Below are 57,671 nucleotides of genomic sequence, written 5' to 3'. Positions count from 1 at the left end.
TAAACGTCAGCTGAAACCACCAGCACTTTTTTCTTATGCTTTTCGCGCAGGAATTTACCCAGCTTGCCCACGCTGGTCGTTTTACCCGCACCTTGCAGACCGGCCATCAGAACAACCGCAGGCGGCTGTGCGGCAAGATTCAGCTCGGCGTTGATTTCACCCATGGCGCTGACGAGTTCGTTTTTAACAATTTTGACGAACTCTTGGCCCGGCGTCAGACTTTTATTGACTTCATGTCCGACAGCACGCTCTTTCACGCGATTGATAAAATCACGCACCACAGGTAACGCGACGTCGGCTTCCAGCAATGCCATACGCACTTCACGCAGCGTTTCTTTGATGTTGTCTTCAGTCAACCGCCCGCGGCCGCTGATATTGCGCAATGTGCGCGAGAGTCGATCGGTTAAATTTTCAAACATATCTCATGCTCAACGTAAGACAGGCCGCCAGCGCGACACGAATGGAAGAGATTATACACAAAAGCGGCAACGATCTCAGCGCTGCTGATGGAGAACTGTTGGTGCCCACGGCGACTAACGCTATACTGATTCTCTATTTTACCTAGTTGATATTTAATAACCTATTTGTATGTCTGTTTTCGCTATTGTGGCGCTTGTCGCCTACACACTCAGCCTCGGACTGATTATCCCCAGTCTGCTACGCAAGAACAGTGCATATCGTCGGCTGGCAATACTCTCGGCCAGCGCTGCGCTAATTTGTCATGCGGTGGCGCTCTATCAACGCATTTTCGATGTTCAGGTCGGCCAAAACCTTAGCTTGCTGAATATCGGTTCACTGGTCAGCCTCATCATCTGTACGGTGATGACGTTTGTCGCCACTCGCGATCGCGGCTGGTTTATTCTTCCTATCGTCTACACCTTTGCGCTGATCAATCTGGCCTTCGCCAGCTTCATGCCGAGTGAATTCATTACGCACCTCGAAGCGTCACCGGGCTTGATGATCCATATCGGCCTGGCACTTTTCTCTTATGCGACCTTGCTGATTGCGGCACTTTATGCGCTTCAACTCGCCTGGCTTGATTATCTGCTCAAGAATAAAAAGCTGGGATTTGCCGCTGACATGCCGCCGCTGATGGGTATTGAGCGCAAGATGTTTCACATCACGCAGATTGGCGTCATTCTGCTCACGCTGACGCTCTGTACTGGTTTGTTTTATATGGATGACCTGATCGATAACAAAGAGAACCTGCACAAAGCCGTGTTCTCCCTGTTTGCCTGGTTCATCTATATTCTGCTGCTTTGGGGGCATTACCATGAAGGGTGGCGCGGTCGCCGCGTTGTCTGGTTCAGCCTGCTCGGTGCGCTAATGCTGACGCTTTCTTACTTTGGTAGCCGGGTTATACAACACTTTCTTGCCGTCTGACCCTTCCTCAAACACAAAAAAAGAGAGCCAACGTTCGGCTCTCTTTTTTATCCGTGCCTATCCGACAAACTAGATATGCAGCTCGGCCAGCTTATCTTTCGGCAGCGCCAGATCGTCATTTTGGTTGATACCAATATCGTGATCCACGATGTGCTGAGCAATTTCCTGCGCTTCTTTCAGTGAGTGCATCTCGTAGGTGCCACACTGAAATTCGTTCAGCTCAGGAATTTTACGCTGGTCAGTCACTTTCAGAACGTCCGCCATCGCCGCTTTCCAGGAATCAGCAACGCGTTGCTCGTCCGGCGTACCAATCAGGCTCATGTAGAAACCGGTACGGCATCCCATCGGAGAAATATCGATAATTTCAACACCATCACCGTTTAAATGATCGCGCATAAAGCCAGCAAACAGGTGCTCTAGCGTATGGATACCGCGCTCTGGCATGACTTCGATGTTCGGACGGCAGAAGCGCAGGTCAAATACAGTGATATTGTCGCCATGAGGGGTTTTCATGGTTTTAGCGACCCGCACTGCGGGTGCGGCCATACGGGTATGGTCAACGGTAAAGCTGTCTAGTAACGGCATAATGCCACCTCCTCATAGAAAAAATTCATTTTTTCTCGTTTCCGAGAACTTTTCCTTTTTATGCGAGTCTGACTTACTGAAAGACGCGCATTTATTATCATCATCCCTATTAGAGATGTTTATTTGGCCACAGTTTCTGTGGCCTTTTCTTTTTAATGCGTCGCCAGATAGTCGTCAAAACTCATCGTATCTTCAGACTCAATCTGACGTTGACGCTGCCAGGAGCTCTCACTCGCAGCAGCTAATTGTTCTTCCGTCAACACCTGCAGCGGCTCGCTGCTGAGCATTTTGCGGTATTCTTCCGCTAAATTCAGCCCCACGCTACCATTGCCTTCTTGCTTCATCAACGTTAATAGTCGACCAGAGAACGTCGTTTCTGGATCGTCAAAACCAACAAGCAGTTCATCACATACCTGCTGATAGTGCGGTTGACCGCTTTCCGCGTCCAACACTTCCGCAACGCGACGTAAATCCGCAAACAGAGATTTCCCCACCTCAGCAATCGGCTGCTGGATGGTTTCACACCGCATTCCCACCGTTTGCCCCGGTTTACGTCCTTCCAGAATCACTCGGTTCCAGTTTTTACGCGTACACAGTAGTTCATCTGCGCTCATTTCCGGCGCATCTGCCAGCGCACACCAGATCAGGAATAAATCCAGGAAACGTACCTGACTTTCACTCACCCCAGTCGGAGAGAAAGGATTGATATCCAACGAACGCACTTCAATATATTCAATTCCGCCACGCAGCAAGGCATCAGACGGCGTTTCACCCGCACGTGTTACACGCTTCGGACGAATCGGCGCATAGAGCTCATTCTCAATCTGCAAGACGTTCGTATTCAACTGTAGATAACGACCGTCCTTCTTCATACCAACCCGAGCATATTCCTCAGATGGCGTTTTTATCGCGCGTTTTAACGCCGCGACATAGGTATCAAGATCGTTAAACGTAATCCCCAAATTGCTCTGTGATTTATTGGTATAGCCTAAGTCACTAAGCCGCAGAGAGGTAGCATAAGGCAGGTAAAGCATGCCTTTTTCCGTACGCTCAAACGGCAGTGCAGTTTCCCGATCTTTCAGGAAAGAAGAACAGATCGCCGGAGAAGCCCCGAACAGGTAAGGAATCACCCAACCAAAGCGGTAATAGTTGCGAATCAGTCTGAAGTATCCTGCTGAAATGGCCTTTTTCCCGCTTTCTGCATCAGCGACACCTTCTTGCGCCTGCCAGAATGACAGCGGAAGGGAGAAATTGTAATGCACCCCGGAAATGGTCTGCATCAACGCACCATAGCGGTTTTTCAGCCCTTCACGATAAAGCGTTTTGAAGCGCCCAACATTTGATGAACCATACTGCGCCAGCTCAATATTTTGCTCGCTGTCGATAAAGCACGGCATGCTCAATGGCCACATCCGCTCATCGCCCAGATTGCGGGAAACGTGACGATGAATATCGCGCAGAAACGTCAGCAGGTGATCGACATCTTTGTCGACTGGCGTAATGAACTCCAACAGCGCTTCAGCAAAGTCTGTCGTAATCCATGGGTGTGCCAACGCCGAACCCAATATCTCGGGGTGCCCTGTCGTAGCAAGATGTCCGTTTTCTGTTACGCGCAACGTTTCGCGTTCAATTCCACGCTGAATGCCTTTCACCGCCAAAGGGTGTTTTTCCAGCCAAGAAAGTGCTTCTGAAATGTCCGGGATCAAATCGACCTCCCGTTGTTAAAATGTAATGGTTGTAAGCATAATTGAAACTCAGTAGCACTCACCAGTTCACATTGCAATCTGGTTAAGACCACCACGCCATCCCCTGTAACGTTATACCTGCCAATACGATATACCGCAGCGCTTTTCCAATACCGATGAAAAACGCCGATTGCACCCAGGGCATGCGTAGCCAACCCGCTAACACGCACAATAAATCGCCTACTATCGGCACCCAGCTAAATAACAGCGCAGCACAACCATAGCGCTGCAACCAGCGCATGGCCACCGTATACCCAGCTTGTTGTTTTGGCTGAGGGAGTAAGCGCCCTATAAAAATATTTGTTAACCCGCCCAGCGTATTTCCTACCGTCGCCACAGCGATCAACAAGTAGGGTTTTGCGCTGTCAGCTAGCAATAACGTTACCAGCAGTACTTCTGAACTGCCGGGCAACAGTGTTGCACTGAGCAAGCTACTCCAGAAAAGAGAAAAAAAGGCCCAGAACTCACTCACAATGTACGGACATCAACCACGGCCATGTTAGCTCGGTTAGCCGCTTCAATACCGTAGTCTGCATCTTCAAACACAATACATTGTTCCGGTGCGACAGAAATCAATGCGGCACAACGCAAAAAGGTATCAGGAAAAGGCTTATGCTGAATGACATCATCCGCCCCAACAATTGCATCAAAATAATCATGCAACCCCAAATGCGTTAGCAATCTATCAGCCATGCCATGCGTGCTACCCGTACCGACCGCCATAGGGCGCCGTCCGCGATAATGCTTCACCACATCAATCAGCGGTAGGGGTTTTACTGTATCCAGCAGCATTGCCTCAACAACGGCCGTTTTTTCCGCCGCCAATTGGTGAGCATCAATATCAGCCTGATGACTGCCGATAATACGCTGTGCAATACGCCAGGTGGGCGAGCCATTCAATGCTGTCATGGCACTGGCATCATATCTCATGCCATATCGGGCAAGAACCTGATCCCACGCTTTATGGTGCGTCGGTTCGGTATCAAGCAGGGTGCCATCCATATCAAAGATCAGCCCTTGATAGCGATCGTACATCATGACTCCATGATCACTGAAAAGAGAGCTTACTTTATCGTAAAGTGAAAACGTTGTCGCTTACTCAATAACCTTATAAAAAACAGGTTATTACTACCCTAATGGTAAGAAAACCTTTATTTATTCACCGATTCAATATTGGTATCCAGACTGCATAGGAGACAAGAATTAAGGTACAAACGTAATGAGAGAAATATCGTTATGATATCGGCAAGAGAGCACAATGATGCTATCGCACCACAAGCAGATAAAGGATATTTGATAAAATAGGCGTGGTGTATCTGAACACATTATCTGACTTATATCGTAATAACAGGGCGTCGATTACGGGATGTCACTCTTGCGCTGATTAATGCACGCTAAGGCGGGAAGTAAGACGAGTATTTTATTTACATCAGAATATGGTGCATCCGGGAGGATTCGAACCTCCGACCGCTCGGTTCGTAGCCGAGTACTCTATCCAGCTGAGCTACGGATGCAGAGTGTGGTGCAGAAAGAAGGGAATTGAACGAGATACTTAAGAATGGTGCATCGAGGAAGATTATTTGGCTTTGCCTCGCGCTTTGGCGCTGTTGCTAAAACAACATTTTCTTCCCTTGTTCCTATAAACCAAGACTATCGGTTATAAGAGCAAGATAACAACCTTATCTATATCGAATTATGGTGCATCCGGGAGGATTCGAACCTCCGACCGCTCGGTTCGTAGCCGAGTACTCTATCCAGCTGAGCTACGGATGCATTAATAATTCTTTATCTGCGACAAAACTTTTTTACTAATACTACTTGCCCCGTAAAGGCAGTATTTAATGGTGCATCCGGGAGGATTCGAACCTCCGACCGCTCGGTTCGTAGCCGAGTACTCTATCCAGCTGAGCTACGGATGCATATTAAATGGCGGTGAGGGAGGGATTCGAACCCTCGATGCAGCTTTTGACCGCATACTCCCTTAGCAGGGGAGCGCCTTCAGCCTCTCGGCCACCTCACCTTACATTACCTGATTCGCTACTAAGAACTTCTTGTTAGTGCTCACCGGTACTGCGTGGCGCACATATTACTTTCCCAGACTTATAAGTCAAACAATTTTTCCCACCTTGTGTTCGTTTGAACAATTCGCATCCAAGGCGAGCATTTTCACAACAAAAAGTTTGTTTTATCGACAGAAAAACAGGCGGTTACCTTGAGAAAGGAAGCGCACAGTAAAAATGAATCTATCGATAAATGTGTGGAGGAAAAGCGGGAAAGAGCAATTGCGTCCCGCGAAGACGAGACGCATTGTCAATCAATATGACGTTGGTTGAGATTTTTCGGCCTGAATACGCTGATAGATCTCTTCACGGTGGACAGAAACCTCTTTAGGTGCATTAACACCAATGCGCACCTGGTTGCCTTTCACTCCTAATACGGTAACCGTTACCTCATCGCCGATCATGAGGGTTTCGCCAACTCGACGAGTCAAAATAAGCATTCTTTGCTCCTTGAAAGATTATAAAGAGTCGGGTCTCTCTGTCTCCCCGCCATTATCCATCATGTGCTGTGAAAACGTAAACCTAGACGATGGTATAAGCACCACCGCACTCCGGTTTGTCACTACTTGTTAGTTTAGTCGATATCAGTAGCTTGTGCTTTGGTTATCACAACAGCAGGACTGAGCGTGTCATACTTCAGAATCTCTGAAGGTAGCACACGTTCTCCCCCACTTGCCGGACCCTTTTTCGCAGACAAAAACGCCACAACCAGAAAGTTATGGCGTTTTTGTTGGATAACGCGAATAAAACGTTATCTATTGTTTATAGCTTAGCAGCAACCCAAGATTCAACACTTGCCAGCGCAGCAGGCAATGCAGACACGTCTGAACCGCCAGCCTGAGCCATATCCGGCCGGCCACCGCCTTTACCACCAACCTGCTGGGCAACAAACCCAATCAATTCGCCGGCTTTTACACGGTCAGTCAGATCTTTCGTTACACCAGAAATCAAGCTAACCCGGCCTTCTGCCGCCGTTCCAAGAACGATAATAGCAGACTCTAGCTGATTCTTCAGGTCATCCACCATCGTGCGCAGCAGCTTAGGATCCACATTGTCCAGTTGCGTAACCAGCAACTTCACGCCGCTAACCTCTTTCGCTTTGCCGGACAGCGACGAGCTTTCCTGCGCTGCTTGCTGAGCCTTCAACTGCTGAAGCTCTTTCTCCAACGTGCGGGCACGATCCAGAACAGAGCGTACCTTATCCGTCAGGTTGTGACTATCCCCTTTCAGCAGTTGCGCGATATCTTGCAGAACGTCGCTCTGGCGGTGCAGCGCAGAAAGCGCATTTTCACCCGTGGTCGCTTCAATACGACGCACCCCGGCTGCGGTACCTGATTCTGAAATGATTTGGAACAGGCCAATATCACCAGTACGGCTTGCGTGTGTGCCCCCACACAGCTCAATGGAGAAATCCCCCATCGTCAGCACACGAACATGGTCGTCGTACTTCTCGCCGAACAACGCCATCGCGCCTTTCGCTCTCGCATCATCCAGCGCCATGACATCCGTTTGCACGGTAAGGTTACGGCGGATTTGCGCATTGACGATATCTTCAACCTGACGAATCTGCTCAGGTTTCATCGCTTCCGTATGTGAGAAGTCAAAACGCAGATAGCTGTCGTTAACCAGAGAACCTTTCTGCGCGACATGGTCGCCCAGAACCTGACGCAGCGCGGCATGCAGCAGGTGCGTTGCGGAGTGGTTCAGACGAATGCGATCGCGGCGTTGGCTATCAACGTTGGCATCGACACTGTCGTTAACACGCAGTGTCCCCAGAGTCAGTTTGCCGACGTGGCCGATTGCCTGACCATATTTCTGAGTATCCTGAACAGCAAAGCTGGCGCCCGCGTTTTTCAGTTCACCTTGGTCGCCAACCTGACCACCGGATTCACCATAGAATGGCGTTTCGTTCAGGATCACGACCGCTTCATCACCTGCCGCAATCTGATCAACCGCGTTTCCATTGTGATAAAGCGCAATAACCTTCGCTTGCTGCTGCGTTTTTTCATAGCCGCAGAATGGCGTAGTTTCATCCACACGGATGAGACTGTTGTAATCAACGCCAAAGCCGCTGGCCTCACGCGCACGCTGGCGCTGAGCCGTCATCGCAGCTTCAAAACCTTCTTCATCGACTTTCAGGCCACGCTCGCGGCACACATCCGCGGTGAGGTCGACAGGGAAACCATAGGTGTCATACAGGCGGAAGGCCGTTTCGCCATCCAACGTATCCCCTTTCAGGTTTTTAATTTCTTCGTCCAGCAGAGACAGGCCGCGTTCCAGTGTACGGGCAAACTGCTCTTCTTCCATCTTCAGCGCTTGCTCAACGACAGAGTGCTGCTTCTTCAACTCTTCCGCTGCCGGCCCCATGACTTCAATCAGTGGCGCAACCAGTTTGTAGAAGAAGGCATCCGTAGCGCCCAGCATGTTACCGTGACGTGCTGCGCGGCGAATGATACGGCGCAGGACATAGCCACGGTTTTCATTAGATGGTGTCACGCCATCCGCAATCAGGAATGCACAAGAACGGATATGGTCAGCGATAACACGCAGCGACTTATTGGTTAAATCCGTCGTGCCGACGGCTTTAGCAACCGCCTCAATCAGCGTTTTGAACAAATCAATGTCATAGTTTGAATTGACGTGCTGCAACACGGCAGAAATACGCTCTAACCCCATTCCGGTATCGACGGAAGGTTTCGGCAGCGGCAGCATCGTGCCATCAACCTGGCGGTTGAACTGCATGAACACCAGATTCCAAATTTCGATATAGCGGTCACCATCTTCATCAGGGCTTCCCGGTGGGCCACCCGCGATGTGTTCACCGTGATCGAAGAAAATCTCGGTACACGGACCGCACGGCCCGGTTTCACCCATCTGCCAGAAGTTATCAGAGGCGTAAGGTCCGCCTTTGTTATCACCAATACGAATAATTCTTTCGCGCGGTACGCCAACTTCATCAGCCCAAATGTCGTAGGCCTCGTCATCCGTTGCGTATACTGTTACCCACAGTTTCTCTTTCGGCAGGTTGAACCACTGGGGAGACGTCAGTAATTCCCACGCATAGCGGATCGCATCATGCTTGAAGTAATCGCCGAAGCTAAAGTTACCCAGCATTTCAAAGAAGGTGTGGTGGCGTGCGGTATAACCTACGTTTTCCAGGTCATTATGTTTACCACCGGCACGCACACAGCGCTGCGAGGTCGTCGCACGGACATAGTTACGTTTATCCAGCCCGAGGAACACATCTTTAAACTGGTTCATACCCGCATTGGTGAATAACAATGTCGGATCGTTGTTCGGCACCAGAGAGCTGCTATCAACAACCTGGTGTCCCTTACTGTGGAAAAAATCGAGAAACGCTTGACGGATCTCAGCGGTGCTCTTGCTCATAATTGTCCTGGAATCAAGCTAGAAGAACAGGTCGCGGGCAAGGTTAGTCCAGCATGCTGACGCTACCGAGCAACTCACGAACAAAAAAGTGGGAATAAGATAAATTTTCTTCGATGGGAAGTAAAATCCCGTATGCGTTCAATCTGAAAAATTCGTATAAATTGACTGGATTTCTTCATGAAAGAAGCCACGATAGAGCAGATATCGCTGATGTTTGACTTTGTCTTTCCATTCATCGGACAGAGGATGCCCGAATTTTCGTTCCACAACTGATTTCGCCAGCGCGCACCAATCAACATCACTCTCGTTTAATGCCGTGGCTAATATCGTCTTATCGATCCCTTTCTGGCTAAGCTCCATTTTAATTCGCTGGACGCCATAACCTTTGCGACTTCGGCTGCGGATATAGCGACGTGCATAGCGCGCATCATCCAGCCAACCGTGCTCCTTGCAGTAAGCAATAGCAGCCTCCACATCTTCTGCTCCAGCTCGGGCAGTAGCGTCGTCCGCTCCATCTTCTGCTTCTGCACTTTCTAATTTATATAAATACGCCGCACATTTGCGGCGTATTTCGGCTTCACTATAATCCCGAACAGACAGCACATTCATCGCATAGCGTAAGGGTTTATTCATCCATCTACCCGCAGATGTGCTTTGTCACAGGGAGTCCAGCCACCATTAAAACTCTTCGTTGCCTTCGTCAGCGAATGCATCTTCGTCATGGCTGTTGCCGGCTGTGGCAGGCGTCAGCTCATTACCTTTATGCAGCAGCATTTCACGCAATGTCTTATCCAGTTCCGCAGCAACAGCCGGGTTCTCTTTCAGGAAATTACAGGCATTCGCTTTACCCTGACCAATTTTGTCGCCGTTATAGCTATACCAGGCACCCGCTTTTTCGATCAGCTTGTGTTTCACACCCAGATCGACCAGCTCACCGTGGATGTTGATACCTTCGCCGTACAGAATCTGGAATTCAGCCTGTTTGAACGGTGCCGCAACTTTATTCTTCACGACTTTAACGCGAGTTTCGCTGCCGACGACTTCTTCGCCTTCCTTGATAGCACCGGTACGGCGAATATCCAGACGAACGGAAGCATAAAACTTCAGAGCGTTACCGCCGGTCGTGGTTTCAGGGTTACCGAACATCACACCAATTTTCATACGGATCTGGTTGATGAAGATCAGCAGCGTATTGGCTTGTTTCAGGTTACCCGCCAGTTTACGCATCGCCTGACTCATCATACGTGCCGCCAGCCCCATGTGGGAGTCACCGATTTCACCTTCAATTTCTGCTTTCGGCGTCAGAGCCGCAACAGAGTCGACAATGATAACGTCAACAGCACCAGAGCGCGTTAGCGCATCACAAATTTCCAGAGCTTGTTCGCCGGTATCCGGCTGAGAACACAGCAGATTATCGATATCTACGCCAAGCTTTTTCGCATAAATCGGATCCAACGCGTGTTCAGCATCGATGAACGCACACGTTTTGCCTTCACGCTGAGCAGCAGCAATGACCTGTAAGGTCAGCGTGGTTTTACCGGAAGATTCCGGGCCATAAATCTCAACGATACGGCCCATCGGCAAACCACCGGCGCCCAGAGCAATATCAAGGGACAAGGAGCCTGTAGAAATAGTTTCAACATCCATTGAGCGATCCTCGCCCAACCGCATGATAGAACCTTTACCAAATTGCTTTTCGATTTGGCCCAGTGCTGCCGCAAGTGCCTTTTGTTTGTTCTCATCAATAGCCATTTCTGCTCCTGTCATGCGGCGTAAAGCTGCTGTCTCTACGCGGCTGCTTAATCATGAATTGCCGAATAATTACTGACATTATACTGTATGCGCATACAGCATCAAGGTTATTTTTTCAGAAACGCGTCGAGCAGCGTTTGCAGCGCAAAATGGACCGATTGCAGACGCGCCGAGTTTCGATCTCCGCTAAATCGCATTGTCCGCGCGAATGCTTCGCCCCGTTTATCTGTGAAGCCAAACCATACCGTACCGACAGGCTTCTCTTTGGTCCCGCCGTCGGGCCCGGCGACGCCGCTTATCGATATGGCAAAATCTGCATCGGCGGCCTGCAACGCCCCTGCCGCCATCTCATTAACGACGGCTTCACTCACCGCACCATGCCGTTCCAACGTCTCCGCGCTCACATTCACCAGACGCTGCTTGGCCAGATTGCTGTATGTCACAAACCCATAGTCAAACCAGCCGGAGCTACCTGCAACATCAGTAATAGACTTAGCCAGCCAGCCCCCGGTGCAGGATTCCGCGCACGTCAGCGTAGCACCACGCGCCTTCAGTTTTTCACCAACCAAAACACTTAACCGCAGAATGTCAGCTTCTGTCATTGCCGCCTCATCTTAATCAAGGATTGTTGGGTCAGGGTAACACTTTTCCCTGAAAAAGACGCCCCGCTGCGCGGGATGCGAAGCGCATAGCAAAGAGGATGAAAAACGAGGGAAAGTGAATAAAGCACCGCCGATAATCAAGCAGAAAATAACGCGACTTTACTCTGTAGTCAGTAGAGTACAAATGGTCAGCCGGGTACAAAGCAGATAGGAATAATTAATACGAGCGTAATTTACATACAGCCTGCGCAACTGGTGCATCGCCAGTCCTGCTTATTTATAGCCTGAAAGAAATATCTAAAATAACACTCTTCGATTGGGACATTATTTTCTTCGAAGCTATCGGCCAACCAGTCGATATTCTCCAGAATCCAATCGTCCTCATCTAATCCGTCCCGGTAGGTTTCATCATCAGGATCGATGATAGAGTAGATTCCCATCGTTCCCATATGATTTTCTGTATATTTTTCCGGTAGCGAAAAATCTTTCTCTTTATAAGATATTAACCAATGACCGTGGCAAAGTAGATTGCCATTACGGCTCCATCGGGCAACAAATGGGTTACTCATATTTATTCTCACCAGCATAAAAGCTGGCTATAAACGTAGCACGGCATATTTATAAAGTAAATCGCCTCACAGGCCATGTGTTATTTAAAGGACAGACCCCATGGACAACACGCTATTACATCTTAATAGGTACAATCCCATTAACAATAAATTGATAAATATCAATTCATATAAAAATAAACGTCCGAAATAGAGAAATACAAATGAAAAAAGCCCACTAAAAATAGTGGGCGGGTACAGCTATTATCGTTATGGAAAAACCCTGGTGTTTTGCGGCACGTCATTCGGCTTCTGTCTGATGCTTACAGTACCGAATGAACATTAACTCAACATTAGGCACTCAAAAATTTTGGCTATTGCTGTGATAGCCTGCATCACACTATCCCATATCATCCGCCGCCTCCCGCTTTGCTTCGCTGGCAGATATCGGTCAGAATGGTGTGCATATGCCCATAAAGGGGTAACCATCGATTAGGGAGAATGACGGGTGTTGCCCTCTTTCTTAAAAAGAACCGCAGCGAAAAACGGCAGCTATGCCAATGAGATCAGCAGCAGCATTACTATCAATCGTCCGGCAGAACGCTTGTTTGATCTTTGGCGTAAACCGGAAACGTTACCGATCCTAATGGGGCATTTCGCCAGTATTGAGATACTGAACTATACCGACTCCAACTGGCGGATTAACACGCCGATTGGCGCACTCATTGAATGGCAGGCTCGTATTATTGATGAAAAACCAGGGGAGTACATCCACTGGCGTTCGCTGGAAGGAGCGCGAGTTCCCAATGAAGGCAGGCTTTCTTTTCAGCCTGCCGCATCGGAAGCGGGTACAGCCGTGACGCTGACCATTCGCTACAATCCACCGGGAGGCTTGATTGGGAAAAAGATCGGCCAAATGTTTGATATGTTTTCTCGCGATATGCTGACGAAAACGCTCTATCGTTTCAAAAAATTAGCGGAGGATGAGCTGGTCTAAGCCACACCAGCCCCTCTCGCGACAGCTCATCATCGACCCTTTTCCTGAACTGACGACAGCGCCCCAAAAAGAGGAACGTAGAATGCTGGAATTGATTCAAACCATTGGTCTTGGTCTGGTGTTAATCCTACCACTTGCGAATCCACTGACAACGGTAGCCGTATTTCTGGCGATGTCTGGCAACATGAGCCAGGGGGAACGAAATCGTCAGATCTTTCAGGCCTCGCTCTATGTCTTCATCATTATGACCGTCGCGTACTACGCAGGTCAGGTCGTGATGAATACCTTCGGAATTTCCATTCCCGGCTTGCGCATCGCCGGCGGGCTCATCGTGGTATTCATCGGTTTTCGCATGCTTTTTCCTCAGCAAAAACCAGAACATGCGCCTGAAGTCAAAAGTAAAAAAGAAGAAATCAACGACAGTTTCTCTGCCAATGAGGTCAATATCGCTTTCGTTCCACTGGCCATGCCCAGCACCGCGGGGCCAGGAACGATTGCCCTCATCATTAGTTCTGCCTCACAAATCAAGAGCGGCGTCGATATTACCCCATGGGTGATTGCCGTTGCCCCCGTACTGACTTTTATGTTGATCAGCCTGATCGTCTGGCTCAGTCTGAAAAGTTCTGGCCTGATTATGCGCTTGATCGGTCAAAGCGGCATTGAAGCTATTTCACGGCTGATGGGATTCCTGCTGGTTTGCATGGGTGTGCAGTTCATCATTAATGGTACGCTGGAAATCGTGCATTCTCTCCATTAAGTCAAAGATGATAGAGAGATATCAATACGTTGCCAGATAGCCTAATTAGCGTCTATAACTTTGAATGGCGGGTTTATTCATTGGTCGCAAGCGGATGCCCCGCCGGTTTGCCATTGATAATGACATAACAAAAAGACAGCGTGATTTTGCTTACCTAGCGGAAAATAGGTGCGGCCACCATGAAAATAAGAAAACGACTCCCGGTCAATTTACGTTCACTCATTTTATCCCTCGCCATTATCAGCATGCTCATTACGCTGACCAATGCCTATGTTGCTGTTTATAAAGTACAAAAAAATCTCATTACCGATCAGATACTGAGTTCAAACCTTAACTACTCTTCCAAGCTCGCTGCTACCACGGAAAGTTTTTTATCCTCCGCACAACAAGAACTGGCCTACAGCGCGACATTGATGGCAGAGGGCTTTGGTGACGATAAGGCCTTGCTGGAGAAAAGCGAGCAGATATACCGCATGAGCGAAAGTTTTAATTCAGTCTTCGTTGCAGATACGCAGAATCGCATACGAACGGTTTACCCAATATCGCTGAATCTGAAAGGAAGCACACTAACCTCAGAGGCCAGCAAGCAGGCATTAGTGGAACAAAAACCGTTAATCAGCCAGCCTTATATTTCGGTTACGGGAAATCTGATCGTGCTGGTGTCCTCCCCCATCCAAGACAAACAGGGAAATTATCTCGGTTACATCGGTGGAACCATTTATTTAAAAAGCAAAAGCGTCTTGAACGAATTCATGAATACCCATTTTTATAACGATTACTCCAGCGTTTACGTGATCGATAAAAACGGGATTGTTCTCTACCATCAGGATAAACAATGGGTCGGCAAATCCATTAGAGATGAGAAAATCAAAGCCGCATTTCAGAACAAAAAAAGTGGAACCCTCGCGATACCCGATATGCTAGGTACCCCATCGCTGGCTGGTTTTGATACAGTCAAGTCATCTGGCTGGATTATCGTTACCTTGCATCCTTCTCAAAACGTTATTGATTCACTTAACGGCGTCATGCGTTCCGTCTTATATGAAGGTGCGCCAGTGATGGCATTAACACTTATCGCGCTCACCCTGCTCGCCTTCTCTATAGCCAACCCTCTACGGCTACTGGCCGTTTCTGCCAGTAAAATGGAGGAGCCCGACGTGATTGAAAAAATCAAGAAAGTGCCTTCCTGGTACTTTGAAGTTGAGCAGCTAAAACGCGTCATTCTTTTCGGTACGGTGTTATTGCACAAGCGGATCGGCAAACTGAGCTTGCAAGCCCACACCGATCCGCTCACCGGGTTACTCAATCGCCGTGGTGTCTATGAAAACATTGAGCTCATTCTGTCAAAGAGCCATCAGGTTGCCGCCATCGTGATCGATATCGACCATTTCAAACGCGTGAATGATACCTACGGGCACAATATCGGCGACGATGTCATCAGGCTACTGGCTAAAAGCATAAAACAGGCTTCACGTGACTCCGATCTGATTTGCCGCACTGGCGGAGAGGAATTCCTCGCACTCCTGCCCGATACGGATATGAAACAAGCCGTTGATATTGCAGAACGGCTGCGTAAAAAAGTGGAAAAAATGCCGCTGCCGATTCCTGAAAACATCACGATTTCATTAGGCGTCACCTGCTTTATTCCGGGAACGGAGCAGATAGACAGCGTGTTAAAAATCGCGGATGACGCGCTCTATCAGGCCAAACATGAAGGCAGAAACCGGGTCGTCACCAAAATCGTGCCTGACAGTTCAATCAACAGCGACACAGAATAGACGCGCTCAGCGCTCATCCCGGACTCTGAAAAACAGGCAAAAAAAACCCGCACAAGGCGGGTAAGGTCATGCTAATGACAGGGATGGTTAACTAACACAACACTCACAGAGATGTGAGGTACTGACAAGGGATGGAAAAACTATAGCAAGCCAAATGTATAGTATTGTCATCAGCAGGTAAGGTTAATCTACCGGTTGTAAAACAACATTGGCGATGTTTCCCTGCCGCCCTGTCTGGCTATTTCAGCCTGCTTCCCAGCCGCTATTACGCTTTTTTCGTTTTCATCAGCGCAGCCAGCAGTCACATGATTAAGCCATCTTCCAAGACGGCTATGCCGATTTTGAGCACAGCGCATGACCGCTCTGGCACCATGAATGATGAATGTCCTAAGGTCGCAGTTACCGTTTTTAGTCATCGAAGTGGGAATGTGTTTTCCGCCGGAACGGTGTTACCAGAGTACCAGACCACACCAGGCAGAAAGTTGTCTTCCGTTAGCAAATTGTTCTGCATCAACCTCACTTAAAAAAGCAGCGGCAATGGCCGGGCCAACACCCGGTATCGTTAATAAATGGGGATATGCGGCCTGCTGTTCCGTGGTTTTGATCGGTACAAAGTTGAATACCTGAGCGGTATGCTGTTTCGCAGATTGCCAGCGTATCCTTTGCATCGTTCTTCTGGCTTCTGACAAACACTGCCACATGCTGGGCATGAGATAAGTCTTACGCTATATCCCATAGCGCTGAGTGCTCGCCCCCAGAAATGAGAGGTTGAACAGGCTTCCATCGCAATTAACGTGCCCGGTTAAAACTGACGAAGCGTATCCAGCAATTTTGACGCGAGATTTTTCTGCTCCAGGCAACGGAGCCATCAACCATCAAGACACATACCTGGAAAACAGATTTAGCGATATCGATACCAACAACTCTGATCTTGTTCATGTGATGTTACTGCATGCGGACAATGGCGCGGTGATGAAATCACAGACGTTGCAAATGAAGCTTTATGAGTTGGCAATAACCCCGTCTCACAGCCGTCCAAGAGTCAGTAACGACAACGCGTATGTGGAGTCGCTGTTCCGGACGCTGAAATATGTGCCGCAGTGGCCGTCATTGGGGTTCGGCAAGTTGGAAGATGCACGTGAATGGGTCGAGCATTTTACCCGGAGGTATAACGAAACGCACAGACACAGTGGTATCAGGTATGTGACGCCAGATTCGGACTGTAAGGCGGTAAATAGTGAAGCTCTATGTTCACGACAAAAGCCCAATCCTTAATCAACTGGGTTCGGTGATAACCCGCTCCGTCCAGTATCACATGGATTTTTTGTCGGTAATCGGGGTAACGTTTACGTATCTCAATGAAAAAACGAGCAATGTTGTAGTCATTAATCGTTTTGTAATCGTGAATAATGGTGCGGCTAATATCACTCAGATTCAGCGCTCCCAGTATATTCAGACGGGTTCGGCTTCCCGTTGTTTTCACTGACTTTTTATGTCCTTTCCGTATCCATCCATAACTGAGCTTTGTCGCCTGTGTCGGATGGACGGCATCGATAAACAGAATCGGTTCATCACCTGCCGTTTTCTTTAAATCTTCATAAGCATCAATGAACTGCTGCTGTTTTTCTTCACTTAATTTATGCGGTATGCCTGCGGTTTTTTTTATAGGAGAATCCCTGCCGATGCAGTCACTTGTTCATACCGGAAATACTAAAACGGATAGCCCAGCGCTGTTCAACATAAGCCACGATTTCGTGAGTATGATGAAATAAATGTTGAGATAAGTAGCTGATTAAGTGTGCAGTTTGTTCGGCATTAAGCCGGCTTGCAGAGGCCGCCGTTTTCAGGCTTGAGTTTGCGCTGGTTGACGTAATCGTTGATGTGCTGGTTTACCGTCGTTTCGTGCAGACGCAGAGCTTGGGCAATCATCGCAGAAGTCCAGCCTTCAGAGGCAAGAAGGACGGCTTTAATACGGTCACGAACACGACCATCACGGTTGGTATCATGAAGGTGCTCAAGTTCGGCTTTCTGTTCGTCGGTAATAAATATCTTCATAGTTAATGAGCATGATCTTCTTACTGCGTAAAATCAAGCACCTTCAATGATCACGGGTATATACACTTATGGTAATACTTTTACTCCTTTTTCCTAAAACCATGAAATTAATTCAAACTCTTTAATTAGGAATTATTAAGATAACACCTCTTATAACCTCCTAATCAGGATCTAAATTATCCAAATAATCAGCCCAAGTCTGCAACCACTTCTTGCACTCAGCATCATACTTACACAGGTTATAGATCCCCTCAACACCGCCACGCGTATGTCCCAATACAGCCTCTGCAACTTCATTTGGACACTGCAAGCGGGATAGCACCGTTCGTACGGTACGACGCAGGTCGTGGGGAGTCCAGTGAGGTATATCAAGCATTTGACCGTTTTCACGTAAACGCCATGAATTTTCAGTCAGGTATTTCTGCTGAATGGGGAGTTTAGTCGCTTGTGAAGGAAATAAATATTTATCGGAGGTGAGACGCAAAATTTTAAGGAAGTCGATAGCCTGAGTCGATAGCTGAACGTACCGCTCTACTCCAGTCTTGGTTTCTCGCAGATGTATCGTGCCCTTTTCGAGATCCACATCATCCCAAGCCATATTGCAGACCTCACCTGTTCGGCACCCAGTCCAGAGCGTCAGTCGTAGCACATTTTTGATTGTTGGCGTAAATGCAGAACCAGGAAGCCAATGAAGGAATTTAGCTAACTCTTTCTCACTCAGAATTCGAGTTCCACGTTCACAGGTCAGTTTGATATTAGTCTGGCGTAGACTCGACTTTGCCAATAGCGCAGGGTTAGCAAAGCTGTCATCGAAGCGCCCTAAGCCAATTGCAAATTCATAGGCAGAGGATAGCTCACGTAACAAATTACCTGCCTGAACTTTGGCACCGCGTTCAATCACACCGTTGACTAGTTCGACGATATCTTTACGGGTGATGTCCGCTGCAACACGCGCTCCTAGCTTAGCAACCGCATCATTTTCCAGAGTTCGACGGACTTCCTTTTGCCCTTTCTTTTTACGCGCTCCTGGAATGATTTTTCCATCAGCATTTTTACGATCTTCTATCCGTTCAGTCAGATACAGCTCAACCAAACCTTCAACCGTCAGCACTGCCGCTATCGGTTTTTGACTCTCCTCCAATAACCGTTGCTTCTCATCTTTCAGCTCAGACGCCGGACAGCGCCCTTCGTTTCTGATTAATTTTAGCTCTTGCAACTTCATACGAGCCATTGCAAGCGAGGTTTGCGGGAAGCTTCCAATTTTTACCTGTGACAGCTTATTGGTCACTGGGCTAGTATAACGGTAGAAAAAGGTCTTGATACCCGAAGCGCCGCAAGTCACACGTAAGCCTCGGTTTTCACCTGTATCAGCCTTATTTTTGTCCGTAGGCTTCATCATTTCGATAGCTTTGGATGACAAAGGTTTGCCTGCTGGTTTATCTGTCATATAAGATCCATTTTATGGATAACCACTTGATTTACTAAAGCTAAAAATCAGCTTTTCTTTCCAAGTGTAGGTTGTGCATTTATTTAGTGTAATTATACCATAACCTACATAACAACCTACACTTAGACCTACACTAACAAGTGGGTTTTAGTGATTTTTTATGAGACGACGTGATACTTAATGATAACAACTAAAATCACAATTCACTTTAAATTCAATGGAATAAATAAATCATGTCTATGATTGACAATAAAAACCTAGATTCACACACACCAATGATGCAGCAGTACTTTAGGTTAAAGGCTGAACATCCGGAAATCCTGCTGTTTTACCGCATGGGCGATTTTTACGAACTGTTCTATGACGATGCCAAACGGGCTTCCCAACTGCTGGATATTTCGCTGACGAAGCGCGGTGCCTCCGCAGGCGAACCGATACCGATGGCAGGCGTCCCTCATCATGCCGTTGAAAACTACCTTGCCAGACTGGTGCAAATGGGCGAATCCGTCGCGATCTGCGAACAGATCGGCGATCCGGCCACCAGCAAAGGCCCGGTAGAGCGTAAAGTTGTACGTATCGTCACCCCCGGCACCATCAGCGACGAAGCGCTATTGCAGGAAAAGCAGGATAACCTGCTGGCAGCGATCTGGCAGGATAGTCGGGGATTCGGCTATGCCACTCTGGATATCAGCTCAGGACGCTTTCGCGTGAGCGAACCGACCGATCGGGAAACCATGGCGGCCGAATTACAGCGCACCAACCCGGCGGAATTACTCTACCCTGAATCCTTCGAATCCATGGATTTGATCGAAAACCGCCACGGGTTGCGTCGTCGTCCACTGTGGGAGTTTGAACCGGATACCGCACGTCAGCAGCTCAATCTGCAATTTGGCACCCGCGATCTGACCGGTTTCGGCGTAGAGCAGGCAAAGCTCGCGCTGCGAGCCGCCGGATGCCTGCTGCAATACGCAAAAGACACGCAACGTACCTCGCTGCCGCATATTCGCGGCATTACGATGGAACGCCAGCAGGACGGCATCATCATGGACGCGGCCACCCGTCGTAACCTTGAACTGACGCAAAATCTGTCCGGCGGTGTGGAAAATACGCTGGCTGCCGTGCTGGACTGCACTGTAACCGCCATGGGCAGCCGGATGCTGAAGCGCTGGATTCATATGCCCAGCCGCGATATTGATGCGCTAAAACAGCGCCAGCAGGCTATCAGCGCGTTGCAGGAGATCACGCCCGATCTTCAACCCTACCTGCGACAGGTCGGCGATCTGGAGCGTATTCTGGCGCGACTCGCACTGCGCACAGCACGCCCGCGCGATCTGGCACGTATGCGCCACGCTTTCCAGCAATTTCCCGATATTCGTGAGCAGCTTGCACCGCTGGATATTGATTCCGTTCGTCGTCTGGTCAGTCTGATTGGGCAATTTGATGAGCTGCGCGATTTGCTGGAACGCGCGGTCGTCGAAGCCCCGCCCGTGCTGGTTCGTGACGGTGGCGTCATCGCGCCGGGCTACAATACGGAACTGGACGAGTGGCGTGCGCTTGCCGATGGCGCCAGCGATTATCTGGATCGTCTGGAAATTCGCGAACGCGAAAAACTGGGGCTGGATACGCTGAAAGTCGGCTTTAATGGCGTACACGGCTATTACATTCAGGTCAGCCGCGGCCAAAGCCATCTGGTGCCGATCCACTATGTACGCCGCCAGACGCTAAAAAATGCCGAACGCTACATCATCCCTGAACTGAAAGAGTACGAAGATAAGGTTCTGACTTCAAAAGGCAAGGCGCTGGCGCTGGAAAAAGCGCTCTATGATGAGCTTTTCGATCTACTACTGCCTCATCTGGCCGAGCTTCAGCAAAGTGCAGCCGCGCTGGCCGAGTTGGATGTCCTGACGAATCTGGCCGAACGTGCCGATACGCTGAATTACGTTTGCCCAACGCTGAGTGATAAACCCGGTATCAAAATCACGGGCGGCCGTCACCCCGTCGTCGAGCAAGTGCTTCGTGAACCGTTTATTTCGAACCCGCTGTCGCTGTCGCCACAGCGTCGCATGCTGATCATTACCGGCCCCAATATGGGCGGTAAAAGTACCTATATGCGTCAGGCTGCACTCATCGTGTTGATGGCGCACATCGGCTGCTTTGTGCCTGCGGATCAGGCGGTGATTGGCCCAGTCGATCGCATTTTCACACGCGTAGGTGCCGCGGACGATCTGGCTTCTGGTCGTTCCACCTTCATGGTGGAAATGACAGAAACGGCAAATATTCTGCACAACGCCACGGAAAACAGTCTGGTATTGATGGACGAAATTGGTCGTGGAACCTCAACCTACGACGGCCTGTCGCTGGCCTGGGCCTGCGCCGAAAATCTGGCGAACCGCATCAAAGCCATGACGCTGTTTGCCACGCACTATTTTGAACTGACCACCCTGCCGGAAAAAATGGAAGGCGTGGTGAATGTTCATTTAGATGCGCGTGAACACGGCGATACCATTGCCTTTATGCACAGCGTACAGGATGGCGCAGCCAGCAAGAGTTATGGTCTTGCCGTCGCCGCCCTCGCAGGCGTACCAAAAGAAGTGATTAAGCGCGCACGCCAGAAACTGAAGGAGTTGGAAACGTTATCGAATAATGCGTCATCCAGCCATATCGATGGCGCGCAGCTGGCGCTACTGAGCAATGATGAGCCGTCTCCGGCAATTGAAGCGTTGGAAGCCATCGATCCTGATGCACTCACGCCACGTCAGGCGTTGGACTGGCTTTATCAGCTCAAGAAAATGCTTTAACGCGGAATCGATACTAAAAAGGCACTGAAATCAGTGCCTTTTCTTTTTAACGCTGCGTTAGTCTATCTGTGTATCGCAGTTTGCTCGCGCTCGCATACGTGCGTTATCACTGCTGTTGGGGACCACCGCTTTCACCATCTGCCCTTCTTCCATCGATGGAATCACGGCAAAATGCGCGGTAAAGGAAACCAGTACCGGTTCGCCAGCCGACACCGTCGTACGAAGATACATCCTTTGCAGCGCGGCATTACTCGCCACCACAAACATTTTACCCGTAGCGCAATCAGAGAACGTCGCAGCATCGGCCAGATAGCGGTACATCCCCTTCATTACCATCGGCGTATTTGGCAAAGGCTGCTCAGTTGCCGTCAGTTGACGAGGAAGAGAGGAGTTGATGGGGAGCCCTTGCTGATCCAGCATTTCCAACCCCTTATCAACCGGGCGGAAGTAGCGTTTTTCTCCCGAACTATCCGTCAGCACCAGCTTATCTGCGGTGCGTCGCCATTGCCCATAGGAGGCGAACGTGTTGTTGCCTGCTCGCGTCGTTTGATACTGCTCTCGCAGCACAAAAGTCCCGTCTTTTTCCAAAAACAGCGACGTATCAATCCCTCCGCAGTCTGCACAGGGTAAAACACCACGATAACTTTGCGCCATTGGTTTAAGGGATTCTTCCTGAATTTGTGAACGGGTATGACACCCGATCAACCCAGAAATTCCTGCAATCAACAGCACACCGATAGCCAGTTTTTTCATCATTATTGTCCTGCCGTCTCTGCCCTGTTTTTATCGTTCTGACTCAATGCCCTGGAACCTGTCCAGCCCGTTATCATCCCTGAGTCTGAGGAATTTTCCACTCAGAAAATGCTATTTCCAGACTATTCTTATCGTCAGACAACCAGATCGTGCCTTCCTGTATCGTTGCCTGTAATGCCATCGTGCGTGCGGCCAGCCCGGCAAGCTGAGTCAGTTGATTATCATCCAAAAAGCGAATAGCCAGATTCTTGTATCCGGAAACCTTACTTGCTATCGCACTCCACCAAACCTGCGCCGCACGCTCGCTGTACGCGTATAGCACCACGGCGCGCGACTGGTTGCAGGCTTTCTTAAGCCGTTTTTCATCCGGCAGGCCTAGCTCAATCCACAATTCCAGCTCCATCGTATCATTGCGCCGCCAGATTTCCGGTTCGTCATCGGCACTGAGCCCTTTGGTAAAGCGCAGGTTTTCATCAGCATGGCAGATCCACGCTAAAAGCCGCAGCATCATGCGCTGTTCCGTTTCTGACGGATGCTGCGCTATCGTCAGGTTCGCGTCGTGAAAAAAATTCCGATCCATATCGGCAATATTAACTGCTGCTTTGTAAACCGTTGCTTTTAGTGTCATCAGTAACCTCGTCGTTATTCCCTTTAGTTTACTTGAGTTAGCACCATCCTCACAGTAAAGGTGATATCTGCCACGTAACTGATAGATTAGGCCTCTAAGGACTACTGATATCCTGTTAGTGCCTATGCTATAGTCGGTTTGATAAATAGAGTTTATCTTCGTAGGCTTACAACATCGCGCACCACAACAGGTGATGATGCATGAATATCTACCGAGCTAAGCTTTCAAGGGAGGATATAGTGCAAGAATACTGTGAATTAGTACGTCGCTTATACGCAGAGATCGCCAGCGGCGATCTAGGCTATATACCCGATTCGCTGGGTTGTGTTTTGAAAACCCTGGATGGCATTGCCGCGAATGATGCGCTGCCATCCTCCGTCAGGGAACAGGCCGCTTTTGCCGCCGCTAACTTATTGGTGAGTGATTATGTCAATGAGTAATGAATATCAACCCATCAACTGTGATGATTACGACAGCCTGGAAGCCACTTGTCAGCAGAATCTAACGCTGACGCTGGAACTACGCAATGGTGAAATTGTAACCGGTAAAGCCAGTGACATGATCTCCCGTAAGCAGGTCGAATATCTGGTGATCGAAGCCTCCGGTGCAACGCGCGAACTGCGCCTCGACCACATCGTCAGTTTCAGTCATCCTGAAATCGGGAAGGTCGTCGTCAGCGAATCCTGACAGGCTTCTCCTTTCATTCAGCGGCAAACGCTGAACAAACGCTTCCAAAACGGACAACGCAGGTTGTCCGTTTTTATTTCAGCACGTGTCAGCGTCAGCTTTTATCCAGACCGCTTTAGCTTTTTCCCAAGCCTTATTTTTCCCAAGCCTTATCTTTCCCAAACAACGTGCCATACGGGCTGATGTTCTCTCACCTGCCCTTCCCGCGTGACGAATCGTCCCACGGCCGCAATCAGTTGCTCATTGTAAAATACCAGTGGTGTGTGGTCGCGCCACCAGGGCGGAACGCCCAGTTCCTGCCAGAGTTTCTTGATGTGTCGCCCGTGGGCTCTGCCGACAATATGCACGGTTCCCTGGGTCGAAAAGCGGATGCTCACCGCCTCACCGTTTTCCGGCGCACGAACCGCCATCCCGTTATCGGCCAACCACAGCGTGCCGAGATTGTCGGGGAGCGATAGCGAGCATGACGTCGGCTGCCACGGCAGAATGCAGTCCTGTAGCGAGGTCATCAGCGGCAACAGGTAGAGATGCTGACGAAAACGGCGGATTTGCAGCTGATGCAACTGCAATATCGGTTCCGCATCCTGACGGCTCATCGCGACCTCATCCCAGAGTCGTTGCAGCTGTTCACGCGAGGGCATCGTCGCCCCTTGCTGCGCCAGCCAACGACGCAGCAGCGCAAAACGACGCACCGGGCTTAGCGGCACCAGACCGTCAATGCTCAGCGCCCCATCCGGCTGACATAACGTCTGTAATGATTCCTCCAGCAACTCATCGAGTAATTGTTCCTGTTCGGCACACAGCTCAGCGCTACGCGCTACTGCGGAGGAGAAATGCGGCCAGCGCTGTGTCAAACGCGGTAAAATCTGGCGGCGTAGAAAATTGCGGTCGAAACGCTCATCCTGGTTGCTGTCATCTTCAATCCACCGAAGCTGATGCCGCTGCGCATACGCTTCCAACTGCAAACGAGAAAACCCCAGCAGCGGACGAATGAGACGATGCTGACCCAGCGTACTGTGTGCCGCCATCGCAGACAATCCGGCAGGCCCACTTCCGCGTTTAAGCGCCAGCAAAAACGTTTCGCTCTGATCATCAAGATGCTGCGCCGTCAGCAGGGTTTCTCCCTCTTGCAGATGCGCTTGCAGTGCCTGATAACGCGCTGTTCTGGCAGCCGCTTCAATACCGCCGTTCTGCGCCTCAACCACCACTGGCAGCGAGGCAAACGACACCCCCCAGCGTTCACACTGCTGACGACAATGTTCAGCCCAGCTATCGGCCAGCGGATTTAAACCATGATGGATATAAGCCGCACGAATGGGTAGCCCAGAACGCTGACGCACAGCCACCAGCAGATGCAGCAACACGCTGGAGTCCAAACCACCGCTGTAGGCCAGCAGGATCGCCCCGCATCCAGCCGTTTGCGCCGCGATCGTCTGGAGCAATCCATCGTCAAGTAATCCATCGTCAGATTCAGTGCCGTTCACAACGTCAGATCTCATACAGTTCTAAGGGCAAGCCGTCAGGATCGGAGAAAAACGTGAAGCGCTGCTGCGTTTCAGGATCGATCCGTATAGGTTCACAGACAACCCCAGACTGTTCCAGCGAGGAGACGGCCTGTTCAATGTCAGCCACGGCAAAAGCCAGATGGCGCAGACCGCAGGCTTCCGGCCGACTCACGCGCGCAGGTGGATGGGGGAAAGAAAATAGCTCAATGGTATAACGCCCGTTCAGCGAGAGATCCCCTTTCCACGACTGCCGAGTTTCGCGGTAGACCTGCTGGTTCAACGTAAACCCCAGTACATCACAATAGAACGCCTTGCTGCGTTCATAGTCGGAGGCAATAACCGCAATGTGATGGACATCAAGCAGCTTCAACATGCTTCAACCCCTTATAGCAAAAAATCCGCTGTCATTTCTGACAACGGATTTTCAAAGTACCGCCAGAATCGTTTGATTGATAATACCTCAATCAAACAATCAGCTCATCAGCAGTCGCGCGTTAGCCGTAACCAAGTTTATTAACAATAACCAAGTTTATTAACAATAACCATAGTTCATCAAACGCTGATAACGGCGGTTCAACAGTTCTTCTTCCGTCAAGCCGTCGAGGTCGAGCAGATCGGCCAGCAGTTGCGCTTTCAGCGATTCGGCCATCACTGGGACGTTACGGTGCGCCGAACCCAGCGGCTCAGGAATCACGGTATCGATCAGTTTCAGCTCTTTCAGACGCGGCGCGATGATGCCCATCGCTTCCGCCGCCAGCGGCGCCTTATCCGCACTCTTCCACAGGATAGACGCACAGCCTTCTGGTGAAATAACTGAGTAGGTGCTGTACTGCAACATGTTAACCTTGTCGCCCACGCCAATAGCCAGTGCACCGCCGGAACCACCTTCACCGATAACGGTACAGATGATTGGCACACGCAGCGTCGACATTTCACGCAGGTTGCGCGCGATAGCCTCAGACTGACCGCGTTCTTCTGCGCCAACGCCTGGATAAGCGCCCGGCGTGTCGATGAAGGTGATGATCGGCATCTTGAAGCGATCGGCCATTTCCATCAGGCGCAGCGCTTTGCGATAACCTTCCGGTGCAGGCATGCCGAAATTACGGCGAATCTTTTCTTTGGTTTCACGTCCTTTCTGATGACCAATGATCATCACCGGACGCCCATCCAAACGGGCAATGCCGCCGACAATGGCTTTATCATCGGCATAGGCACGATCGCCAGCCAATTCATCAAAGTCGGTAAAGATATGCTTAATATAATCAAGCGTATAAGGACGTTGTGGATGGCGCGCTAACTGCGCAACCTGCCAGGCACCCAAATCGGCGAAGATTTTGCGCGTCAGTTCAACGCTCTTCTCACGCAGGCGCTGGACTTCTTCGTCCAGATTAATATCCAATTTTTCGTCTTGACGGCTGACTGCGGTCAGCGAGTCAATTTTCGCTTCCAACTCTGCAATCGGCTGCTCAAAATCAAGAAAATTCAGACTCATAGTATTCCTATATTAGTCAAATTCCAGTTCCACCTGCTCATTACCCACTAATGTGCGCAGCTCGTTCAGTAGCGCATCGGCAGGCGTTACACGCCATGCTGCGCCGAAACGTAGTCGGGCGCGCGCATCTTCACGCTGGTAATAGAGATGCACTGGGATCGTCCCCGATCGATGGGGTTCCAACGATTGGCGGAGACGGTTTAATAGCTGGTCATCAATTTGCCTGTCAGTCAGCGAGATAGCAAGCCCGCGCGCGTATTTTTCCCGCGCTTCACTGATATCCATTAACTCTCGGACGGTCATTTTAAGCCCGCCGCTGAAGTCATCAAAGCTGACCTGTCCACTGGCGATAAGGATACGGTCTTTCTCAAGTAAATGCTGATATTTTTCCAATGCATCGGTAAACAGCATGATCTCAAGCCGACCGGAACGATCGTCCAAGGTACAGACACCAATACGGTTACCCCGCTTGGTTACCATGACGCGAGCCGCCAACACCAGCCCAACGGCAGTGGTCATTTTACCCCGATCCGTCGGGTGCATATCTTTCAAACGCACGCCACCGGCATAGCGTTCAATTTCCTTAATATATTGTGTGATCGGGTGGCCGGTCAGGTACAGCCCCAGCGTTTCCCGCTCACCATCCAACACCACCTGCTCCGGCCACGGCGGCACGGTGCTGTAAGATTGCTCAACCTGCTCAGGCGCCTCTGCCAGCACACCGAACATATCCACCTGACCAATAGCTTCCGCTTTCGCATGCTGATCGGCAGCTTTAAGCGCATCAGCCAATGAATTCATTAGCGCGGCGCGATGCGGCCCCAGGCGGTCAAATGCCCCGGACATAATCAGCTTCTCCAGCACGCGGCGGTTCAGCTTCTTAATGTCAGTACGCGCGCAAAGATCAAATAGCTCTCTGAAATAACCGCCCTGATTACGCGCTTCGATAATCGCTTCAATCGGGCCCTCACCCACGCCTTTAATCGCGCCGATGCCGTAAACAATCTCGCCATCGTCGTTAACGTGGAAGTGATACAGCCCACTATTGATGTCAGGAGGCAGAATTTTTAACCCCATCCGCCAGCATTCATCAACCAGCCCAACCACCTTATCCGTGTTGTCCATATCGGCTGTCATTACCGCCGCCATGAATTCAGCCGGATAGTGCGCTTTCAGCCACAGCGTCTGGTAAGACACCAGCGCATAAGCCGCAGAGTGCGATTTATTAAAGCCGTAACCGGCGAATTTTTCCACCAGGTCGAAAATTTTAACCGCCAGTTCGCCGTTCACACCGCGAGCTTTGGCACCATCTTCAAAGCCACCACGCTGCTTTGCCATTTCGACCGGGTTCTTTTTCCCCATCGCACGACGCAGCATGTCCGCACCGCCCAGCGTGTAGCCCGCTAGTACCTGAGCGATCTGCATGACCTGTTCCTGATACAGGATAATGCCGTAGGTCGGCTCCAACACGGGCTTGAGTGACTCGTGCTGCCATTCGATATCAGGATAGGAGATCGCCTCACGGCCATGCTTACGGTCGATGAAGTTATCCACCATGCCGGATTGCAGCGGGCCAGGGCGGAACAGCGCCACCAGAGCGATCATATCTTCAAAGCAGTCAGGCTTCAGGCGTTTGATCAGGTCTTTCATGCCACGCGATTCAAGCTGGAATACCGCCGTGGTTTCCGAGCGTTGCAGCATGTCGAAACTTTTCTTATCGTCGAGCGGAATGGCCGCGATATCAATCGGCTCCTGACCTTGCTTCGCGCGACGGGCGTTAATCATCTCCAGCGCCCAGTCGATGATGGTCAGCGTACGCAGGCCAAGGAAGTCGAACTTCACCAGTCCGGCATATTCCACGTCGTTCTTATCAAACTGGGTAACCGGGTGGTTACCTTCCGCATCGCAGTACAGCGGCGCGAAATCGGTAATCTTGGTAGGGGAAATCACCACCCCACCCGCATGTTTACCGGCGTTACGCGTTACCCCTTCGAGTTTGCGCGCCATATCAATGAGAGCCTTAACTTCCTCATCGGCCTCATAAATTTCCGGCAACTGCGGCTCAGCGGCAAAGGCTTTTTCTAGCGTCATGCCCGGATCGGGCGGCACCAGTTTTGAAATACGATCGACAAACCCATATGGGTGCCCAAGCACGCGTCCTACGTCACGAATAACCGCTTTCGCCGCCATCGTACCGAAGGTAATAATCTGTGATACCGCATCACGACCGTACATTTCCGCAACGTGATCGATAACTTTATCGCGTTTTTCCATACAGAAATCGACGTCGAAGTCAGGCATGGATACACGTTCAGGGTTGAGGAAACGTTCGAACAGCAGGTCGAATTCCAGCGGATCCAGATCGGTGATTTTCAGCGCATAGGCCACCAGCGAGCCAGCACCGGAACCACGCCCCGGCCCAACAGGCACGTCGTTGTCCTTCGACCACTGAATAAATTCCATTACGATGAGGAAGTAACCGGGGAACCCCATCTGGTTAATCACGCCCAGTTCAATATCCAGACGCTCATCGTACTCTGGTCGCCGCGCAGCGCGCACTTCCGGATCAGGGAACAGGAATTCGAGGCGCTCTTCCAGCCCCTTTTTCGAGCACTCAACCAGAAAGTCTTCCGTGGTCATGTCACCCGTCGGGAACTGCGGCAGGAAATATTCACCCAGACGAATCGTTACGTTACAACGCTTGGCAATTTCCACGCTGTTCGCCAGCGCTTCGGGGATATCCACAAAGAGCTCGCACATTTCCTCTTCGGAACGCATGTACTGCTGCGGGCTGTAATTACGTGGGCGTTTAGGGTCGTCAAGCGTGTAGCCATCGTGGATAGCCACGCGGATTTCGTGAGCGTCAAAATCATCAGTGCTGATAAAACACACATCATTGGTCGCCACCACGGGTAACCCGTGCTTTGTCGCCAGTTCGACGGCAGCGTGCAAATAGCTTTCTTCGTCGGGGCGTGACGTGCGGGTCAGTTCCAGATAGTAGCGCCGGGGGAAGTATTCCTGATAAAACGCCAGACACTGCTCGGCCTGCGTCTGGTTACCACGTAGCAAAAACTGGCCGACATCGCCCCGGCGACCGCCAGACAGTAAAATCAGCCCTTCCCGATGCTCAATAAGCCAATCCCGGTCAATCGTCGGCCCGGCAGCGCCATAACCACGCTGATAAGCATGAGAAATCAGCAGCGTGAGATTCTGGTAGCCTTCATTATTCATCGCCAGAACAGTGAGATGCGCGAGTTCATCCCCTAATTCGTCGCTTTCGACAGAAAAGTCTGCGCCGATAATCGGCTTGATGCCCGCGCCATGCGCGCCGCCATAGAACTTAACCAACCCACACAGGTTGGTAAAATCGGTAATCGCCAGCGCTGGCATGCCGAGTGCCGCTGCTTTTTTTACCAGCGGACCGACTTTGGCCAGCCCATCGATCATGGAATAGTCACTGTGAACACGCAGGTGAACAAAACGTGGTTCGGCCATCTCCAGATCCCAGAATTTATCGATTAGTCAGCATGGCAGGCACGACTACGTGCGCACACCACACCGAGAGTTAATGATGATGTTTTACGCCAGCCCCAATGCTCGTTTGACTGGCGCGAAGCTCCGACGGTGAAACTCAGTGGCACCCAGTGCGGCCAGTTTCTCCAGATGAAAAGCCGTTGGATAACCTTTATGTTGGGCAAAACCATAAGCGGGGAAGCGTTCATCCAACTCGACCATCTCACGATCGCGAGTCACTTTCGCCATAATCGAGGCCGCGCTGATTTCAGCCACGCGGCTATCCCCTTTAACCACCGCCTGAGAAGGCATCGGCAATGCCGGGCACCGATTACCGTCAATAAGAACAAAATCAGGCACGACCGCCAATCCAGCCACCGCACGCTGCATTGCCAACATGGTAGCATGCAGGATATTCAGTTGATCAATCTCTTCCGGCTCTGCCCGGCCAAGGCTCCACGCCAACGCCTTCTCTTTGATTTCATCATAGAGCGCCAGCCGACGTTTTTCACTCAGCTGTTTGGAGTCCGCCAGCCCGACAATTGGCCGAGCTGGGTCAAGGATCACCGCAGCCGTCACCACTGCGCCAACCAGAGGGCCACGCCCCACTTCATCAACGCCAGCGATACAGGCCGCCTGCGGATAGATAAACATTTCACTCATGGCTTTATTAACATGGTCTTACGAATAGGGTTTTATTAACGCGGCTTGACTAATTCCAGTACCGCCTGAGCCGCTTGCTCATCAGCGTTACAGCGAATCTGCTGATGCAAATCCACAAATGTCGTACGCAGCGCAGCCGTTTTATCTGAATCAGCAAACAGCGGCAATAGCGCAGCGGCCAACTTGTCAGGTGTACAGTCGGTCTGAAGCAATTCCGTCACCAGTTCGCGCCCAGCCAACAAATTTGGCAGCGACACCCACGGCGTTTTGACCAGACGCTGTGCCAGCCAGAAGGTAAAAGGTTTCATGCGGTAACCCACCACCATCGGGCATTTAGCCAGCATACATTCAAGCGCCGCCGTACCGGATGCCAATAGCGCCGCATCACTGGCAATCATCGCTTCACGCGCCTGCCCATCCAGCAGATGCACGCGTAAATCGGGGGCCACACTGCTTTTGATCTGCTCAAACTGTTCACGCCGTTTGCTGTTCACCAACGGGACCACAATTTCCAGATCGGGAAAATGTTGGCACAGCAGCACAGCGGTCTTGAGGAAATCCGCGCTGAGCATTTCCACCTCTGCACCACGGCTGCCCGGCAGCAACGCCAGACAGTGCGCTTCTGGCGCAATACCCAGCATCGCACGCGCCGCCAGCTTATCAGGGTGCAATGGCATTGCATCAGCCATCGTGTGGCCAATAAAACGACAAGGGACATTGAAACGATCGTAAAACGCTTTTTCAAAAGGCAAAAAAGCCAGCACCAGATTGGTCGCTTTACCTATTTTGAAAACGCGTTTTTGACGCCATGCCCACACGGACGGGCTGACGTAGTGAATGGTATTGATGCCGCGCTGCTTGAGGTTACCCTCCAGCGTGATATTAAAATCAGGAGCATCAATCCCCACGAACACATCAGGCTGGAGCTCACTGAAGCGCTGGGTTAAATCCCGCCGAATTTTCAGCAGGCGAGGAAGCCGCCCAAGCACTTCAACAATGCCCATGACGGCCAGCTCTTCCATCTCATACCAGGCTTCACAACCTTCAGCCTGCATACGCGGCCCGGCAACACCAACAAACCGCGCATCGGGCACCTTTTCTTTTAGCGCCCGGATTAGGCCTGCGCCAAGGATGTCGCCGGAAGTTTCCCCGGCGACCAGCCCAATAGTCAAAGGACGTGATGACATGGATTAACGAATGATGCCGCGAGTAGAACGGGCAAAGAAATCGGTAAACGCCTGCACCGCCGGATGTTCCGCCGCCAGCGCTTCAATTTCCGGTTTCACTTCGTCCAGCGTTTTACCGCTGCGGTAGAGCAGTTTGTACGCGTTACGGATCGCGTGCAGGGTCTCTTTTTCGAAACCACGACGCTTCAGGCCTTCAATATTCAGGCCAAACGGCGTCGCGTGGTTACCCTGAGCGATAACATACGGCGGCACGTCTTGCGCCACGCCGGAGCATCCACCCACCATGACGTGAGCACCAATAATGCAGAACTGATGTACCGCCGTCATCCCGCCGATAATCGCAAAATCGTCGACAGAAACGTGGCCACCCAGCGTGGCATTATTCGCCAGAATACAGCGATTGCCCACGACGCAGTCGTGCGCGATATGCGTGTTGATCATCAACAGGTTATCGCTACCGACTTTAGTCAACCCACCGCCCTGCGTTGTGCCGCGATGAATCGTGACGCTTTCACGGATGCGGTTACGATCGCCAATCTCAACGCGGGTCGGTTCTCCGGCATATTTGAGATCCTGATTCACTTCACCAATTGACGTGAACTGATAGATTTCGTTATCACGACCAATTTTAGTGACGCCATTGACGACGACATGTGATTTCAGCACCGTACCCGCACCGATCTCAACCTGAGAACCGATATAGCAGAATGGGCCAATATGAACGCCAGCGCCAATAATGGCACCGTCTTCAACAATCGAACTTGGGTGAATAAAGGCGGTTTGATCAATCACGTTATCAAGACTCCCGACGGCGAGCACACATCATTGACGCTTCGCAGGCCACTTCGCCATCAACTTTGGCAACACCTTTAAAGCGTGCAACGCCGCGACGCTCTTTGATGAATTCAACTTCAAGGATCATTTGATCGCCTGGCTGTACAGGGCGCTTAAAGCGCGCTTCGTCAACAGCGGCGAAATAGTACAGCTCACCCGGTTCCAGTTTGCCCACGCTTTTAAACGCCAGAATACCGGTAGCCTGAGCCATCGCTTCCAGAATCAGCACGCCGGGAAAAATGGGTTTGCCCGGAAAATGCCCCTGGAAGAAGGGTTCGTTGAAAGAGACATTTTTCACCGCTCGCAGAAACTTCCCCTCTTCAAAATCCAATACCCGGTCAACCAGTAAAAATGGGAAACGGTGCGGTAATAGTTCTAAAATCTCTTCAATATGCAGAGTATGAGTGTCAGTAGTCAAAATACTCTTCCTGTCCATAAAAACTGATGCCATCAACAACACGGCCTGCGCAGACCCTAAATTAGGTGTCTTCAGGCAGGCCGCAAATAAAAACGCGAGTGATTAAACGTTATCGACTTTTCGTTCAACGGCTTTCAACCGTTTGCTTATCTCATCAATATTCATCACCAGCGCTGCGGTTTTACGCCATACTTTGTTGGGTTGCAAAGGAATGCCCGAAGAGTATACCCCAGGTTCTGTGATGGGTCGCATGACCATCCCCATTCCCGTTACCGTCACTTTATCGCAGATCTCCATGTGCCCGTTAATGACGCTGGCACCACCGATCATGCAATAACGACCAATTTTCAAGCTCCCCGCCATAATGACGCCACCCGCTACCGCGGTATTGTCGCCAATCACGACGTTGTGCGCAATCTGACATTGGTTATCAATGATAACACCATTGCCAATGACCGTATCATCCAACGCGCCACGATCGATAGTCGTGCTTGCGCCGATCTCAACCCGATCGCCAATTCTGACCGTTCCTAACTGCGGGATTTTCACCCAGTTACCGCGATCGTTGGCATAGCCAAAACCGTCTGAACCGATAACCGTTCCCGACTGAATCAGGCAATGTTCACCCAACTCAACCCGGTGATAAATCGTTACATTTGCCCACAAACGGGTACCCGCGCCAATGCGGGCATCTTTACCGATAAAGCAGCCGGGGCCAATAACAACGCCATCGCCCAGTTGTGCGCCAGATTCAATGACGGCATTTGCGCCAACGGATACCTGCTGGCCCAGCATCGCGTCTGGAGCAATAACCGCGCTCGGCGCAATGTCAGTTGCCGGTTGAGGCGTCGTGTCCAGCAGTTGCGCCATACGCGCATAGGTAAGGTAGGGATTCTTCACTACCAGCGCAGTGACCTGACAGTAAGGTAAATCCGCTTCCGTCAGCACGACCGCTGACGCTTGCGTCCCAGCCAGTTGCTCACGGTAACGACTGTCGGAAAGAAACGTAATTTGCCCAGTTTTTGCCGAATGCATAGAAGCAACACCGGTGATGACGATATCGCCATCACCGTGTAATTGTGCATCCAACTGTTGAGCTAACGCGTCCAGTCGAATTGAATACATGGTTTATTTAACCTGTTTCAGCACATCGGCAGTAATGTCTTTCGCATTGGCGACATACGCCACAGCGTTAGCGTCAATCACAACATCATAGCCTTCTTTGGTTGCAACCGCTTTCACGGCATCCTGAATACGGCTCAGGATTTTATTACGTTCTTCCATCTGACGACGACGGTTGTCCTGGTCAAAAGCCTGCGCTTTGGTAGAGAACTGCTCGCGCTGCGCCATGACGTCCTTCTCCATTTTGCTGCGATCGCTCGCTTTCATGGTAGAACCATCACGCTGCAACTTCTGCATCTTGGTCTGTAAATCGTTTTCCATAGATTGCAGTTCAGAAGCACGGCCTTTGAACTCGTTTTCCAGCTGTTTGCCAACGGTCTCACGCTGCGGCAGCTGTTGGAAAATGCTGGAGACGTTAACAACGGCAATTTTGTCAGCAGCCTGAACGCTGGCTGAAGCAGCCAATGCTAAACCGAGGCCTGCGGCACATAACCACTTTTTCACTATAAACTCCTCAACCTAACCTATTTGTGTCTTAACACTTTAATTATGAGCATCACGCCATAATATGAACGGCTTCTGTTCAACCGTTCATATCCATGAACAACGACGCGACATTCCCTGCATACGACCTATTGACGTCACACTACCAGGTTTTGCCAATGTTAAACTGGAATTGTTCCGACTTGTCTCCATCGTACTTTTTAACCGGCTGGGCATAGGAGAACACCAATGGCCCAAGCGGAGACATCCATTGTAACGCGATACCGCTTGAAACACGGAAGTTGCTTGCCTTGCTGTAATCCGGCACGCCTGCGTCAATCGTTTCCTGTGTATTTTTCCAGTTGGTATCCCATACCGTGCCACCATCTACAAAGAAGGAAGTACGCACGGAACTTGCGTATTTATCGCTGATAAACGGCGTCGGAACGATCAGTTCCGCACTCAGCACGGCCATCGCATTACCACCGACGGCATCATTTAGCTTGGTTTTATCAATCGCGCAACCAGAATAAGACGTCGCACCAGTGGCACAGTTGTAATAAGCCGCTTTAGGACCAATGGTGTTCGACTGGAAGCCACGTACCGTGCTGGAACCACCGGCATAGAAGTTGTCATAGAACGGCACTTCTTTACCACCGAGACCATCAGCAAAGCCCGCACGCGTACGGCCCATCACGACCCATTTACCACTCTCGGTCAACGGATAGTAGCTCGCAGAATCAAACGTCAGCTTGTAGTATTCGTTATCCGAACCGGGCACTGTGACTTTCGCATTCGCGGACGCACGTGTTCCTTTCGTTGGGAAGTAACCACGATCCAGGTTGTTATACGACCATCCGGTATTCAGGAAGAAATCGTTCGCTTTGAAGTCCGTAGTCGATTTATTGCTGCTGCCAACAACAACTTCGGGATTGACTCCCACGGAATTCAGATAACGCCACATCGCTACCTGCGGTTTCATATCCGACAAGTCATTATGGACATAATCCAGGCCGACACGCAGTGAGTTATTCTCGTTAATCGGGAAGCCCAACGTGCTGCCAACACCGTAACTCACGTTGGTATAGTCGGACAGATCGGCGTCAGACGCCTCAAATTTGTTATAGAAAATGCGACCACCGAGGCTAACGCCATCGACGGTAAAGTACGGGTCGGTCAATGACAGTTCGACGTACGTCTGGTAGTCGTTTTTCGTCCCGCTGATCCCCACGGAATTACCCGTTCCCAGCCAGTTGTCCTGCTGAACCCCAGCCTGGAAGCTCACGCCACTTTCTGTACCGAAACCGACACCAAAGTTGAATGTCCCCGTATTACGCTCTTTGACTTTATACGTGACATCAACCTGATCGGCGACGCCGGGAACGCGCTGCGTTTCCACATCAACACTTTCAAAGAAGCCCAGTCGGTTTAGACGTTCTTTGCCCTGTTCAACCAGATCGTTACCTAACCAGGCACCTTCCATCTGGCGCATTTCACGGCGTAGGACAGCGTCCTTAGACGTGTCGTTACCATCAAAGCGAATATGACGCACATAGAAACGGTTACCCGCATCTACGTTGATGTTTAATCTCACCGTCTTGTCTGCATCATTAATTTCCGGCTGTGTTACCACACGCGGATAGGCATAGCCATAACGCCCCAACAGTTTCTTGATGTCCTCTTCCATCCGGGTCACTTTCGTCCCGTTGTAGAGTTCACCCGGTTCAATCTTCGTCAATCCTTCGATTTCCGCAGAGTGACCAGCCAGATTGCCTTTCACCGCTACGCCGGACAGCTTGTACTGATCGCCTTCTGTCATATTGATGGTAATGTAGATGCCTTTTTTATCTGGCGTCAGGCTCACCTGAGTAGAATCAATGTTGAAACGCGCATAGCCGCGATCCAGATAGAAACTCCGCAGAGTTTCCAGATCACCAGACAATTTTTGCTTCTGATATTTACGATCGCCAACCACGTTCCACCACGGCACTTCATCACGCAGTTGGAAACGGGAGATCAATTCGTCGGAGCTGAACGCTTTGTTACCGACAATATTAATCTGTTGGATCTTGGCGGAAACGCCTTCCGTGAAGACCAGTTTCAGGTCTACGCGGTTACGCGGAAGTGGCGTGACAACGGCTTTAACCGATGCGCTGTACTTACCCACGCTGTAATAGAAATCTTCCAGTCCTTTTTCAATGCTGGTGAGTGCCGTGCGGTCCAACGCTTCACCGACGCGCACGCCGGAGGCCTCTAGGTTTTCTTTCAGCATGTCGTCTTTGACTGACTTATTGCCGGAAAACGTGACGCTGGCGATTGTCGGACGTTCTTTCACCTGCACAATCAGCGTGCCGCCATCCCGCAGGACGCGAACATCTTCAAAATTTCCGGTCGCAAACAAGGCGCGGATGGTGTTACCGATATCATCGTCACCGATGGTATCACCAACGCGGACTGGCATACTGAGTAATGCCGCCCCGACGGCAACCCTTTGCAGGCCCTCGAAATGAATGTCCTTCACTACGAACCCGTCTGCACCGTATACGGTTGCGCTGCTGAACAGCAGCGACGCTATGAGCAACTTTTTGATCGCCATCGTTGTTATGCGTTTTTCCTAACCTAATCCCGCGCCTAGAGACGAGAGAAATCATTGAAAAGTGCGAGTCCCATTAACAACATCAGCAACACTGTACCAATGCGATAGCTAACGTCCTGCACACGCTCAGAAACCGGCCTGCCCTTCAGCTTTTCAACCGCAAGAAAGAGCAGGTGTCCACCATCCAATACCGGCAGAGGGAACAGATTGATGATCCCCAAATTGACGCTGATTAAGGCCAAAAACATCAGGTAATAAATCAATCCATAATCTGCTGACATTCCTGCGCCCTGAGCAATCGAAATGGGACCACTCAGGTTGTTCAGCTTAACATCCCCCATAACCAGTTTCCCTAACATACTGACGGTCAATTTCATCAGTTGCCAGGTTTTATCTGTTGCCTGGTAGATCGCACTGAACGGCCCATACTGGCGCACAGTCCTGTATTCTTCAGGCAGCGGCGTCACACTTGGCATAACGCCTGCCAGCCCTTCAACTCTGCCACTTCCCACAGATTTGCTGTCTGGCGTTAACGTCAACGGGACTGTTGAGCCGTTGCGCTCCACCTCCAGAGCAATAGATTGTCCGGGGTTGTCACGCACGGCGATAACAAAATCACGCCATTGCGCTAGCACCTGCCCGTCGACTTTAACGATCCTATCTCCGACTTGCAAACCTGCTTTTTCCGCCGCCGACCCCGCCTGCACTTGATGCAGTACCGGCTCGATTTGCGGACCGCGCGGAATAATCCCGAGCGAAGCGGCAGGATCTTGCTTATCAGGCTCAAACTGCCAATCACGTAAATCCAGCGTTTTCTGAACGACGCGATCAGAGCCTAATGGAGCGGTTCCGATCACAACCTCGCTATCGCCGATTTTACCGATCAACGCCAGACGCGCAGTATCCCAATCAGGCGTTTCGATACCATCTACTGACTTTAGTTCCATTCCCGCCGACATTTCCGCTTGCGCCGCGATGGAGTTGGGCAGTATTTCACCCACAACCGGACGCACGCCCGGTACGCCGAGAATAAACACCAGCCAGTACGCCACAATGGCAAACAGGAAATTGGCAATCGGACCCGCGCTAACGATAGCCGCACGCTGCCAGACCGTTTTGCTATTAAATGATTGGTGACGAAATTCTGGCGCAACGGCGTCGACGCGCTCGTCCAGCATCTTCACATAGCCGCCAAGCGGGATCAGCGCAATCACAAATTCTGTACCGGTACGATCGCGACGACGCCATAGCGCACGTCCGAAACCGACGGAGAAGCGTTCGACCTTCACACCACAGCGGCGTGCTACCCAGAAATGTCCAAATTCATGGACAGTGACCAGCACACCCAGTGCGATGATAAACGCGGCAAGATTCCAGAGAAAACTCAGCATAAATAGCTCTACCGCTTTATTCTAAGCCACTTTAAACAGCAGCAGCATCAGGCAAGAGAACACAGGAACCGCAGCCGTCAGGCTGTCGATACGATCGAGCACACCACCGTGTCCCGGAATCAAATGGCTACTGTCTTTGATGCCCGCCTCACGTTTGAACATGCTTTCCGTCAAATCACCCAACACCGAGGCCAGCGCAGCGGCGATAGAACAAATCAAGAGCGTCGATGGCGCTATCGTTAATGGCGCATACAGGCTAAACAGCACGGAGATGAGCGCTGAGGTTGCCAGACCACCGAGAAAGCCTTCCCAGGTTTTGCCCGGCGAGACTTTTGGCGCGAGCTTACGCTTACCAAACAGTTTGCCGAACATGTAGGCACCGCTGTCCGCGCCCCACACCAGCAGCATGACGTACAGCAGCCACCAGGCACCAGCAAATGGGTTAATCGCGTAATTGTAATGACGAAGCGCGACCATGCCCCAGAAAAACGGCACGATCGTCATGATACCGAACACCAGTCGCAATGTACGCGAATGACGCCAGAATGAGGCGGAAGCCGGATAGAACAGCACCAACAGCAGCGCGACACCCCACCACACCAGCGATGACCAGAGCGCGATACTGATTTGCGGAATATGAACGGAATAATGGTAGGCCGGGAGTGATAACAGCATCAGCGCCAGCAAGAAACCACACAGGATCGCGAGCCACAGGCGTTGACCATAAGAGGCAAACCCTGCCAGTTGACCCCATTCCCATGCCGCCAGCATACAGACAGCCAGCGTAACAAGCGTGAATCCCAGAGGAGGCAGCAAGAAAAGTGCTGCAATAACAATCGGGATCAAAATAAAAGCAGTAATCAGGCGATACTTCAGCAAAAGTTCCCCCTAGGATGCATCAGCATCGATAGGTGTTGTTCCCCCGAAGCGGCGCTCGCGTTGTGCAAAAGCATTCAGCGCACCTTCAAAGACTTGTTCATCGAAATCAGGCCAGAGGACATCAGTAAAGTAAAGTTCAGCATAAGCAATTTGCCACAGAAGAAAATTACTGATGCGGTGTTCTCCACCAGTTCTGATCACCAAATCAACCGGAGCCAGATCATGCAGACAGATGTACTGACATAATGACGCTTCATTAATGCTATCAGGGCGCAGAATGCCTTCCTGCACCTGCTCTGCAAGTTGCCGTACTCCTTGGATAATATCCCAACGGCCGCCATAATTCGCGGCAATATTCAGTGTGAGCCCCTGATTCTTTTCTGTCAGCGTCTCCGAACGGCGAATGCGCTCTTGCAAACGTGGACTGAAGCGGCCGATGTCGCCGACGACCCGTAAGCGAACATTGTGCTTGTGCAGGCTTTTTACTTCACTGTCCAACGCCCGAACAAACAGTTCCATGAGTGCTGAAACTTCCTGCACCGGACGGTTCCAGTTTTCACTACTAAATGCGTAAAGCGTTAGTGCGTCCAGCCCTTGGCTTACTGCAAAACTGACTGAACGTCGCACAGCCTTTACACCAGCCTGATGGCCAAAAATCCGCATTTTCCCCCGGCTTTTCGCCCAGCGACCATTGCCATCCATGATAATGGCAACATGTCGCGGTCCAGCGGGTGGCAGATCGTTAGTATTTTTTTGATTATCGGACGGCATAACGCGTACTTATTTCCTCAAGCAAGAAACACAACAGTCCTTCCGTAACATCAGACCCCGTTAGCGCAAAAAAAGCCGTGAACGATCACGGCTTAGCTTCACGGTCGATTAAACAACTTTCGCATAATCAACCACTGAGTGGCGCAGACTATACCACCTCCACCGCACATGAACAAATTGTGCCACGGGTCTATCTGGCTACCGCGCGTAGTGTGTCAGGATCTGTGCTGCGGCCTGTCTAGCCCAGCGATCGATGTCAAGAACATCATCAACACTGGCGGGTTCTGGTAATGTAAGTTGTTCAATAACATGCCGATTTACCGCCGCAATATCCGTAAAGCGAATCTGCGACTGCAAAAATGCCGCTACCGCAATTTCATTCGCGGCGTTCAATGCCGTCGTGGCTGACTGACCATGATTACAGGCATCAGTTGCCAACTGCAAACAAGGATAGCGCGCATAGTCCGGTGCCAAAAATGTCAGCGCACCAATCTGACAAAAATCTAACGCTTTTGCGCCCGATGTCACACGCTCGGGATAAGCCATCGCATGGGCAATCGGCGTACGCATATCAGGCGATCCTAACTGCGCCAGAACGCTGCCATCACGGTAACGTACCATCGAGTGAATCACTGACTGCGGATGAATAATGACTTCCATCTGCTCAGCAGAAGCGTTAAACAGCCAGCGCGCTTCGATATACTCCAGCCCTTTGTTCATCATCGTGGCGGAATCAACCGAAATTTTGCGCCCCATTGACCAGTTTGGATGCGCACACGCCTGGTCCGGTGTCATGTCTGCCAGTGCCGACACCGGTGTCTCACGAAACGGTCCGCCGGACCCTGTCAAAACAATACGTTCAACACCATGTTGCGACAATGAAGCGTAGCCTAACTGACGCTGAATTTGCTCAGGTAAACTCTGAAAAATCGCATTATGTTCGCTATCAATCGGCAAAAGCTGCGCGCCACTTTGCGCCACCGCGTCCATAAAGAGACGACCGCAGGTAACCAGTGATTCTTTATTCGCCAACAAGACCTGTTTTCCGGCATGGATTGCTGCCAGCGTCGGCAATAACCCTGCTGCTCCCACAATCGCGGCCATGACCTGATCGACGCCATCCAACGCGGCAAGATCACACGCCGCCTGCTCCCCAGCCAAAACCTCCGTTTTGCAGCCGTATTCCGCCAGCTGTTGGCGTAGAGCCGTTGCAGAGGCTTCATCCGCCATTGAGGCATAGGCAGGTTGAAAAGTGAGGCACTGCTCCAGCATCAGCTTGACGTTGTACCCAGCGGATAGCGCGCGTACGGCAAACTTATCGGGGTTGGCTTTAATGACGGCCAGCGAACTGACGCCAATAGAGCCAGTGGAACCAAGAATTGTCAGTTGCTTCATTAAAAATGCTCTGAATAACCGGATTTGATGACAGGAAGGTACACGAGTCTGAGACGATTACCATGATATATCTCTGCTATCGATCACAGTCGCAGTCATATATATAGCAAAAAATTGTTTACTGCCTAGAGGGGCTGGCCTTCACCCATTCCTTGTATAAAAATAAAGCGCCGCCGGAAAAAAGGGCAAGCCCACACGTTCCCTGCGACGCAATATTCAACAGGCTGATTAGAACTCCATCAGCTCCGCTTCTTTTTCTGCCAGTGCTGTATCTACTTTCTTGATGAAGTTGTCAGTCAGTTTCTGCACATCATCCTGAGCACGACGTTCTTCATCTTCACTGATCGCTTTATCTTTCAGCAGCGCTTTCAGTTTATCGTTAGCATCACGGCGCACGTTGCGTACAGAAATACGCCCTTGCTCCGCTTCGCCACGAACGACTTTGATCAGATCTTTACGACGCTCTTCCGTCAATGGTGGCAGCGGAACACGGATGACGGTGCCAGCAGAAGACGGGTTCAGGCCGAGATCGGAGGCCATGATGGCTTTCTCAACCGCTGGGCCAAGCGTACGATCGAATACCGTAATCGCCAGCGTGCGAGAATCTTCTACGACAACGTTAGCAACCTGACGCAGTGGCGTTGCGCTGCCATAGTATTCAACCTGAATGCCATCGAGAATGCTAGGCGATGCACGGCCGGTACGGATTTTGCTGATCTGGTTTTTAAACGCTTCAACACATTTGTCCATGCGCGTTTCAGCATCTTTTCTGATTTCATTAGTCACGTTGTGAACCCTTGAAAACTGGTTGCCTGGCGGACCATGTCAGTACACGATCCGGTGAATAATTAATGCCAGCGCTTGGCTGGCGTATAGAGCAATACTGAGAATATATTACCCTATAATCGGGATTAGCCGTTATTACTGACTAATCAACGTCCCTTCTTTTTCACCCATGACAACGCGGCGCAGCGCGCCCGGTTTGTTCATGTTGAAAACACGGATCGGTAAGTTATGGTCACGTGCCAGCGTAAACGCAGCAAGATCCATCACTTTCAGCTCACGTTCCAGCACTTCCTGATAGGTCAGCGAATCGTATAACGTTGCTGAAGGATCTTTTACCGGATCGGCAGAATAGACGCCATCGACCTTTGTCGCTTTCAATACGACATCTGCTTCAATCTCGATGCCGCGCAGGCAAGCTGCAGAATCCGTGGTAAAGAAAGGGTTACCTGTTCCGGCGGAGAAAATCACCACGCGATTATTACGCAGCAGGCTGATCGCTTCCGCCCAACTGTAGTTATCACAGACGCCATTCAGGGGAATCGCAGACATCAGGCGAGCGTTCACATAGGCACGGTGCAACGCATCACGCATTGCCAGACCATTCATGACGGTCGCCAGCATTCCCATGTGGTCGCCCACAACGCGGTTCATACCCGCTTTAGCCAGACCCGCGCCACGAAACAGGTTACCACCGCCGATAACCACACCGACCTGAATGCCTAACTCAACCAGTTCTTTCACTTCCTGAGCCATGCGATCCAGAATGCTCGCATCGATACCAAAACCTTCAGTTCCCTGTAAAGCTTCGCCACTGAGCTTCAGCAGGATTCGTTGATAGACGGGTTTTGCATTGGTTGCCATGGTGTTCTTATCCTACAGGCTGTCGTCGTATTGGGGGGTTGTAAAATCAAAACTGTTCCACCCGGCCCCCTATCTGAATGCAGGAAGCCAAGCGTACTGAAACTCTTTGGGCTGGATAAAAAGGAACCGCCAACTGGCGGCTCTTTTTTTACTGATTAAGACTGCTTACTCATCGCTGCAACTTCAGCAGCAAAGTCAGTCTCAACTTTCTCAATACCTTCACCCACTTCGAAACGGATGAAGTTAGTCACGTCAGCATTGTGCTCTTTCAGCAACTGACCAACAGATTTGGCTGGATCCATAACGAAAGGCTGACCCGTCAGAGAAACTTCACCGGTGAATTTCTTCATACGTCCTTCAACCATTTTCTCTGCGATTTCTTTCGGCTTGCCAGACTGCATCGCGATTTCTAACTGAACCTGGTACTCTTTCTCTACCACTTCAGCAGACACGTCTTCTGGCTTAACGAATTCTGGTTTGCTTGCTGCAACGTGCATAGCCAGGTGTTTAACCAGCTCTTCGTCAGCGCCTTTAGCGGCAACCAGAACACCGATGCGCGCACCGTGTTGGTAGTTACCCAGAACTTCGCCTTCCAGAGCAGAAACGCGACGAATGTTGATGTTTTCACCAATTTTCGCAACCAGTGCAACACGCTCTTCTTCGAACTGTGCTTTCAGCACTTCAACATCAGTGATTTTGCCTGCAACAGCCGCGTCCAGCACTTTGTCAGCAAATGCCTGGAAACCACCATCTTTAGCAACGAAGTCAGTCTGGCAGTTAACTTCCAGGATCACAGCGTAGTTACCGTCGATCTTAGTCTTGATTACGCCATCAGCAGCAACGTTACCGGCTTTCTTCGCCGCTTTGATTGCGCCGGATTTACGCATGTTTTCGATAGCCAGCTCGATGTCGCCGTTAGCTTCAACCAGCGCTTTCTTACATTCCATCATGCCCGCAGCGGTACGCTCACGCAGCTCTTTTACCAATGATGCGGTAATTTCAGCCATTCTAAAATCCTCGGGAGATTTGTTCTGCCTGGTCGTCACGACCAAACAGCTTTAAAAGTGAAAAAGGGGCCATAAAAAGGCCCCTAACCAAACTAGTACTACCTGGTTAATAAGGGCTCAACGAGCCAGACTTATTATTCAGCTTCTACTAAGCCTTCTTCTGCCTGCACAGCCAGATCTTGAGAACGGCCTTCGCGGACAGCAGTAGCAACAGCGCTCAGGTACAGGCTAACTGCACGGATTGCGTCATCGTTACCAGGGATGATGTAGTCAACGCCATCTGGATCGGAGTTGGTATCAACCACGGCGAATACTGGAATACCCAGGTTGTTAGCTTCTTTGATGGCGATGTGCTCGTGATCGGCGTCGATAACGAACAGCGCGTCTGGCAGACCGCCCATATCTTTGATACCGCCCAGGCTGTTTTCCAGCTTGTCCAGTTCACGAGTGCGCATCAGCGCCTCTTTTTTGGTCAGCTTGTCGAACGTGCCGTCTTGAGATTGGGTTTCCAGATCTTTCAAACGTTTGATGGACTGACGAACGGTTTTCCAGTTAGTCAGCATACCGCCCAACCAACGATGGTTCACGAAGAACTGATCGCAGTTGTTGGCTGCATCTTTTACCGCTTCGCTTGCTGCGCGCTTAGTACCAACGAACAGAATTTTGCCTTTGCGAGAAGCAATTTTGCTCAGCTCAGCCAGAGCGTCGTTGAACATTGGTACAGTTTTTTCAAGGTTGATGATGTGAACTTTGTTACGCGCACCGAAGATGAATGGCTTCATTTTCGGGTTCCAGTAACGGGTCTGGTGACCAAAGTGTACGCCAGCCTTGAGCATATCGCGCATGGAAACAGTTGCCATGATTACCTCTATTAATTAAGTATGGGGTTATGCCTCCACATGTCCCATTGCGCCGACCCCATCCGGTGAAACACCTCAGGAGCACCCCGGCGAACGTGCCGACATGTGTGTGTTATTTACACAAAGTGAGTTTAGTCGATGTGGTTGGGTACGGTATAACCGATATCCAGCCGGATCATCGGCGCGCTTTATACCATAAATCCCCCAGCGACACCAACATTTGTTATTCCATCGCCCACGAATCAGAATGATAGTTTGGCAAGCCAGCGGCAGGACTGGTAACATAAGTTATTAGTTATTCATCTTAATTCTCGTGTCTTAAATGACATCTGCGGACGAGCACCCATGGCAATTTCAATTAAAACTCCTGAAGACATCGAAAAAATGCGCGTCGCTGGCCGTCTGGCTGCCGAAGTCCTGGAAATCATCGAACCCCACGTGATACCGGGTGTAAGTACTGCCGAACTAGACAGAATCTGTCACGATCACATCACCAACAAACAGCAGGCTATCTCTGCTTGTCTGGGCTACCATGGCTTCCCAAAATCCGTCTGTATCTCTATCAATGAAGTGGTGTGCCACGGCATTCCAAGCGATGACAGAATCCTTAAGGATGGCGACATCGTTAATATCGACGTCACCGTCATCAAAGACGGCTTCCACGGCGATACCTCAAAAATGTTCATCGCAGGCAAGCCAACCATTCTGGGCGAGCGCCTCTGTCGCATTACGCAGGAAAGCCTCTATCTGGCGCTGAAAATGGTTAAACCCGGCATTCGTCTGCGTACGTTGGGTAAAGCTATCCAGCAGTTTGCTGAAGGGAATAACTTCTCCGTAGTGCGTGAATATTGCGGTCACGGTATCGGTAAAGGCTTCCATGAAGAACCACAGGTTCTGCACTATGATGCCGATGACGGCGGTGTGGTGTTGCAGACGGGTATGGCATTTACGATCGAGCCCATGCTTAATGCTGGTGATTTCCGTATTCGCACGATGAAAGACGGCTGGACGGTAAAAACCAAAGATCGCAGCTTGTCGGCACAGTACGAGCATACTATTGTGGTAACCGATAACGGCTGCGAAATAATGACGTTGCGAAAGGATGACACCATCCCCAACATCATCACGCATGAACAATAAACACTAAGCCGGCAGACGCCGGCTTTTTTATGGCGTGCAGAAAGCACGCCCCCCTACGGGCCGTCGCAAGCGACGTTGAAAAACGCGCTCTGCGTTTTTTTATGGGCTGCGCTATGACAGATAACCGCTTTTCGCCAGACAATACGCCACCTGACGCGTCCTCATCAGACAGCCCTATAGATGATACCACTGCATCAGTACCGCTCCCCGCGTCACCGCTGACCTACGCGGATGACATGCTGGATTGCCAGACGCTAAAACAGCAGTTGGAACTGTTTCAGCTTTGGCTCGGTTCAGAATTCCGCGCCGGCGTCAGCGCGGAAAAGCTGATAGATGCCAGAACCTTATTCATCGATCGCCTGTTGCAGCGACTGTGGTACTTCTACGGTTTTGAAAATATCGCCCAGACCTCGCTGGTCGCCGTAGGCGGATATGGCCGTGGTGAACTGCACCCACTCTCCGATATCGACGTGCTGGTCTTAAGCCAGACGGCGCTGAGTGAGGAACATTCCCAACGCGTCGGCCAATTTATCACCCTGCTGTGGGATCTGAAACTGGAAGTCGGCCACAGCGTCAGAACGCTGGAAGAGTGCCTACAGGAAGGACGCGCCGATATCTCTGTCGCCACCAATCTGATCGAATCGCGCATGATATGCGGCGATGTGGCTCTATTTCTCACGCTGCAAAAACACGTATTCAGTGATGAATTTTGGCCGTCATCCACGTTTTTTCCGGCAAAAATCGCCGAACAGCAGGAACGCCATCAACGCTATCACAGCACCAGCTACAATCTGGAGCCCGATATCAAGAGCAGTCCGGGCGGGCTACGCGATATTCACACCCTGCTGTGGGTCGCGAGACGCCACTTTGGTGCCACGTCGCTGAATGAGATGGTGGGGTTCGGCTTCCTGACAGAGGCCGAACGTAAAGAGCTGAACGAGTGCCAAAGCTTTTTGTGGCGCATCCGCTTCGCTCTGCATCTGATCCTGCCGCGCTACGACAATCGGCTGCTGTTCGACAGGCAGCTTAACGTCGCACAGCTGTTGCAATATCAGGGCGAAGGCAACACGCCAGTAGAGCGCATGATGAAGGATTTCTACCGTATGACGCGCCGCGTCAGCGAGCTGAATCAGATGCTGTTGCAGCTCTTTGACGAAGCGATTCTGGCACTGGATGCGAGTGAGAAGCCTCGTCCGCTTGACGATGAATTCCAGCTACGCGGTAATCTGGTGGACCTGCGCGATGAAGACCTCTTTATCAAAAAACCGGAAGCCATCATGCGCATGTTCTACCTGATGGTGCGTAACCGCGACATCAACGGCATTTACTCCACCACATTGCGCCAACTGCGCCATGCTCGTCGCCATCTCTCCAGCCCGCTTTGCACCATCCCAGAGGCGCGCCAGCTGTTCATGAATATTCTGCGCCACCCGCATGCGGTGAGCCGTGCGCTGCTGCCAATGCATCGCCACAGCGTGCTGTGGGCTTACATGCCGCTGTGGGGGAATATTGTCGGTCAGATGCAATTCGATCTGTTCCATGCCTATACAGTGGATGAGCACACGATTCGCGTCTTGCTCAAGCTGGAAAGCTTCGCTGATGAAGATACACGGCCACAGCATCCGCTGTGCGTAGAACTCTACCCTCGCCTACCTCAGCCCGAATTATTGCTGCTTGCCGCCCTGTTCCACGATATTGCAAAAGGCCGCGGCGGCGATCACTCCGAACTGGGCGCACAGGACGTGCTGGAATTTGCCGCCCTGCACGGGCTGAATTCACGCGAAGCTCAACTGGTTTCCTGGCTGGTGCGCTGTCATCTGCTGATGTCCGTCACCGCCCAGCGTCGCGACATTCAGGATCCCACCGTCATTCAGCAATTTGCCACCGAAGTGCAGAGCGAAACCCGCTTGCGCTATCTAGTCAGCCTGACGGTTGCAGATATCTGCGCCACCAATGAAACGCTGTGGAATAGCTGGAAACAAAGCCTGTTGCGTGAACTCTATTTTGCGACAGAAAAACAGCTGCGCCGTGGTATGCAAAATACGCCGGATTTACGCGAACGCGTCCGCCATCATCGCTTGCAGGCGCTGGCGCTGCTGCGGATGGATAATATTGATGAAGAAGCGTTGCACTACATCTGGAGCCGCTGTCGAGCCGATTATTTCCTGCGCCACTCGCCAAACCAGCTAGCCTGGCACGCGCGTCACCTGTTGGAGCATGATGTCAACAAACCGCTGGTGCTGATCAGTCATCAGGCTAGCCGTGGCGGTACAGAGATCTTTATCTGGAGCCCGGACCGACCCTATCTTTTCGCAGCGGTCGCCGGTGAGTTAGATCGACGCAACCTCAGCGTGCACGACGCGCAGATTTTTACCAGCCGTGACGGCATGGCGATGGATACGTTCATCGTGCTGGAACCCGACGGCAGTCCGCTGGCGCAGGATCGGCATGAAATGATACGTCACGCACTGGAACAAGCGCTGACACAACGGCATTATCAGCATCCGCGCGTACGTCGACCATCACCCAAGCTGCGCCACTTCAGCGTGCCAACCGAAGTCAACTTCCTGCCGACACATACGGACAGACGCAGCTATATGGAGCTTAGCGCGCTCGACCAACCGGGGCTGCTGGCACGTATCGGTGAAATTTTTGCCGATCTCAACCTGTCGCTGCACGGCGCACGCATTTCCACAATCGGCGAGCGGGTAGAGGATCTTTTCATTCTGGCCGACAGCGACAGACGGGCATTAAAGCCGGATTTACGCCTTAAATTGCAAGAACGGTTGACAGAAGCCCTTAACCCAAACGATAAAGTACCATTGAGTTAATTTTTACAATCAGGAAAGAGAAATCAGGATGCACCAACAATTACAGAACATCATTGAGACGGCTTTCGAGCGCCGCGCTGAAATCACTCCGGCAAACGCAGATACCGTCACACGTGAAGCCGTCACTCAGGCTATCAACCTGCTGGATAGCGGCGCCCTGCGCGTTGCAGAGAAAATCGACGGCCAGTGGGTTACCCATCAGTGGCTGAAGAAAGCCGTGCTGCTCTCTTTCCGTATTAACGATAACCAAATTATCGAAGGCGGAGAAACACGCTTTTTCGACAAAGTGCCAATGAAATTTGCTGACTATGATGAAGCGCGTTTTCAGCGTGAAGGCGTGCGCGTTGCACCACCAGCCAGCGTGCGTCGCGGTGCTTATATCGCACGTAACACCGTGCTGATGCCGTCTTACGTCAACATCGGTGCTTACGTTGATGAAGGCACCATGGTGGATACGTGGGTAACCGTGGGTTCTTGTGCTCAGATCGGTAAAAATGTTCACCTGTCTGGCGGCGTCGGCATCGGTGGTGTTCTGGAGCCGTTACAGGCTAACCCAACCATCATCGAAGATAACTGCTTCATCGGTGCGCGTTCTGAAGTCGTAGAAGGCGTTGTTGTTGAGGAAGGCTCCGTCATCTCCATGGGCGTGTTCATCAGCCAAAGCACCCGTATTTACGATCGTGAAACGGGTGAAATTCACTATGGTCGCGTCCCGGCAGGCTCCGTCGTAGTTTCTGGCAACCTGCCGTCCAAAGATGGTAGCCACAGCATGTACTGCGCAGTCATTGTGAAGAAAGTCGATGCGAAAACCCGCGGTAAAGTGGGTATCAATGAGTTATTACGTTCCATCGACTAAACGAGAAACGGCGGGTTAATCACCCGCAGTTTTTTATGCTCGAACGATAATCAGGACTATCTAAAAACCGAGAAGGTGACGCTATGTATGACAATCTAAAAAGCCTGGGCATTACCAATCCCGATGATATCGATCGCTATAGCCTGCGTCAGGAAGCGAATAACGACATCCTGAAGATCTATTTTCGTAAAGATAAGGGCGAATTTTTTGCTAAAAGCGTGAAGTTCAAATATCCACGTCAGCGTAAGACTATCGTGGCCGACAGCTCCAGACAGGGCTATAAAGAGATCAACGAGATCAGCCCCAATCTGCGTTATGTTATTGATGAATTGGACAAGATCTGCCAGCAGGAACAGGTTGAAGTCGATCTGAAACGCAAAATCCTTGACGATCTGCGTCATCTTGAAAGCGTCGTCTCCAACAAGATTACCGAAATTGAAGCGGATTTAGAGAAGCTAACCAAGAATCGCTAAACACGATCATCACTCACAGGCCGCAACGAAAACGGGAGCACGACAAGCTCCCGTGTCTCATTTCAGCACAACATCACTGCGCATAAACCACATCAGCCCATCCTTCAACCCACGGACATGACATCACTTCCGGTTCTGGATGTTCGACGGCATCTATTTCCAACACGTCGCCCAAACGCTTAGCACCGATTTCCTGCAACAGCGCATCGAAAAGATGGCCGCCCGCGCAGAAATTCGGGTAACTGCTATCACCCAGCGCAATCACGCCATAGCGCAGCGCGGGCTGGTAGCCGCCTTTCTCACGCAGAGCAGCGTAAAGCGGAACAATAGAATCAGGCAGTTGGCCTTGTCCCGTCGTTGACGTGACCACTAAAACCGTATGCTCGCGGTAGTCCAGCCAGGATTCCAACGTTGCATCTTCAAAGACCTTAACCTCATGGCCACGATCCCTGAGGATATTTTCGGCTTCTTCGGCCACCAGCAATGCATTCCCGTAGACCGTACCAACAAAAATACCAATCTGCGCCATGCGTCTGACTCCCTTTTTAATTCGATGTATTTGATATAGATAGGTTTGATATAAAAGTTATACGGCAGATATTACCCAACGACGTGCTCGCTATCCTGACCTGAGTCGACAGGAAACTCAACCCCTTCAAACTCAGGGAGAATCCCCTGCCAGCCAAATTGAGTCATCACGCCCTGCCACGGCGTATCCCAGCGGGCCCGCAACGTCAATGGCTGCCCGCTCACCGGATGATTCAACCGCAGCTCGCTGGCATGCAGCATAAGCCTGCCGCAGGAAAAATGCGTCTCCATGCCGCGATTGTGTCGCAGGTCGCCGTGCGCGGTATCACCGATAATCGGATGGCGTAGGTGTGACATATGGCGGCGGAGCTGATGTTTACGCCCGGTCTGTGGCTTCAGCTCCACCAGACTGTAGCGTGCCGTTGGGTAACGGCCGATGGCAACCGGCATTTCGACCTGCGCCAAAGAGCGGTAATGCGTGACAGCAGGCTGCGCTGCCTTATCAGGATTTGTAAACTTGTCGGCGATCTTGTCCAGTTCTTCGGTAAGCGCATAGTCGATCACGCCGTCATCCAGCACATAGCCACGCACAACGGCATGATACATTTTCTGCATCTGGTGTGATTCAAACTGCTGGGATAACGCACGCGCTACCTCGCTGGACAGCGCGAGCAGCAACACGCCGGATGTCGGCCTGTCGAGACGATGAACGGTATATACATGCTGTCCGATCTGATCGCGCACGGTCTGCATCACCACGACCTTTTCTTTACGATCCAGCCAGCTACGGTGGACTAGCCAGCCGCTGGGTTTATTGACGGCGACCAGATGCTCATCCTGATAAATAATCTCAAGCATCGTGTACTGCGCCATCCGGTGCATCCGGGCGGAATAGCTCATCGAGCAGCCCGATGCGCAACAGGATCGCCGCCGTCTCTTCTGGCGTGCCTTCCAGCGCTTCTTCAAAATAAGGAAGCAAAGCCAGTTCAGCGGGCAGCGCTAATTCGCTATCCAACAAAGCATGCATGCGTGGCAAAAAGACCCACTGCAACCACTCTTCGGGTTTCATCGTATCCAGGCTGAAAGGCTCAATACTGTTAAATGCCTCGTCTTCTGGCGGAACAACCTGCCAGAAAGGACTTTCTCTCAATACGCGCTCAATATCGAATAATGACTGACGAACCTGGTTCTCTCTACTCATGCGGTTTCTCGCCCTTGAAGCCAACAGTAATGGCGGCAAAGCATAGCATTGATATCAGCCTGACCCAATCGCCGCATGTTGGCCGCAGGCTATCGGCGACAACCTCAGTTCCCAACACGATAGGCAAAAAAGTGGGGGTACTGATTACTCAGTACCCCCGGTTCGTTTTATAGCTATCCCGCTACACATTTGCATCCCTGCTCATCCATGAAAACTTTTCCTTTTTGGTCTCCCTGACCCACAATCCTTGCTGGCGTCCTACTTTCTTCCTGACATTTCCATCCTGTATCTTCCGTGATTAAATCCCTTTAGGCTCCTGCCCCACCGATATTCCTAACCGGCTCTCGGTCTCCTTCCTGGAGGTGTCCCTGATTTCATCCTGAAACCGTGTTTCTTCCTGAAAACTGTGCTTCTTCTTCTTGAAACGTGTGTTTCTTCCAAAAAAGTGTTTACCCCCTAAACAGCGTTTCATCCTGAAACCGAGTCTCTTCCTGAAACAACGTTTCGTCCTGAAAACAATCCGAATACAGTAACGCTATTTTGTTACTATTGTTACTGATAGTCACCACTACACACACTGTAACCGGTTACCAACTTAAGTAATAAGATGTATTAATTGTCAGTTTTCAGCAAGGGGTAAGTGACAATGTTTCCCAATGCGCCTTAAGCGACACGGTAACACTTTATTGTAATCATCTAATTAATAATGAAAAAATAAAAATGAAACATATTTTCAACATTAAAGATAAGACATTTCTCACAGCAAATGTAAGAGATCTCTCACAAAGCCGAAAGTGAAATTCGATTAACCATTAGACCGCTAACGGGTTAAGGCCAGAAAGAAACGCCGCCAGCGTTGGCGCTAAGATCTGACGTTGTTTCGTGCCGAACTCTTCAAGGATGATTTCACCAGAAATATTACACAACGACACCATTGTCATCTCAGAATCGGTCGTTGCTAAAAACAGCGTCGGCGTCAGCTTCAGGCGTTTTTGCGTTACCAAGTGGCCAATCAGATTCTCTTGCATGCGGGTGAAATCCTCTTCGCTCCACACCTGCAATAGCTGACAAGATAACGAATCAAACTGCGCCGACATATCCCCGGCATACTGCGCGGTGTAAAAAGCATGAACATCAGGATGCAGGCTGATTTCCAGCGCACGTTCCACACCGTCCAATGCGCCTGAAGGAACAAAAGGCTGTGGCAACCAGTAAACGGTATCCTCATGATTTTCGACAATACACGGGGAAGGTATGCCGTAAAGGGCTTCACTGCCGGGCAAATGCCCCTTCTCCTGCTGCCAGCGGGCAACATAGCGCTGGGTAAACGCCGCCAGTGTCGAAACAACCTCATGCTCCATAATTTTTCTCATCACTCTTTTAGTCAGGTTACACTATTCGCCATCACGCTTATCACATCAAGGTAACAGCATGTCCGTTTATGACAAGCATCAGGCCCTGAGCGGGCTGACACTGGGCAAACCTACTCCCTATCATGACCGCTATGATGCCGCCCTTCTACAACCCGTGCCACGTAGCCTGAACCGCGACCCACTGGGCATTCATCCTGATAGCCTGCCTTTTCATGGCGCAGATATCTGGACGCTCTACGAGCTTTCCTGGCTGAACAACCGCGGCGTGCCTCAAGTGGCCGTCGGTGAAATGCATCTCAATGCGGAAAGCCTGAATCTGATTGAATCAAAAAGCTTTAAACTGTACCTGAACAGCTTTAATCAGACGACATTCGACAGTTGGGAAAGCATACACGCCACGTTAGCCAAGGATCTGGCGCACTGCGCTCAGGGGGACGTCAGTATCACGCTTTTCAAACTCAGCGAGCTTGAGGGCCAACCGCTAGCAGGATTCACCGGCGAGTGCATCGACGATCAAGACATTCAGATCGACAGCTACGACTTCAACGCCGACTATCTGGCGACAAACGAACGGGACGCGCCTGTCGTTGAAGAAACACTGGTCAGCCATCTGCTGAAATCCAACTGTTTGATCACCCATCAGCCCGACTGGGGCTCTGTACAGATCCACTATCACGGCAAACGCATTAACCGTGAAGCACTGCTACGCTACATTGTCTCGTTTCGTCATCATAACGAATTTCATGAACAGTGTGTGGAACGAATTTTTAACGACATCATGCATTACTACCAGCCCGAGAAACTCAGCGTTTATGCCCGCTATACCCGACGCGGCGGGCTGGACATCAACCCATGGCGTAGTAACACCCCGTTTAACGCGCCAAATGGACGCCTGCCGCGCCAGTAACCGACCGATAAATCACAGGCACGCACGGTAATATGCGTAGCGTCACGCAAGTTAGGCGACAGACTTGCTGCCAACATTGGAAAAAATGATGGCAGCGCGTTAAGGTGGTGTGCCAGACAACACAAGATCCATAACGTCTGATCTGAACGGTGCTCAAGTAGGTTTCATTTAGGCTCGCGGTATTTAACGTATGACGTTCCGCGTCGCGCCTTAAATGGATGACATTCGTGCCATGTTGCTGAAACGTCGAGCGTGTAGCAATGGAACGTGCTCTCGGCAGCCAGCATGGCATCACGAATTATATTGCGTTTCAAGGAGCAAAATTGATTACACATATCAGCCCATTGGGATCGATGGATTTGTTATCGCAATTGGAAGTCGACATGCTGAAAAGCACAGCCAGCAGCGATCTCTACCGTTTGTTTCGCAACTGTTCCCTCGCCGTACTGAATTCCGGTAGCCAGACAGATAACAGTAAAGAGCTGCTGTCTCGTTATGAAGATTTTGACATCAACGTGCTGCGCCGCGAGCGTGGCGTAAAACTGGAACTGGTGAACCCGCCAGAAGACGCTTTCGTTGACGGCAACATCATCCGCGCCTTGCAGGCTAACCTGTTCGCTGTATTGCGCGACATTCTTTTCGTCAACGGCCAAATCGCCAGCGCGGGTCGCTATCAGAACCTGAACCTGGAAAACTCTGCCCATATCACCAATCTGGTGTTCTCTATTCTACGTAATGCCAAAGCGCTCCACGTGGGGGAAGAACCGAACATGGTGGTCTGCTGGGGCGGCCATTCGATTAATGAAATCGAATATCTGTATGCGCGCAAGGTGGGCAGCCAGCTTGGCCTGCGTGAACTGAATATCTGTACAGGCTGTGGTCCAGGCGCGATGGAAGCGCCAATGAAAGGTGCCGCCGTCGGTCACGCACAGCAACGCTATAAAGAAGGGCGTTTCATCGGTATGACCGAGCCGTCCATCATTGCGGCCGAACCGCCAAACCCGCTGGTCAATGAACTGATCATCATGCCGGACATCGAAAAGCGTCTGGAAGCCTTTGTCCGTATCGGACACGGCATCATTATTTTCCCCGGCGGGGTCGGAACGGCGGAAGAATTCCTCTATCTGCTGGGCATCATGATGAACCCGGAAAACAGCGAGCAGGTGTTACCGATTATCCTGACCGGGCCGGAAGAAAGCGCAGACTATTTCCGCGTGCTGGACGAGTTCATTGTTGGCACGTTGGGCCGCCAGGCGCGTCGTTACTACTCGATCATCATTAATGACGCAGCGGAAGTCGCCCGTCAGATGAAGAAAGCGATGCCTCAGGTGAAGGAAAGCCGTCGCCACACGGGCGATGCTTACAGCTTTAACTGGTCATTGCGCATCGCACCCGATCTGCAATTGCCCTTCGAGCCAACACATGAAAATATGGCCGATCTCAACCTGCATCCGAATCAACCGGCGGAAGAGCTGGCTGCCGCGCTGCGCCGGGCGTTCTCCGGCATTGTGGCGGGTAATGTGAAGGAAGTCGGCATTCAGGCGATTGAACAACGTGGGCCGTACAAAATTCATGGCGATCCGCAGATGATGAAAAGCATGGATACGCTGTTACAGGGCTTTGTCGCACAGCAGCGCATGAAGCTGCCCGGCAGCGTCTATATCCCCTGCTACGAAATCTGCTCCTAACGGTTCACCGCTCGGTCGTACCTATGTGGGGGAAGCCCAGCGTCCCCCCGCTTATTACATCAGGAATTACGCGATGCCCGTCCATTTGCTGATTGTTGACGCGCTCAATCTGATACGTCGCATTCATGCGGTACAAGGTTCTCCCTGTATCACAGCATGCCAACACGCATTGCAGCAACTCATACAAAACAGCCAGCCTACGCACGCTGTTGCCGTTTTTGATCATGAAGAGTTTGATGATGAAGGCCGTGTTACCAGTTGGCGCCACCAGCTCCTGCCTGACTACAAAGCTGGCCGCACGCCAATGCCAGATAATCTGAAACAGGAACTCCCGCAGATTAAAGCTGCATTTGCCGCAGCAGGCGTAGCAAGCTGGCATAGTCCCGGCAATGAAGCCGACGATCTGGCAGCCACGCTAGCCACTAAGTTGTCATCAGCGGGTCATCAGGCAACGATCGTGTCGACTGACAAAGGGTATTGCCAGCTACTGGCACCACACATTCAGATCAGGGATTACTTTCAGAAACGCTGGCTGGATCTGCCGTTTATCGAACAAGAGTTTGGTGTGTCACCGCAACAGCTTACGGACTACTGGGGGCTGGCAGGCATTAGCAGCAGTAAAATTCCAGGCGTCGCGGGTATTGGTCCTAAAAGCGCCGCACTGCTTTTGCAACAGGCCGGGAGTCTGGAGGCGCTGTACCAGCAATTAGATGCCGTCCCGGAGAAGTGGCGCAAGAAACTGGAACTGCATAAAGAGATGGCGCTAATCAGCCGTCAGGTGGCCATGCTGCGTACCGATTTAACGCTTAATGGCAATCTGCAACAGCTGAGGCTACCGTATTAAGAGACGGGCGATGTGCCCCTATTAATACCTGTCTCTTAGTCACATTTTTTATGCAGACTAGGAGAGGGTTTCGTGCGCAATAATACCGTCATTTTTTATGTT

General features: G+C 51.0%; 51 protein-coding genes, 4 tRNA genes and 3 pseudogenes (1 of these 58 cut by a window edge). 15 read left to right on the top strand and 43 right to left on the bottom strand.

Translation table 11 applies throughout. The features are described 5' to 3' along the window. A protein-coding gene (gene ffh, locus O1Q74_RS04965; RefSeq protein ID WP_271876612.1) for a signal recognition particle protein crosses the window boundary here: on the bottom strand, positions 1 to 419 show its beginning. Its footprint begins 943 nt before the window's first position; 419 of the gene's 1,362 nt are visible here — the first part of the coding sequence; its start codon is at positions 417 to 419; its stop codon lies beyond the left edge, outside the window. 169 nt (positions 420 to 588) lie between these two features. Between ffh and O1Q74_RS04960 the strand changes: the two genes are divergently transcribed. Then, positions 589 to 1,383: a cytochrome C assembly family protein gene (locus O1Q74_RS04960; protein ID WP_271876609.1), complete on the top strand. Its 795-nt coding sequence runs from the start codon at positions 589 to 591 to the stop codon at positions 1,381 to 1,383. 69 nt (positions 1,384 to 1,452) lie between these two features. Here O1Q74_RS04960 and luxS read toward each other — a convergent pair whose 3' ends face one another. The 14 genes from luxS to O1Q74_RS04890 all read right to left on the bottom strand — a co-directional run bounded on the left by luxS (position 1,453) and on the right by O1Q74_RS04890 (position 12,086). Then, the gene (luxS, locus tag O1Q74_RS04955; protein WP_010286009.1) at positions 1,453 to 1,968 is read right to left on the bottom strand and encodes an S-ribosylhomocysteine lyase; all 516 of its coding nucleotides are present in this window, start codon (positions 1,966 to 1,968) and stop codon (positions 1,453 to 1,455) included. Positions 1,969 to 2,120: 152 nt separating this feature from the next. Next, positions 2,121 to 3,674 (bottom strand): glutamate--cysteine ligase, encoded by a 1,554-nt coding sequence (gene gshA, locus O1Q74_RS04950; protein ID WP_271876605.1) that lies wholly within the window; start codon positions 3,672 to 3,674, stop codon positions 2,121 to 2,123. Positions 3,675 to 3,756: 82 nt separating this feature from the next. Beyond that, positions 3,757 to 4,185 carry a YqaA family protein gene (locus O1Q74_RS04945; protein WP_271876602.1) on the bottom strand — a complete coding sequence of 143 codons (429 nt, stop codon included), beginning with the start codon at positions 4,183 to 4,185 and terminating at the stop codon, positions 3,757 to 3,759. Beyond that, positions 4,182 to 4,748: a fructose-1-phosphate/6-phosphogluconate phosphatase gene (yqaB, locus tag O1Q74_RS04940; RefSeq protein ID WP_271876599.1), complete on the bottom strand. Its 567-nt coding sequence runs from the start codon at positions 4,746 to 4,748 to the stop codon at positions 4,182 to 4,184. The genes O1Q74_RS04945 and yqaB overlap by 4 nt, the downstream gene beginning before the upstream one ends. A 402-nt stretch (positions 4,749 to 5,150) precedes the next feature. Next, positions 5,151 to 5,227: transfer RNA gene (locus O1Q74_RS04935), tRNA-Arg, on the bottom strand. A 182-nt stretch (positions 5,228 to 5,409) separates the two neighbouring features. Further along, a tRNA-Arg gene (locus O1Q74_RS04930) sits at positions 5,410 to 5,486 on the bottom strand. A gap of 69 nt (positions 5,487 to 5,555) precedes the next feature. Next, positions 5,556 to 5,632: transfer RNA gene (locus O1Q74_RS04925), tRNA-Arg, on the bottom strand. Positions 5,633 to 5,640: 8 nt separating this feature from the next. After that, positions 5,641 to 5,733 (bottom strand) — tRNA-Ser (locus O1Q74_RS04920). A gap of 294 nt (positions 5,734 to 6,027) precedes the next feature. Next, positions 6,028 to 6,213, bottom strand: a complete 186-nt coding sequence (csrA, locus tag O1Q74_RS04915; protein ID WP_005972168.1) for a carbon storage regulator CsrA — start codon at positions 6,211 to 6,213, stop codon at positions 6,028 to 6,030. A gap of 322 nt (positions 6,214 to 6,535) precedes the next feature. Next, positions 6,536 to 9,163, bottom strand: coding sequence for an alanine--tRNA ligase (gene alaS / locus O1Q74_RS04910; protein WP_271876570.1), 2,628 nt, complete (start codon positions 9,161 to 9,163; stop codon positions 6,536 to 6,538). Positions 9,164 to 9,301: 138 nt separating this feature from the next. Beyond that, positions 9,302 to 9,796 (bottom strand): recombination regulator RecX, encoded by a 495-nt coding sequence (gene recX / locus O1Q74_RS04905; protein WP_271876568.1) that lies wholly within the window; start codon positions 9,794 to 9,796, stop codon positions 9,302 to 9,304. A gap of 45 nt (positions 9,797 to 9,841) precedes the next feature. Continuing rightward, on the bottom strand, positions 9,842 to 10,915 hold the full coding sequence (gene recA / locus O1Q74_RS04900; RefSeq protein WP_271876565.1) for a recombinase RecA: 1,074 nt from the start codon (positions 10,913 to 10,915) through the stop codon (positions 9,842 to 9,844). A 107-nt stretch (positions 10,916 to 11,022) separates the two neighbouring features. Beyond that, a complete protein-coding gene (pncC, locus tag O1Q74_RS04895; RefSeq protein WP_271876563.1) occupies positions 11,023 to 11,517 on the bottom strand; it encodes a nicotinamide-nucleotide amidase in 495 nt (164 codons plus the stop codon). A 233-nt stretch (positions 11,518 to 11,750) separates the two neighbouring features. Further along, a complete protein-coding gene (locus O1Q74_RS04890; protein ID WP_271876560.1) occupies positions 11,751 to 12,086 on the bottom strand; it encodes a hypothetical protein in 336 nt (111 codons plus the stop codon). A 487-nt stretch (positions 12,087 to 12,573) separates the two neighbouring features. Here O1Q74_RS04890 and O1Q74_RS04885 point away from each other — a divergent pair, with 487 nt between their 5' ends. The 3 genes from O1Q74_RS04885 to O1Q74_RS04875 all read left to right on the top strand — a co-directional run bounded on the left by O1Q74_RS04885 (position 12,574) and on the right by O1Q74_RS04875 (position 15,597). Continuing rightward, positions 12,574 to 13,062 (top strand): SRPBCC family protein, encoded by a 489-nt coding sequence (locus O1Q74_RS04885; RefSeq protein WP_271876557.1) that lies wholly within the window; start codon positions 12,574 to 12,576, stop codon positions 13,060 to 13,062. Between the two features lie 82 nt (positions 13,063 to 13,144). Beyond that, a complete protein-coding gene (locus tag O1Q74_RS04880) occupies positions 13,145 to 13,819 on the top strand; it encodes a MarC family NAAT transporter (RefSeq protein ID WP_271876554.1) in 675 nt (224 codons plus the stop codon). 179 nt (positions 13,820 to 13,998) lie between these two features. After that, the gene (locus O1Q74_RS04875) at positions 13,999 to 15,597 is read left to right on the top strand and encodes a sensor domain-containing diguanylate cyclase (protein WP_271876552.1); all 1,599 of its coding nucleotides are present in this window, start codon (positions 13,999 to 14,001) and stop codon (positions 15,595 to 15,597) included. Between the two features lie 188 nt (positions 15,598 to 15,785). Here the strand turns inward: O1Q74_RS04875 and O1Q74_RS20335 are convergent. Beyond that, positions 15,786 to 16,536 (bottom strand): annotated as a pseudogene (locus O1Q74_RS20335) (IS110 family transposase). A 3-nt stretch (positions 16,537 to 16,539) separates the two neighbouring features. On the opposite strand from O1Q74_RS20335, the pseudogene O1Q74_RS04865 reads away from it, so the two are divergent. Beyond that, a pseudogene (locus O1Q74_RS04865) lies at positions 16,540 to 16,854 on the top strand (integrase core domain-containing protein); the annotation flags it as partial. On the opposite strand, the pseudogene O1Q74_RS04860 reads toward O1Q74_RS04865, so the two are convergent. Next, positions 16,808 to 17,652 (bottom strand): annotated as a pseudogene (locus tag O1Q74_RS04860) (IS630 family transposase); the annotation flags it as partial. The pseudogenes O1Q74_RS04865 and O1Q74_RS04860 sit on opposite strands and share 47 nt — an antisense overlap. Positions 17,653 to 17,812: 160 nt before the next feature. Continuing rightward, positions 17,813 to 19,099, bottom strand: coding sequence for a tyrosine-type recombinase/integrase (locus O1Q74_RS04855; protein ID WP_271876548.1), 1,287 nt, complete (start codon positions 19,097 to 19,099; stop codon positions 17,813 to 17,815). Positions 19,100 to 19,338: 239 nt separating this feature from the next. Here O1Q74_RS04855 and mutS point away from each other — a divergent pair, with 239 nt between their 5' ends. Further along, on the top strand, positions 19,339 to 21,897 hold the full coding sequence (gene mutS, locus O1Q74_RS04850) for a DNA mismatch repair protein MutS (RefSeq protein ID WP_271878755.1): 2,559 nt from the start codon (positions 19,339 to 19,341) through the stop codon (positions 21,895 to 21,897). Between the two features lie 57 nt (positions 21,898 to 21,954). Here the strand turns inward: mutS and nlpE are convergent, their stop codons facing one another. Continuing rightward, the gene (gene nlpE / locus O1Q74_RS04845; protein WP_271878753.1) at positions 21,955 to 22,650 is read right to left on the bottom strand and encodes an envelope stress response activation lipoprotein NlpE; all 696 of its coding nucleotides are present in this window, start codon (positions 22,648 to 22,650) and stop codon (positions 21,955 to 21,957) included. Positions 22,651 to 22,723: 73 nt separating this feature from the next. Next, entirely contained in the window at positions 22,724 to 23,278 is a 555-nt protein-coding gene (locus O1Q74_RS04840) for a YaeQ family protein (RefSeq protein ID WP_271876546.1), read from the bottom strand. 239 nt (positions 23,279 to 23,517) lie between these two features. On the opposite strand from O1Q74_RS04840, the gene O1Q74_RS04835 reads away from it, so the two are divergent. After that, complete coding sequence (locus O1Q74_RS04835) at positions 23,518 to 23,718, top strand: YaeP family protein (protein ID WP_010285748.1); 201 nt, start codon at positions 23,518 to 23,520, stop codon at positions 23,716 to 23,718. Then, positions 23,705 to 23,965 (top strand): Rho-binding antiterminator, encoded by a 261-nt coding sequence (rof, locus tag O1Q74_RS04830; protein WP_271876543.1) that lies wholly within the window; start codon positions 23,705 to 23,707, stop codon positions 23,963 to 23,965. The genes O1Q74_RS04835 and rof overlap by 14 nt, the downstream gene beginning before the upstream one ends. A 149-nt stretch (positions 23,966 to 24,114) precedes the next feature. Here rof and tilS read toward each other — a convergent pair whose 3' ends face one another. The 19 genes from tilS to rpsB all read right to left on the bottom strand — a co-directional run bounded on the left by tilS (position 24,115) and on the right by rpsB (position 45,728). Next, positions 24,115 to 25,464, bottom strand: a complete 1,350-nt coding sequence (tilS, locus tag O1Q74_RS04825) for a tRNA lysidine(34) synthetase TilS (RefSeq protein ID WP_271876540.1) — start codon at positions 25,462 to 25,464, stop codon at positions 24,115 to 24,117. Then, entirely contained in the window at positions 25,454 to 25,843 is a 390-nt protein-coding gene (locus O1Q74_RS04820) for a VOC family protein (RefSeq protein WP_271876537.1), read from the bottom strand. The genes tilS and O1Q74_RS04820 overlap by 11 nt, the downstream gene beginning before the upstream one ends. Positions 25,844 to 26,002: 159 nt before the next feature. Next, on the bottom strand, positions 26,003 to 26,962 hold the full coding sequence (gene accA / locus O1Q74_RS04815) for an acetyl-CoA carboxylase carboxyl transferase subunit alpha (protein WP_039490410.1): 960 nt from the start codon (positions 26,960 to 26,962) through the stop codon (positions 26,003 to 26,005). Between the two features lie 12 nt (positions 26,963 to 26,974). Then, complete coding sequence (dnaE, locus tag O1Q74_RS04810) at positions 26,975 to 30,457, bottom strand: DNA polymerase III subunit alpha (RefSeq protein WP_271876531.1); 3,483 nt, start codon at positions 30,455 to 30,457, stop codon at positions 26,975 to 26,977. 84 nt (positions 30,458 to 30,541) lie between these two features. Continuing rightward, entirely contained in the window at positions 30,542 to 31,138 is a 597-nt protein-coding gene (gene rnhB, locus O1Q74_RS04805) for a ribonuclease HII (protein ID WP_271876529.1), read from the bottom strand. A gap of 35 nt (positions 31,139 to 31,173) precedes the next feature. After that, positions 31,174 to 32,325 (bottom strand): lipid-A-disaccharide synthase, encoded by a 1,152-nt coding sequence (gene lpxB, locus O1Q74_RS04800; RefSeq protein WP_271876526.1) that lies wholly within the window; start codon positions 32,323 to 32,325, stop codon positions 31,174 to 31,176. Positions 32,326 to 32,328: 3 nt separating this feature from the next. Then, positions 32,329 to 33,117: an acyl-ACP--UDP-N-acetylglucosamine O-acyltransferase gene (lpxA, locus tag O1Q74_RS04795; protein ID WP_014700903.1), complete on the bottom strand. Its 789-nt coding sequence runs from the start codon at positions 33,115 to 33,117 to the stop codon at positions 32,329 to 32,331. A gap of 4 nt (positions 33,118 to 33,121) precedes the next feature. Continuing rightward, positions 33,122 to 33,595, bottom strand: a complete 474-nt coding sequence (gene fabZ, locus O1Q74_RS04790; protein ID WP_172644777.1) for a 3-hydroxyacyl-ACP dehydratase FabZ — start codon at positions 33,593 to 33,595, stop codon at positions 33,122 to 33,124. 84 nt (positions 33,596 to 33,679) lie between these two features. Then, positions 33,680 to 34,702, bottom strand: coding sequence for a UDP-3-O-(3-hydroxymyristoyl)glucosamine N-acyltransferase (gene lpxD, locus O1Q74_RS04785; RefSeq protein ID WP_271876522.1), 1,023 nt, complete (start codon positions 34,700 to 34,702; stop codon positions 33,680 to 33,682). Positions 34,703 to 34,705: 3 nt separating this feature from the next. Further along, positions 34,706 to 35,203, bottom strand: a complete 498-nt coding sequence (gene skp / locus O1Q74_RS04780) for a molecular chaperone Skp (protein WP_012773638.1) — start codon at positions 35,201 to 35,203, stop codon at positions 34,706 to 34,708. Positions 35,204 to 35,345: 142 nt separating this feature from the next. After that, positions 35,346 to 37,778, bottom strand: a complete 2,433-nt coding sequence (gene bamA, locus O1Q74_RS04775) for an outer membrane protein assembly factor BamA (RefSeq protein WP_271876518.1) — start codon at positions 37,776 to 37,778, stop codon at positions 35,346 to 35,348. Positions 37,779 to 37,813: 35 nt separating this feature from the next. After that, positions 37,814 to 39,169 (bottom strand): sigma E protease regulator RseP, encoded by a 1,356-nt coding sequence (gene rseP / locus O1Q74_RS04770; RefSeq protein ID WP_271876515.1) that lies wholly within the window; start codon positions 39,167 to 39,169, stop codon positions 37,814 to 37,816. A 21-nt stretch (positions 39,170 to 39,190) separates the two neighbouring features. Further along, positions 39,191 to 40,048, bottom strand: coding sequence for a phosphatidate cytidylyltransferase (gene cdsA, locus O1Q74_RS04765; RefSeq protein ID WP_180742182.1), 858 nt, complete (start codon positions 40,046 to 40,048; stop codon positions 39,191 to 39,193). A gap of 9 nt (positions 40,049 to 40,057) precedes the next feature. Beyond that, positions 40,058 to 40,819: a (2E,6E)-farnesyl-diphosphate-specific ditrans,polycis-undecaprenyl-diphosphate synthase gene (ispU, locus tag O1Q74_RS04760; RefSeq protein WP_271876511.1), complete on the bottom strand. Its 762-nt coding sequence runs from the start codon at positions 40,817 to 40,819 to the stop codon at positions 40,058 to 40,060. 198 nt (positions 40,820 to 41,017) lie between these two features. Continuing rightward, complete coding sequence (gene ispC, locus O1Q74_RS04755) at positions 41,018 to 42,214, bottom strand: 1-deoxy-D-xylulose-5-phosphate reductoisomerase (RefSeq protein WP_271876508.1); 1,197 nt, start codon at positions 42,212 to 42,214, stop codon at positions 41,018 to 41,020. A 228-nt stretch (positions 42,215 to 42,442) separates the two neighbouring features. Then, complete coding sequence (gene frr, locus O1Q74_RS04750) at positions 42,443 to 43,000, bottom strand: ribosome recycling factor (RefSeq protein ID WP_271876506.1); 558 nt, start codon at positions 42,998 to 43,000, stop codon at positions 42,443 to 42,445. Positions 43,001 to 43,135: 135 nt separating this feature from the next. Beyond that, positions 43,136 to 43,861 (bottom strand): UMP kinase, encoded by a 726-nt coding sequence (pyrH, locus tag O1Q74_RS04745; protein ID WP_012773631.1) that lies wholly within the window; start codon positions 43,859 to 43,861, stop codon positions 43,136 to 43,138. A 155-nt stretch (positions 43,862 to 44,016) separates the two neighbouring features. Next, positions 44,017 to 44,868: a translation elongation factor Ts gene (tsf, locus tag O1Q74_RS04740; RefSeq protein WP_225087147.1), complete on the bottom strand. Its 852-nt coding sequence runs from the start codon at positions 44,866 to 44,868 to the stop codon at positions 44,017 to 44,019. A gap of 134 nt (positions 44,869 to 45,002) precedes the next feature. Then, positions 45,003 to 45,728 (bottom strand): 30S ribosomal protein S2, encoded by a 726-nt coding sequence (rpsB, locus tag O1Q74_RS04735; protein ID WP_010284816.1) that lies wholly within the window; start codon positions 45,726 to 45,728, stop codon positions 45,003 to 45,005. 345 nt (positions 45,729 to 46,073) lie between these two features. On the opposite strand from rpsB, the gene map reads away from it, so the two are divergent. From map to O1Q74_RS04715, 4 genes are all read left to right on the top strand, one after another. Beyond that, positions 46,074 to 46,868, top strand: coding sequence for a type I methionyl aminopeptidase (map, locus tag O1Q74_RS04730; protein WP_271876499.1), 795 nt, complete (start codon positions 46,074 to 46,076; stop codon positions 46,866 to 46,868). Between the two features lie 236 nt (positions 46,869 to 47,104). Beyond that, positions 47,105 to 49,699, top strand: coding sequence for a bifunctional uridylyltransferase/uridylyl-removing protein GlnD (glnD, locus tag O1Q74_RS04725; protein WP_442953138.1), 2,595 nt, complete (start codon positions 47,105 to 47,107; stop codon positions 49,697 to 49,699). A 28-nt stretch (positions 49,700 to 49,727) separates the two neighbouring features. Then, positions 49,728 to 50,555: a 2,3,4,5-tetrahydropyridine-2,6-dicarboxylate N-succinyltransferase gene (gene dapD / locus O1Q74_RS04720; RefSeq protein ID WP_271876494.1), complete on the top strand. Its 828-nt coding sequence runs from the start codon at positions 49,728 to 49,730 to the stop codon at positions 50,553 to 50,555. An 83-nt stretch (positions 50,556 to 50,638) separates the two neighbouring features. Further along, complete coding sequence (locus O1Q74_RS04715) at positions 50,639 to 51,028, top strand: DUF3461 family protein (protein ID WP_271876492.1); 390 nt, start codon at positions 50,639 to 50,641, stop codon at positions 51,026 to 51,028. Positions 51,029 to 51,101: 73 nt separating this feature from the next. Here O1Q74_RS04715 and O1Q74_RS04710 read toward each other — a convergent pair whose 3' ends face one another. The 4 genes from O1Q74_RS04710 to syd form a co-directional block, all read right to left on the bottom strand. Continuing rightward, a complete protein-coding gene (locus tag O1Q74_RS04710) occupies positions 51,102 to 51,557 on the bottom strand; it encodes a flavodoxin (protein ID WP_271876490.1) in 456 nt (151 codons plus the stop codon). 71 nt (positions 51,558 to 51,628) lie between these two features. Beyond that, positions 51,629 to 52,414 carry a tRNA pseudouridine(65) synthase TruC gene (gene truC / locus O1Q74_RS04705; protein WP_271878740.1) on the bottom strand — a complete coding sequence of 262 codons (786 nt, stop codon included), beginning with the start codon at positions 52,412 to 52,414 and terminating at the stop codon, positions 51,629 to 51,631. Then, positions 52,407 to 52,757: a YqcC family protein gene (locus O1Q74_RS04700; protein WP_271876487.1), complete on the bottom strand. Its 351-nt coding sequence runs from the start codon at positions 52,755 to 52,757 to the stop codon at positions 52,407 to 52,409. Before O1Q74_RS04700 ends, truC begins: the two co-directional genes overlap by 8 nt. Positions 52,758 to 53,569: 812 nt before the next feature. Further along, positions 53,570 to 54,118, bottom strand: a complete 549-nt coding sequence (gene syd / locus O1Q74_RS04695) for a SecY-interacting protein (protein ID WP_271876484.1) — start codon at positions 54,116 to 54,118, stop codon at positions 53,570 to 53,572. A 70-nt stretch (positions 54,119 to 54,188) separates the two neighbouring features. On the opposite strand from syd, the gene queF reads away from it, so the two are divergent. From queF to xni, 3 genes are all read left to right on the top strand, one after another. Beyond that, positions 54,189 to 55,037 (top strand): NADPH-dependent 7-cyano-7-deazaguanine reductase QueF, encoded by an 849-nt coding sequence (queF, locus tag O1Q74_RS04690; protein ID WP_271876481.1) that lies wholly within the window; start codon positions 54,189 to 54,191, stop codon positions 55,035 to 55,037. 323 nt (positions 55,038 to 55,360) lie between these two features. Further along, positions 55,361 to 56,725 carry a nucleotide 5'-monophosphate nucleosidase PpnN gene (gene ppnN, locus O1Q74_RS04685; protein WP_271876478.1) on the top strand — a complete coding sequence of 455 codons (1,365 nt, stop codon included), beginning with the start codon at positions 55,361 to 55,363 and terminating at the stop codon, positions 56,723 to 56,725. 73 nt (positions 56,726 to 56,798) lie between these two features. Then, positions 56,799 to 57,569 carry a flap endonuclease Xni gene (xni, locus tag O1Q74_RS04680; protein ID WP_271876475.1) on the top strand — a complete coding sequence of 257 codons (771 nt, stop codon included), beginning with the start codon at positions 56,799 to 56,801 and terminating at the stop codon, positions 57,567 to 57,569. Positions 57,570 to 57,671: the final 102 nt, after the last annotated feature.

Origin of the sequence: Pectobacterium sp. A5351 (assembly GCF_028335745.1) — a bacterium.
Lineage (GTDB): Bacteria > Pseudomonadota > Gammaproteobacteria > Enterobacterales > Enterobacteriaceae > Pectobacterium.
The sequence above is the reverse complement of the archived record's forward strand: the minus strand, read 5'-3'. Positions and strand labels throughout refer to the sequence as shown.

What these genes read in the sequence shown, in the direction of transcription:
- yqaB (WP_271876599.1), bottom strand. Translation starts at nt 4,748, where the DNA reads ATGTACGATCGCTATCAAGGGCTGATCTTTGATATGGATGGCACCCTG.
- O1Q74_RS04715 (WP_271876492.1), top strand. Translation starts at nt 50,639, where the DNA reads ATGTATGACAATCTAAAAAGCCTGGGCATTACCAATCCCGATGATATC.
- O1Q74_RS04710 (WP_271876490.1), bottom strand. Translation starts at nt 51,557, where the DNA reads ATGGCGCAGATTGGTATTTTTGTTGGTACGGTCTACGGGAATGCATTG.
- truC (WP_271878740.1), bottom strand. Translation starts at nt 52,414, where the DNA reads ATGCTTGAGATTATTTATCAGGATGAGCATCTGGTCGCCGTCAATAAA.
- map (WP_271876499.1), top strand. Translation starts at nt 46,074, where the DNA reads ATGGCAATTTCAATTAAAACTCCTGAAGACATCGAAAAAATGCGCGTC.
- glnD (WP_442953138.1), top strand. Translation starts at nt 47,105, where the DNA reads ATGCTGGATTGCCAGACGCTAAAACAGCAGTTGGAACTGTTTCAGCTT.
- O1Q74_RS04840 (WP_271876546.1), bottom strand. Translation starts at nt 23,278, where the DNA reads ATGACACTAAAAGCAACGGTTTACAAAGCAGCAGTTAATATTGCCGAT.
- xni (WP_271876475.1), top strand. Translation starts at nt 56,799, where the DNA reads ATGCCCGTCCATTTGCTGATTGTTGACGCGCTCAATCTGATACGTCGC.
- recX (WP_271876568.1), bottom strand. Translation starts at nt 9,796, where the DNA reads ATGAATAAACCCTTACGCTATGCGATGAATGTGCTGTCTGTTCGGGAT.
- O1Q74_RS04855 (WP_271876548.1), bottom strand. Translation starts at nt 19,099, where the DNA reads ATGACAGATAAACCAGCAGGCAAACCTTTGTCATCCAAAGCTATCGAA.
- fabZ (WP_172644777.1), bottom strand. Translation starts at nt 33,595, where the DNA reads ATGGACAGGAAGAGTATTTTGACTACTGACACTCATACTCTGCATATT.
- bamA (WP_271876518.1), bottom strand. Translation starts at nt 37,778, where the DNA reads ATGGCGATCAAAAAGTTGCTCATAGCGTCGCTGCTGTTCAGCAGCGCA.
- O1Q74_RS04880 (WP_271876554.1), top strand. Translation starts at nt 13,145, where the DNA reads ATGCTGGAATTGATTCAAACCATTGGTCTTGGTCTGGTGTTAATCCTA.
- lpxB (WP_271876526.1), bottom strand. Translation starts at nt 32,325, where the DNA reads ATGTCATCACGTCCTTTGACTATTGGGCTGGTCGCCGGGGAAACTTCC.
- tsf (WP_225087147.1), bottom strand. Translation starts at nt 44,868, where the DNA reads ATGGCTGAAATTACCGCATCATTGGTAAAAGAGCTGCGTGAGCGTACC.
- O1Q74_RS04960 (WP_271876609.1), top strand. Translation starts at nt 589, where the DNA reads ATGTCTGTTTTCGCTATTGTGGCGCTTGTCGCCTACACACTCAGCCTC.
- mutS (WP_271878755.1), top strand. Translation starts at nt 19,339, where the DNA reads ATGATTGACAATAAAAACCTAGATTCACACACACCAATGATGCAGCAG.
- rof (WP_271876543.1), top strand. Translation starts at nt 23,705, where the DNA reads ATGTCAATGAGTAATGAATATCAACCCATCAACTGTGATGATTACGAC.
- accA (WP_039490410.1), bottom strand. Translation starts at nt 26,962, where the DNA reads ATGAGTCTGAATTTTCTTGATTTTGAGCAGCCGATTGCAGAGTTGGAA.
- O1Q74_RS04700 (WP_271876487.1), bottom strand. Translation starts at nt 52,757, where the DNA reads ATGAGTAGAGAGAACCAGGTTCGTCAGTCATTATTCGATATTGAGCGC.
- ispC (WP_271876508.1), bottom strand. Translation starts at nt 42,214, where the DNA reads ATGAAGCAACTGACAATTCTTGGTTCCACTGGCTCTATTGGCGTCAGT.
- csrA (WP_005972168.1), bottom strand. Translation starts at nt 6,213, where the DNA reads ATGCTTATTTTGACTCGTCGAGTTGGCGAAACCCTCATGATCGGCGAT.
- O1Q74_RS04875 (WP_271876552.1), top strand. Translation starts at nt 13,999, where the DNA reads ATGAAAATAAGAAAACGACTCCCGGTCAATTTACGTTCACTCATTTTA.
- O1Q74_RS04820 (WP_271876537.1), bottom strand. Translation starts at nt 25,843, where the DNA reads ATGTTGAAGCTGCTTGATGTCCATCACATTGCGGTTATTGCCTCCGAC.
- dapD (WP_271876494.1), top strand. Translation starts at nt 49,728, where the DNA reads ATGCACCAACAATTACAGAACATCATTGAGACGGCTTTCGAGCGCCGC.
- O1Q74_RS04890 (WP_271876560.1), bottom strand. Translation starts at nt 12,086, where the DNA reads ATGAGTAACCCATTTGTTGCCCGATGGAGCCGTAATGGCAATCTACTT.
- alaS (WP_271876570.1), bottom strand. Translation starts at nt 9,163, where the DNA reads ATGAGCAAGAGCACCGCTGAGATCCGTCAAGCGTTTCTCGATTTTTTC.
- ispU (WP_271876511.1), bottom strand. Translation starts at nt 40,819, where the DNA reads ATGCCGTCCGATAATCAAAAAAATACTAACGATCTGCCACCCGCTGGA.
- rpsB (WP_010284816.1), bottom strand. Translation starts at nt 45,728, where the DNA reads ATGGCAACTGTTTCCATGCGCGATATGCTCAAGGCTGGCGTACACTTT.
- nlpE (WP_271878753.1), bottom strand. Translation starts at nt 22,650, where the DNA reads ATGAAAAAACTGGCTATCGGTGTGCTGTTGATTGCAGGAATTTCTGGG.
- tilS (WP_271876540.1), bottom strand. Translation starts at nt 25,464, where the DNA reads ATGAGATCTGACGTTGTGAACGGCACTGAATCTGACGATGGATTACTT.
- syd (WP_271876484.1), bottom strand. Translation starts at nt 54,118, where the DNA reads ATGGAGCATGAGGTTGTTTCGACACTGGCGGCGTTTACCCAGCGCTAT.
- recA (WP_271876565.1), bottom strand. Translation starts at nt 10,915, where the DNA reads ATGGCTATTGATGAGAACAAACAAAAGGCACTTGCGGCAGCACTGGGC.
- queF (WP_271876481.1), top strand. Translation starts at nt 54,189, where the DNA reads ATGTCCGTTTATGACAAGCATCAGGCCCTGAGCGGGCTGACACTGGGC.
- rnhB (WP_271876529.1), bottom strand. Translation starts at nt 31,138, where the DNA reads ATGAGTGAAATGTTTATCTATCCGCAGGCGGCCTGTATCGCTGGCGTT.
- lpxD (WP_271876522.1), bottom strand. Translation starts at nt 34,702, where the DNA reads ATGTATTCAATTCGACTGGACGCGTTAGCTCAACAGTTGGATGCACAA.
- rseP (WP_271876515.1), bottom strand. Translation starts at nt 39,169, where the DNA reads ATGCTGAGTTTTCTCTGGAATCTTGCCGCGTTTATCATCGCACTGGGT.
- pncC (WP_271876563.1), bottom strand. Translation starts at nt 11,517, where the DNA reads ATGACAGAAGCTGACATTCTGCGGTTAAGTGTTTTGGTTGGTGAAAAA.
- dnaE (WP_271876531.1), bottom strand. Translation starts at nt 30,457, where the DNA reads ATGGCCGAACCACGTTTTGTTCACCTGCGTGTTCACAGTGACTATTCC.
- luxS (WP_010286009.1), bottom strand. Translation starts at nt 1,968, where the DNA reads ATGCCGTTACTAGACAGCTTTACCGTTGACCATACCCGTATGGCCGCA.
- pyrH (WP_012773631.1), bottom strand. Translation starts at nt 43,861, where the DNA reads ATGGCAACCAATGCAAAACCCGTCTATCAACGAATCCTGCTGAAGCTC.